A 57,671-nucleotide genomic window follows, 5' to 3' on the forward strand; every position below is an offset into this window, starting at 1 on the left:
CTTCTTTGAAAAATTCCCAATTATCGTGATGATTTAGGTTTTCATCAATAATATCTACAACAGGTTTCACTGATCTCTGATCCGAAATCGTAACAAGATGATTCTTTATTTGGGTAAGTAGTTCATTCTTTTTGGCTACATCGATAGTGGACGCCGCTAGTTCCTTGCTTTTACTCTCAAACTCTTTTTTGAGTTGTTCATTCTTGATACGAATGATTTCCTTTTCGTTTTGGATATTGGTTAGCTCTATTTCTCGTTGGTTGTTTTCAATTAATTCGGTTTGTTTTCTTTTATAGTATCGCTTGTACATGATATGCATAAACACAGAAAACAAAAGAACTGCTAACACATAAAAACCTAACATAAGATTCGTAACATACCAGGGTTTAGCTATTGTAAACGAATAACTACCTACATTGGCAGATACTTTATTCCCTATTCTGGACCTTACATTAAATGTGTATCCTCCAGGTGGTAAGTTTTGAAAAGATACCGAGGAGGTTTCTGACCATTCGCTCCAATCATCATAAATCCCCTGTAATTGAAACTGATATCTCGGTTTCAAATATCGATTGTACTCTGGAGCATAAAAGGAAATCCTGAAGTTATTCTCTGAACTCTTGAAATCTCCTTCTAAAGTATGATCCACCCTAGTTATCCCTTCCTGCTGTTTTTTGTTGGATGTTTGAATAACACTTTCTAAATAGACCTTAAAATCTCTAACACTTAATTTATCGATATCAACAGTTATATACCCAGAACTGGTACCAAACAAATAAGTGCTTTTGTCACCCAAACTCATCGCACTTTCGTATCCGGTAACACTATTTCTTTCTTCTGTGGTAAAAGGGATATTACTAATCTTTGGTGTTTTGCTCAAAGTCCCCTGAGTAACAAAACTAATATTGGATTTGGTAAAAACCCATAGATTATCTTGCTGATCCAGAACCAACTTCCCAGAAGTATAGTCTTGCTCTGTATATATAGAATTTAACAGGCTATCTCTATTAAATCTTGTATTTTGGGAATCATATTTAAAGATTCCGTCCTTGTAGGCATACAGCAGATCTCCCTTGTAAGCTACTAGTCCAGAATTAGATCCTATTATCGTAGTATCAATTGTGATGTTCTCTATTTCTGAAAAGTCGGGATTCACAGCGATCCTAAATACTCCTTTATATTCGTGATTCACGTAAATATCCTTTTCAACAACTTCAAAATACCGTGAAGAGTTATTAAAACCTTCAATTTTGTTCTTTAACTGCCAATTCCCATTTACGTTTTCCAAAACATACAAACCGTCATAATTTCCTTGCAAGATTGTATTGGGATATTTTTCAAGAGCACTGATTTTCCATGTTCCTGGCACATTAGATATTTTGGTTATCTCATCATTTTTAACCAAAAATGTTCCCGCATTATGCCCACAAAAAAGCACATCATTAATCTTTTGCAAACACCAGACTTGTCCTTGAGTTCCTTTTACAAATTCAAAATCCTCCTTGCTCTCAAGGCTTTTATAAAACAATCCTTGATTGGTACCTAGATATAAGTTATTGTTGTGGATAGCGGCTGCATAAACACTCCCCAGGACACCTCTTTTATTGCTATAAATTCTAAAAGGTGAATTGATATTGATATAACTAATACCACTGTCCAGTCCTAACCAAATATTTTTATCCGTATCCTCAAAAACAGATAAGACGGTATTATTTATCAAGCCTTTATTCTGATCGATTTGATATACTAACTCTCCTTTACCATCAAGATAAATAAGCCCATGAGAAATCGTTCCTAAAACAAAACTTTTATCCGATAACCTGATCGCATTATAGATACTTATTTCGGACAACAAAGGATTATTAAATGTGTTCCAAGACGCAACTTCATCATTTTTTAAGCGATAAAAACCATTATCTCTAGTCAGGAACAATAGCTCACTATTTTCAGCAAAGAGAGCAACTACTTCGTTATTTTTAACAATAGGATCATCGGTAACCAGAATAGCTTTGCCGTTCTCAATTCGAAATATTCCTTCTTTTAAGATTTGGAAATAAATATATCCGCTAACCTCTACCACTTTGGTGATGGTATTACTAGCATCAATAATGTTTACAGAACCATCATTAATATCATAAATGTAGATTCTGTTTAGGGATTGAAACACGATCCAATTTTCGATATCAATAATATTCCAAAACTCTTCATCTTCTAACAGACCTTTATTAATCTTTTGAGATATCGAGGTATACTGCAACATCCCGTCTACTCCTCTTGTCCAATATCCAAACTCCATGTAGCAACCCGTATAGATTTTATCATTTACTACTTTTACTGACCTAAGAATGGATTCATTTGGTGAAGGATATAATTTCCAAATCGCTCCGTTGAATTCTAACAATCCTTTATTGTTAGCCACATACATGAGTTTATCTGAAGCTTGAGAAATGGACCAATTTTGGTTTTCGGCGTTGTATTCCTTTGGAGAAAAATTCTGTATAGGAGGTAACTCCTGTGCATTGCCAAAAGTACAGAAGAAAATCAATAATAAGAGTACTATACGTTTATACGATCCCAATTAAGAAAAGAAATATATTGCTAATACAATAATACAAATTATTAATTCAACAACTATTTTGCTCGTTTTAAGACAGTTGAAACTCTCTATCCAGGAAGAAAAGGAGAATCTTTGTGTACACAACTATATTTTGTTTTCATGGTGAGTATTGAGAAAATTCCTTTTTAAAGAATACCCTCTCAAATCCTTTTTATTAATTTTTGACGCAACAAAAACGGATACAAAAGTTCATCAACATCGCTCAAAAAGATAAAACGAACTATTTTTCTTTACATCACTCTATTTTTTTTCATCTTTTTTCAAAAATAAATTTCAGTAAAAAAACTTATAGCTCAAAAAATTAAAAATAAATAAATAAAAATCTGATTATTAGATAATTAAATCATAATCTAGAATCGAAATCTACTTCCTATAAACTACTTTAATGCATTTCGCGAACAATCATTTTTTATATTTTTTAAACATTTTAGCGAACGTTCGCTTTTTTAATCAAAAACTTTTTTTTAATATTGTCCTGTAATTAATTTACTGCGGTACAATAAGAATCGTATTTCAAAAAGAGAATCTGGGAGACGCTGTTAAGTATCTATTTGCATTCTAATTATTAATAAAAACAAAAATCTAAAGGATGAAATCTCAAGTAAAAACTAAAACACTGGTTACAAGTTGGGCTATTAATAATACTATTGATTACAACACAGAGAAAACCAACAATTCGAAATAAGCATTAACCCTTAAAATAAAATTTTAAAAAACTTAATTATGACTACTTATAATTCAGCTCTTGATACGGTTCGTAGATTAAAAGCAAAACATGGAAATACCTGGACTACTATAAGCCCAGAAAATGCAGCTCGTGTTGCTACGCAAAACCGATTTAAAACCGGATTGGATATCGCTAGATATACTGCCGCTATTATGCGCAAAGACATGGCAGAATACGATGCAAACCATGTAAACTACACACAATCTTTAGGTTGTTGGCATGGTTTTGTGGCCCAACAAAAAATGATCGCAGTAAAAAAGCATAGAGGGACCACAAACAAAACGTATCTATACCTTTCGGGTTGGATGGTTGCCGCATTACGTTCTGAGTTAGGACCTTTACCAGATCAGTCTATGCACGAAAAAACTGCTGTACCTAAGTTGATCGAAGAGATCTACACTTTTTTACGCCAGGCAGATGCTGTAGAACTAAATGATCTTTTCCGTCGTTTGGATGCCGGTGAAGATGTGCAAGATCAAATCGATAATTTTGAGACTCACGTAGTGCCAATTATTGCTGATATAGATGCTGGTTTTGGTAATGAAGAAGCTACCTACCTTTTGGCTAAGAAAATGATTGAAGCTGGTGCATGTGCACTGCAGATCGAAAATCAAGTATCTGATGCTAAGCAATGTGGTCACCAGGACGGAAAAGTAACCGTTCCGCACGAAGATTTTATCGCTAAGTTAAATGCACTTCGATATGCATTTTTGGAATTAGGAGTAGATGATGGTGTAATTGTAGCCAGAACTGATTCTGAAGGTGCTGGTCTAACTCAAAAACTACCAGTTTCTGTAGAAGAGGGAGATTTGGCATCACAATACATGGATTTTATTGATGCTGAAGAAGTGAGTCTGGAAGAGGTAAATGAAAATGATGTGCTTTTTAGACGTAATGGTAAATTGGTTCGCCCAGTAAGATTACCAAACGGTTTATATAAATTTAAAGAAGGATCTAATATAGATCGTGTAGTATTAGATTGTATTACAAGTTTACAAAATGGTGCTGATCTATTATGGATCGAAACACCAACACCAAATGTGAAGCAAATCGCTCATATGGTAAATAGAGTGAAAGAAGTGGTACCAAACGCAAAGTTGGTGTATAACAACTCACCATCTTTTAACTGGACGATCAACTTCCGTCAGCAAGCATTTGATCTAATGGTAGAAAACGGTGAAGATACTACAGGATATGAGCGAGCAGAATTAATGGATGCTAAATACGACGGAACTGAATTAGCAGATAGAGCAGACGAAATGATCCGTATGTTCCAGGCAGAAGCATCTCGCGATGCAGGAGTATTCCACCACTTAATTACACTGCCAACATATCACACTACTGCATTGCATATGAATGATTTGGTAGAAGGATATTTTGGAGATATGGGTATGCTAGCGTATGTTGGATCTGTACAACGTCAAGAAATCCGTAAAGGAGTATCTTGTGTAAAACACCAACGTATGGCAGGTTCTGACCTTGGTGATGACCACAAAACGTTCTTTGCTGGTGACAAAGCATTAAAAGCAGGAGGTGCAAAAAATACCAGTAATCAATTTGAATTAAAACCAGAATCGGTTCTTGATAAATAAGAACAAATTACATAACTACAACAAAAAGCCAGCTTCAATGAAGCTGGCTTTTTTATTTATTTTATAAAGAACTAATTAAAAAATCTTCAATAATAGGACTACAACTATTGCATTCTTATTATTCTTCAAAAGAATCCTCTGGCTCATCAGGTTTTGGATCAGTAGATCCGCATCCGGCCATTGGGCAACCTCCGCCATGTATGATTTGTAACTGTTCTCTTTCTAATCTCTTTGTTCCTTCTAAATCTAAAACTTTGCGTAACATAAGCTTCATTTTTTATTAAATAGTACATCTCTGAATCTTTATAGATACTCAAGAAATATGTCTTATTGTATGAGAATACACTTATGAGTTCCTCAAACCATCGTTATGTTACCTGTTCACATATTTAATAGCTCTAAAGCTCTTTCGATTCCGCTATCTTTTTCTTCCTGAAAATCCAGAGTTGATAAAAATGGCACTTGATTTTCCTGATTTTGGGGCCCTATTCCAACTACTTCAAACACTTCGCCTTGTGCATCACTATATATTTCATTAGACAACCCTACTTCTGCACCATTGGGTAATATATGAGTGAGAATTGTAGAAAAAGCACCATTCGTATTTTCTCCTACAATGGTGACATACGGTAAATCTTTCATACATAGTGTAAAAAGCTCGGCCGCACTTATCGTATAAGGACTTGTGAGTAATACAATATCGTCAGTAAATTGGAAATTGCCCTTAGGTCCTACTGAAAAAGGTATATTTTCTGTAAAACCATCCCCTAGTCTGGCTTTTTTGAAATATGATACCCGTTCCTGATCTACAAATCGAGATACTATATCCAGCGCTACCGTGTCAAACCCTCCATCATTAAAACGCATATCAATAACCAATTTAGAAACCCCCGATTCTTCAAGGTCACTCATCATTTGGTCTAACACAGTATTTAAAGCTGTCAATTCATTGTCAAAACTTGTTCCATATCCTTCCATCGATCCGATAATGATGTATCCAACATCATTATTGATTAGTCCCCATACCATTCTCTGATTATCATCTATTTCAAAATTGCCTCCTAAATATTCCCCGATTATAGTATTCACTTTCCGATCCACAAGATTTGAATAATCGGTTTCACTCTCTATGAGCAGTTCTCCACCTAAGTTCGCATTTAGTCTTTCTAATAGTTTTGGATCTCCAGAATTAATCTCTACATCATTTTCTTCATCAAAAATGCTTACATGACCATCTTCAAATACATAGGCAAGCTCTTCTATCACATCATAAAAATTTTCTTCTGTAACCTGATCTCTTAAACTTTCATATTGAGACCAATCGATATTCCTAGCTTCAAAAAAGGCGTAGTAATCATTAAAAATATTCCAGAAATGATCAAAATTAATCGTTGGATCTTCGGTTTCAGAAATCATGCCTGGGAGGCAATTAGAATTTGGATTTTGCACCCTGGTAAATATGATTTCAGAATCTGACAACTCCGATGTCCCGATAATTTCATTTTCATTCACTTGATCCAAGGTAAATCCGAAAAAATTTTCCGGTACAAAATTGGCATCCTGTATAGCGCATCCGGCCGAATTAAAATTGTAAAACACATCTGTGCCGTTCGTAAATTCGAATACCCAACCTTTCTCGACTACTTCCCAAAATCCATCATCTATTGAATCTCCAGATGAAACGGTATCATCATCAGATTGACAGGATACGATAAAAAATAGCAGAAAGACCAAACTTCCTTTTATCACCCTGGGTAAGTTGGTGTTTTTAAGCAAAATGAAAAAAAAACGAATTGATTTTTGGAATGACTTTATCATTATATATCTTTTTGATTAACTCGAATAAAAGTATGTGTATCAAAAAAATAAATATGTGATTTTGATGCTCAAGAAGTACTAAAACGTAAGTGTTTTACGAATTAGGACCTTTTTGAAGTTTTCTGAAAGCGCCTGGAGACATCCCTAAACTCTTCTTAAAGACGCTATAGAATGTACTCTTGGATTTAAAGCCTACCTCCATCCCAATGGCTTCGAGAGAATATTTATTGAATACTGGATTATGTAATAGTTCTTTTGCAGCTTCAATTCTATATTCGTTCACAAATTGGATGACACTTTTATTGGTTTCTTGATTGATAATTTGTGATACGTACCCTTCACTTGTTTCTAATCGTGTGGCTAAGTCCAGCCTACTCAAAAGAGGGTTTTTGTATAACTCTTCCTCTTCCATTAATACATATAGCTGGTTGGTAATTTTAGAAACAGTGTCTTCGCTTATTTTCTTTTTGATCTGAGTACCGTTTGTCGTTTTTGCAACCAAATATTGGTGTATTTCTTCTTTTTGAACAACAATCTGCAGTCTAAATACTCCGTAATACAATATCCACCATGATAAGATAGAAAGCACTATCCACATCAAATTTGTGGCGTATTCTGAATTGAGTATATAAAACTCTATACTTGACAAAAGCCAACACATAATAATACCTATTATGAAAAGGTTCAATCGTAATAACCAACGTTTTTTATCTTCCGAAATAGCAGCGTCTTTTATTAGTTTTCTCCCCCAAAAAATCAAAAATACATTGTACAGAAAAGAAGTATTATCCATAATAAAGAACATCAAATCATAATATTCTGAATCGTAGAAGTTAAAAACAGCGTTTACATAAAGAATAGTCTCTATAATGAAAGCAGCTATAAAAGGAAGATAAAGCCATTTATACCAACTTTTTTGAAGATATTCATGTTGCATTTGAATTAGAAAATAGGTAAATAGAGTAACTCCACACAGATACTCCCATACTGGATTATCTAAGACTTCTAAAACCGTATCTACTACATCGAACCACCCTAATAAGGTCAAACTGGTGAGTAAGAATAATGATAGTGAAAGATAGTTGTTGGCACGATTTCTATAAAAAGAAGTGGTGACCAAAGAGATACTTATAAAATATCCTACAATTCCACTGGCTATAATTGCAACGTCTAATACAGTTTTATTCAATCTTTATAGTAATTAATGATTCTCAAACTATATAACGGATGCAAAGTAAACTATGTTACAACTTTGTCATGGCTATTTACAAAAATAGATACCAAAAAGCCTATTAGAAATCAATTCAAGCAAATGCTTTCGACTAGAATAAAGTAATTTTAACGCAGAGGTGTAAAATAGAAAAAACAAGTTTTTTACCAAACGTTTGGTAATTTTAATATATTTTGTATATTTGTATTATGAGACCACAAAAAGTTTTGGACATTGATATGATCACTAAGTTAACGGAAGTCTTCCGCGAACGAGGTTATGAAGGAACAAGCCTGGCTGAAATTGCCAAGGCTACAGGTCTTAAAAAAGCAAGCTTGTACCATAGATTTCCTAATGGTAAACAAGAAATGGCCGAAGCTGTGTTATCTCATGTTGATGAATGGGTAGAAACTCATATTTTCAAGGTTCTTTTAGACGAAAATCAAACTCCAGAAGAACGTTTGGTAGCTGGATTGGATAGCATAAGAAATTTTTATAATAATGGTGAGCAGGTTTGTGTTTTTCGTGCGTTATCGATGAAATCAGGCCTAGAACTTTTTCAGACACAAATTGAAAATGGGATGAAAAGATGGATTGAAGTTTTTGAAATTGTTGGTAAGACGTTTCAAATTTCTTCGTCTAAGGCTAGAGAAGAAGCCATTCAAACCTTAGTAGAAATTCAGGGAAGTCTTATACTTGTAAAAGGACTATCTGATTTGAAAATATTTGAAAACACCCTACAAAAAATTAAAAACAGATATATAACCACATAAAAAATTTAGTCAAATTATTTACCGTTCGTTCGGTAAAAAATAAATTATAATCATGGAACAAAAACATCCTTTACCTCCTTTTAACGAAGAGACCGCAAAGCAAAAAATTCAGATGGCCGAGGACGCTTGGAATAGTCAAGATCCTGTAAAAGTATCCAAAGCATATACTTTGGACACAGAGTGGCGTAATCGAAATCAATTTATTAATGGTAGAGAAGAAGTACAAGCTTTTCTAGCCAATAAATGGAAAAACGAACTAGACTATAAATTAAAAAAAGAATTATGGGCATTTAAAGATAACAGAATAGCCGTAAGATTCGAATATGAGTATCGGAATAAAGACAACCAATGGTTTAGAGCCTATGGTAACGAAAACTGGGAATTCGATGAAAATGGACTTATGAAAAAAAGATATGCCAGCATCAACGATTTATCTATCAATGCATCGGATCGAAAATTATAACCAAAAACTAAAAATCATTAAAAAAATAGAAAACATGAAAAACTTAATGTTAACCGTTCTAGTGCTATTCGTTATAGTGGCTTGTAATCAACCTGTTAACAAAAGCAACGTCAACAAAGAAAACAAGACTGAAATAAGTACAGCACATTCAACTAATAGATATAACAAGAAAACAAATGCCACAATCGCCTATAAAAAAATCAATATTGATGGCGTAAACGTAGCCTATCGTGAAGCCGGTAATCCAAATAATCCAACCATTGTTTTACTACATGGGTTTCCTGCTTCTTCCCATCAATATCGTAAAGTATTAACACAGCTATCAGACGAATTTCATCTGGTTGCACCAGACTATCCAGGATTTGGAAACAGCGATTTCCCATCTAAAAAAGAATACACCTATACTTTTGATAATCTAGCCAAAACGATCAATACTTTCCTAGAAAAAAAGGGACTAACATCCTATGCACTTATGATCCAGGATTATGGAGCTCCCATAGGATTTAGAATAGCTACTGCTCATCCTGAAAGAGTTCTAGGAATAATTAATCAAAATGGTAATGCATACGAAGAAGGGTTAGGTGAAGCATGGGCAGGTATCAGAGCACTTTGGGCAAACAGAAATGCAGATACAGAAGCAGCTTGTTTACCAGCTTTTTCATTAGAAGGATTAGAATGGCAATATACGCATGGCACCCGTAATAAGGAAAATGTAAATCCAGACAATTGGAATTTAGATTATCTTAGACTTTCCAGACCCGGTGCTCACGAAGTAAACATTGATTTGTTTTATGACTATCAAAACAATCTAACGCTCTATCCAAAATGGCAAAAATACCTACGGGACAATCAACCACCTTTATTGATTGTATGGGGAAAAAATGACCTGTTCTTCCCGGAGAGTGGTGCAGTTGCCTTTAAAAAAGATGTCAAAAACATTGATTATAACATTTATAACACCGGACACTTTGCTCTAGAGGAGGATGGAAATGAAATTATTCAAAAGATGAGAACATTTGTAAGAAAATTATAAGCAAAATCATGAAAGAAGTCACAGCAAAAATAGGAAAAGATAAGTATCGAACTGTTTTTAACGATGGTACACATCAAATCATTGGAGACGAACCACTACCTTATGGTTCGGATCAAGGCCCAGACCCATATAGTTTTTTACTCATGGCATTGGGTGGTTGCGTAACGATGACCGTAAGGATGTATGCAGACCGAAAACAATGGGATTTGGATAGTATAGAAGTGAGTTTATCCCAGGAACGTATTCATTCAAAAGATTGTGCTGATTGTTCTTCAGAAGATGGTTTTGTGCATATTATCAAAAAGAATGTAAAATTATCTGGTAACTTGTCAGAAGAACAACGTTCAAGATTAATGGAAATCGTAGATAAATGTCCTGTTCATAAAACGCTTCAGAATGAAATAAAAATTGAAACTGTAGCGCTATAATTAATCAAACGTAAGATTTTACCACTTAAAACTTAAGATTATGAGAAATGAGACTAAAAAAGTAGCCATTATAGGAGGTAGTAGAATTCCTTTTGCCAAATCTTTTAGCACTTACAGTAGAGTAAGTAATAGTGAGTTGATGTCGGCTGCCCTAAATGGTTTGGTAGACAAATATCAACTACAGGAAAAACAGTTGGGTGATGTTGCATTAGGTACATTAATCCATTATCCAGGAGAATGGAATTGGGCCAAGGAGAATGTACTAAATACTTCTTTAGACCCACATACACCTGCTCATTTCATTTCTCGGGCTTGTGGCACTAGTCTTGACGCTGCAAATACCATCGCTATGAAAATTGCGCTTGGACAAATCGAGGCCGGTATCGCTGGAGGAAGTGATACCAACAGTGATACCCCTCTTACTTTGAGTCGTAATTTTGCTCATGACTTAATAGACATTAACAATAGTCGTTCTTTTGGAAAAAGATTAGGAAAGGTGTTAAAAACAAATTGGGGAAAAATGTTTAAACCTATTTACCCTAACGTAAATGAACCCAGAACTAATCTAAGTATGGGAGATCACACAGAGGTAACGGTGAAAAATTGGAATATCTCTAGAAAAGAACAGGATGAATTGGCTTTAGTAAGTCATCAGCATGCAGAGGCAGCATACCATGCAGGTTTTTATGACGATCTTGTAATCAATTTTAAGGGTAATAATAAAGATACTATTATTCGTGGCAATACTTCTTTAGAAAAACTGTCTAAGTTATCTCCAGCATTTGACAAAACCTCTACTGGAACGCTTACTGCAGGGAATAGCTCGCCATTTACTGATGGGGCCTCTGCTATATTCTTAACTAGTGAAGCTTATGCAAAAGCTAATGGTTATGAAATACAAGCTTATCTCACGGATATTCAAAATGCTGCTTTTGATTATGTATACGGAGAAGACTTACTAATGGCTCCTACCCTCGCCGTGGCTAAATTGTTAAAAAGAAACAACTTAACTCTACAAGATTTTGATTTTTATGAAATCCATGAAGCCTTTGCGGGACAGGTTCTAGCTACTCTTAAAGCTTGGGAAAGCGAAGAATTTTCTAAAAATCGATTAGGAGCTACAAAGGCACTAGGATCAATAGATAGAAATAAGTTAAATATCAAAGGCGGGAGCTTAGCTATTGGACACCCCTTTGCTGCCACGGGTGCAAGAGTATTGGCAGGTGCCGCAAAGATTTTACAAGAAAACGGAGGTGGTAGATGTTTGATATCTGTTTGTACTGCAGGAGGAATGGGAACTGCTGCCATAGTAGAAGCCTAAGATTAGAATAACAGTATTAAGAATTATATATCGATTAAATCATAAAAGCATTAAAAATGGCTAAAAAATTTATCAGTGATATCGCTTTTAGTGAATCCGTAAAAAAACAGCAAGAAAAAATGGGGTCTAGAGCGATTTACCAAAAAATGGCTGAAAAACGCGATTGGCAACAAAAACTCACAATGATTATGCCTTTTATAAGAGATAGAGACTCTTTCTATATGGCTTCGGTTAATGCAGATGGACAACCTTATATTCAACATCGCGGAGGGCCAAAAGGGTTTTTAAAAATAATTGATGATCATCATTTAGGATTTGCTGATTATTCGGGTAATAGACAATACATTTCTGTGGGAAATTTTGACGATAATAATAAAGTACATCTGTTCTTAATGGATTATCCCAATCGAACTAGAATTAAAATATGGGGAGAAGCTATGGTAATTGACAAAAACGACCCAGAATTACAGTTTCTATATGACGAAAAATACGGTTCACAACTAGAACGGTTTATCAAAATTAAAGTAACCGCTTGGGATGCCAATTGCCCACAACATATTCAACAACGATATACTCTAGAAGAAATGAAACCTCATATTAATACTCTAAATCAAAAAATACAAGATTTAGAAAAAAAAGTAGAGGATTGTTGTCCTAAAGAAAACCAACTCTAATACAAATAGACACCCAAAAGACAGGAATATCTTTTTACATGTTATAAGATTAACCCCCTCTTTGCAAAAAAATGAATACAATGCAGGATAACTTTCAGGAAGAAAAACAGTTACTTCTATAACATTCTTATGATGCCGGGAGCGGAATCTCCTTAGACTTGTATTTTACATTACACCGAGCCAAGTTCAAATATATTGCAAACCTCTTGCTCTAATGAGATAAATCGAAATTTCCATAAAAAACCTCAGAACTCATTTGCAACTTTCCCTTCATAATTAGGGAATAACTTGAACCTACATTATTTAATTTATAAGGAATAAAAAATCATGAGTTTGGTTATTTGTTGTTAACGAAGCCATATTCTAACTACAAAAACCGTAATTCTCTTATGGTCAATCTTTTGTTTTAATTGGTTTTTCCTGTTGTCTACACATTGTCTATATCCTAAAGTTGGATTGTCTACGCATTGTTCTGCCAGAAAACCTATTGTTCACTTTATACACCAGTAATTGCGTTCATTCTTAAATTTAATTTATTTAAATTCGCCAAAATTGTGATAGGTATATTTGGTACCAAAACCTTAAGTTTCTTGGTCCAACAAATAAAAGAACACAATATATATCCCCCTTTTCATATTAGTTAACCTTATAACAACCAAAATACTTAAAAGAGATTAGCGTTCTTTTTAAAAGTAAGCTACTATTTCTAAAGAATGTATTTATACCTAAGAGATGAATAAACTACTATTTTTTTGTTATTTATTAATGGCATTGGTTAGTACTAGTGATGATACATCCAATAGATATATAACTCGACAGGGGCAGGTCACTTTTTTTTCATACACTAATGTAGAAAACATTGAGGCCAAGAATAATCAGGTGTTAAGCGTCATCGATTTTGATAAAAATGAAATAGCTATAAGTATGCTGATGAATGCTTTTATTTTCAAAAAGGCATTAATGCGCGAGCATTTTAACGAGAGTTATATTGAATCTGATTTATTTCCCAAGGCTACTTTTGAAGGAAGTATTGTGGATTTTGATCCTACCAACACTACTTTCCAAACCAAATTGATCAAAGGCAAACTCACCATCAGGGATATTACAAAAGATATAGAGATTAAAACTAATATTGAATATACCGATGGCAAGTATATCTTAGCCGGAGAATTCGATCTTACGGTAAAAGATTTCGATATTAAAATTCCTCCTTTATTAGCTCCAAATATTGCTAAAACAATCTCAGTAACATTTAGACTTGAATACCAGGCTTATGAAATCTAATATATATATCTTCTTTATAGTCTTAGTATATTTTGGAAATGGTATGCAAGCCCAAAGTCTATTAGATGAGCTCAATGAATCTTACACTGACCCTCCTCAGTTTGAATCTGCGGTATTTAAATCATCAAGAATTTCTATTGGTCATTCTACAAAAACGTTGCAAAAAGGAGTGCTGGAAATCGGAGCAAGGAATCGATTTTGGAATGTAGCAGACGCAGATATACAAAGCTTTGTAGCTGATAAGATGAGTACTCGTTTTTCTTTGGAATATGGGGTCAATGATCGATTTACTTTTGGTCTTGGAGGTACTACCCTGGATGGAATTTTTGACGGTTTTCTAAAATACAAACTGGTACGGCAACAAAAAAAGGGATTCCCTTTTACCATTACGTTATTACAAAATAGTGCTTACCAAAGTGAAAGACCTTCTATCGGGGATGTTCATAAGAGTAGTACCTTTGGCGATAAACTTTCTTTTACAAGCCAACTTTTGATGTCTAGAAAGATTACCTCACAATTCTCTTTACAACTTTCCCCTACTTTCTTGCATCGAGCTTCTTCCAACTTTGAAGAAGATCCTAATAATCATTTTGCATTAGGTATAGGAGGCAGATATAAAGTTGGCGGCCACATATCTATTGTTTCGGAATATTACCATCTATTCAACCCCTTAGAATCCAGAGATACTTACAATGCTTTTGCTCTTGGAGTGAATTGGGAGCTTAGTGATGTTATGCTGCAGTTCCAGATGACTAATGCCCAAGGTGTAGAAGAGCATAACTTTATCACTCAAACTCCTAACAATTTTAACTTTAATGATGGAAATTTTGTGTTTGGATTTACAGCTATTTTTATTTTACATACTCGTAATGGATTAAAGAAATAATACATTGTAAAGTTTACGCCCAACTATTAACACATTTATCTAGCGTAAAGCACTTTTCTTTTGTTCCAAAATATTACTTCCAGAAATCGTCTTTATCAGTTTTTGCAGTATGCGTATTGAGTAGGAATCTTATTGTTGCCCATTTATTACCTCATTCGTACCATCTATTACTTTCTACGTTCATAATGATGATTACCTATATACATTAGCAATATAAATAATGAATAAGGAGTCATATCTTATCATAATGCCTTTTGAGAGCAGATCTTGCAAAGCCGGCAAACCCAAATAACTGCTCATACACTTTAAACGTGTAAATAAGGATACTCAAAAAAACTAAAACTTAAAAGACATGAAAAAACTTAAAGAAATATTTGACGCCATTTTTAGAAGAAGGCGAAACAGAAATAACAATGTCAACGTTCAAAACAACGATAACATGGATGTTTTAAATAACATTCCAGATCTAGATCAAGCATTTACAAATAGACAAAATCCCAATCTTTATCTTTCTACACGAACAGATCTAACACGAAACAGCATGTTAATGCCCTCAGCTCCAGCTGCAGGTTCTGATAGAGAGGAAGCATTAGACCAAACGAATATAGAGAATCGAGACAACATACACGCCGCTTTGCGGGAAGTTGAACAAGGAGGTGAAGACATGATGAAAGTAAAAAGAGAACTATTAAAAGAGGAAGGTAAAAGCTTCTTTTTCAGAAATGCTGCTAAAGTAAAAGACCTAAAAGCACAAAAGACCGAATTGGAACAAAAAAATAATGATGGAGAAATAGCCGATTTTGTTGTAGTACGCAATGAAACCAATGAAAAAATTAAAGCACACAATCCAGAAATGCGAGATAACATTGATTTCTCTCAAATGAATAGAGATATTCTAGAGGACAAAGTGAATGTACACAAAAAACCTAAGATAGAATCTGACGCCCATAGGTTAGAAAGATTACAAGGAGAAGGGCTCGCAAATCTAGATACAAACCATAAAGACAATATACCTCTTAAACGACAATTAGGAAAAGGTAGATATGATGGACTGATGGAACCTACAGGAGGAACTTCTACTGGATTACTTTCTGTCCGCAGTGATTCAACCTTATCCAGAGCTTCTAAAACGAGTAAAAAATCGACGGAATCTAAGCCAAGCAAAAAAAATCAACAGCGACGTTTTTAGATAAAACATCTCATGTTATACATTTCATTACCTTTTTTAAGGTCATAACGCACCACTATTATCCAGTGGTGTTTTTTTTTTGATTAAAATCATATTCTACTCAGCCAAAATACTTCCTTTTTACACCTGTTTTTTTCCCTCTTACACAAGTTGTTTTGACCCTAAGCCCTTGTATAGCTTTACTTTGCGTCAGAAATAACAAACAACACAAATCCAATAGACATGAATCCGATCACAAAACTTTTTCCGATAAACTATAGGAAAATAAAACAACTTATAAAGCAATTAGCTATTGCTAGCAGCTATGCTATTCATAGATAATTAAAGCTCAAAAACAACCATAAAAACAACACACAACTCATAATAATTTTAGCCATGAAGGACAGTAAACTCTCTATAGATATGATCATTTTGGTAACGATGTTACTGTGCATAGTACTATTGGGAATAGATATTTATGCACATCATATAGATCAGCTTTATGACTTAGGTATGACACATACTTATATCAATAAAATGATCATCAAATTATATAGTGTTGCTCCTTTTTTAGAAAGCTCTATGGTAATAAGAAGTTTGGTTTTAGGGATATTTTCTTTTGCTTCCTTCGGCTTTCATGTCAAAAAGAAACCCGAAGCAGATACCAAAAACAGCTTATATTACTTAGCCTTGGCTGTAGGGACTTTAGTCTTTGTTATCGCCGGTGAATTACCAGTTCCTATGTTTCCGAACTTAGGATTAACTACAGTAGCCCTGATAGCATTTATATGGGCCTTATTTAAGATCAGAAGGCACTTTAATTACTTTGGGTCTAAAGATGAGTTTAACGATGAGAATCTCATTTTTAAACAGGAGCAAGGGGTAATGACCAACCCATATTCTGTAAACTTCAAAACGGATAAAGGGTTTATTAATGTAGTAAATCCATTCAGAGCCACAATGGTTTTAGGGACACCTGGATCTGGTAAATCATATTCTGTAATCGAAGAGTATATCCGCCAACACATCCAGAAGCAGTTTACTATGTTGGTTTACGATTTTAAGTTTCCTTCACTGGCCAAAGAAACTTATGCATTCTATCAATTTTATAAAGAGGTATATCAAATAGAACCTACTTTTAATGTGATTTCTTTGGATGATATTCAAAAATCAAACTTTGTAAATCCATTAAGTCCAGACCTAATTCGTAAAGCTGCAGATGCTATTGAAGCCTCGCAGACGGTATTGTACAATCTAAACAAAGAATGGATTACCAAAAAAGACTTTTTTGCACAATCCGCAATATCATACTTTGCATCGTGCATCTATTTTCTCAAGATTTATGAAGGTGGAAAGTATTGTACATTACCACACGCCATCACATTGGCTTCTTGCCCAGATGAAAAGGTATTCAAAATTTTAGGTTCTTATCCAGAACTAAAATTCTTTATGACACCGTTTGCTGATGCTTTAGAAAAAGAAGCTTACGAGCAATTATCGGGACAAACGGCTTCGGCAAGGATTCCTTTATCGCAATTAGCTACCAAAGAGTTGTTTTGGGTGATGGGTAATAACATCTATCCAGAACTCAATGTATCGCTAAGCATTAATGATCCTGAAAAGCCTTCTTTACTGGTTTTGGCCAATTCGCCTGCCACACAAACGACTAACTCACCTGCATTAGGTTTGATTTCGACTCAAATACTGAAGGAGATTAATACACAAGGACGCCAACCGTGTTCAGTAATTATTGACGAGTTACCTACCATGTATTTTATGGGATTAGATAACCTCATCGCAACTGCCAGATCCAATAAAATATCAACCACTATCGGTATGCAAGATCTGGAGCAATTAAAACGAGATTACGGCAACGAAGTGGCCGCAACGATTTTTAATATCGTCGGTAACATTTTTAGCGGATCGGTACGTAGTGAGACCGCAACCAAGCTTCAGGAAATATTTGGTAAAAAGAAACAGAAACTAAAAAATATCTCGGTAGATACCAGCAGTACTTCGTATAGCATTAACGAAAACCTAGAATATGCCATCCCCGTCGCTACGATTTCACAGCTATCGCAAGGAGAATTTGTAGGGGTAGTCGCAGATAATTTTGGAGAAGAAATCAACAGAAAAATATTCAGGGGTAAAATAAAAGTAGATCAACGCAATGATCAAATAAAAGATCCTATTCCGCTTACTATCGGAGAAGATAACGATATCGATAAACTATTGGATGGCAACTTCAACAGAATTGTAGCTGAAATTGATGTTCTGGTCGCCAACGAACTAGAGAAGCTAGAAGCAAATTACCACGAATACGAACAGGAGGAACAAGATCAGCAAATGGATCCCCCAAACTGATTCATAAAACAATTCAACTCTTAAAAACATCACACAATCATGAAAACAACATACATAAACATAAAAACGCTTATCTCTATCTTGTTGCTGGTTTGCTCTGCACTTACCTATGCACAAAAAGCTAAAAAAGAAAATGTACTTGATCCTCTCAAAAATTTTCCAATCCATTTTCCTTTAGCAAAAGAAGATTTCAAAAACATGTCCTCTACGTTTGGATTTAGAAGACACCCTATTCTACAAAAAAACAAATTACATGCAGGTATTGATCTTGTTGCTCCCAAAGGAGCCGCCGTACTTGCTTCTGCAAATGGAGTTGTACAAAAATCGATGTATCAAAAAGGATACGGCAATCACATCGTGATCACCCATTACCCTACTCTAGAAACACTGTATGCACATTTATGGTTAACCCTAGTCAAAGAAGGAGATCTGGTTACTCAAGGACAACTTATAGGTTTTGTTGGAGATACCGGACTAGCCACAGGACCACATTTACATTACGAAATACATATAAACAATAAAAAACTGGATCCAATACTGGTATGGAAAAGTTTTTTAAGAACCAAAGCATAAAAACACATCACCTAATACATTAAAAGTTATGGACAAAAAAAAGAAAATCATTGTAGGCGCTGTAGGAGTTGGATGCTTCTTACTACTTATTATCATGATTAAAATGGTAGTATTTCCAGGGGACAAAAACAAACCGCAAAAAAGCCAACTGGTAATAAGCACTCCAGAGGTCATCAAAAAGAAAATAGAAAACAAATCAAAAATTGAACACTACGACAGAGAATCTCTGAAGAATATCGGGAAAAATGATATTGTCAAAGGGTTAGGAAATGTCGGTAAAGAAGAAGAAGAATTATTTATTGAAGAGGCGCTTATCGTAGAAGATACCACCCTGCAAAATCCAAATCAATTGGGAGGTCTGGGGAAAGGCTCTTTGAATCCTCAAAACACTTCTGCACTAGCATATCAACAAAACTCCGAAGATGAGGAACTAAGACAACTTATGGCTTTGCAAGAACAGTTATTAGCACAGGCTAATGCTCCAACACCAACGTCAAATGATGCTGCTGATATACAGGAGATTCAAAAACTTCTGGCCGCATACGATCAATATAGCGCTAACGGTGAAAATACAAATCAGTTAACGCCAGATAAAATTTCGGAAATAGGTACTAGTGTTAGTGAAAAATTGATTGGCCAAATCAACACACAATTTCAGTCGCAAAACTTTTTTCACGGAGCACAATCTTCAAATGATGACAACAAAGTACTGGGGTTAATTCCGGCAGAAACAATAGACGATCGATTCCTGGTTAACGGTAGTACTGTTGCTATACGAACCAAAAAAGAAATACGTCTTACCAATCCCAGAGTTGTAATTCCAAAAGGAGCTGTCGTATACGGTAAAGTTTCCTTTGGCACCAACAGACTTTTGATTGATATCGATAGCTATAAAACAAAGAACACATTGTATAAACTAGATTTTACACTGTTTGATTTTGATGGACTGGAAGGCATACACTTAGACAGTCGTACCTGGCCCAAAATTCCAGGGAAAGTAGCCAAAGACGTCTATGATTACGCTTACCAAAGAGGTACACAAGCTGCTGGTTTTGGAAGCGAAAATAACAGTGTCAACCTGGAAGAAGCAAAGGATATCGCCATTCTATCGGCAGCCAAGGAAATCGGCAATGAAGTGTTCGAGAAAAGAAAGGTTTTTATGCCTAAGAAATATCACTTATGGTTTAACATCAACACCCAATAACATGAAAAGCGAAGCGATACAAAAAATATTTCCAATCTATGCTGTAGAAAATGACATGATCATTTCTAAAAATGGAGATATCACCTTAGGATTTAAATTACAGTTACCACAGATCTATTCTTTAGATCGAGAAGGAATCAACAGAATCAATCAATTGTTTGATAAGATCATTCGTTCACTTCCTGAAAATACGATCATCCAAAAACAAGATTACTTTTTTGTGGATAAGATCAAAGAAGCAGTAACCGAAGGAGAATTGATGTTATCCAGAAGTGACAATAAATTTTTCTACGAAAAACCAACATTGAGTCATGAATGCTACCTGTTTATTACCAAAGACTCTAAAAACAAAATAAGCCTCACCAGCAATGCAAAATTATACGACAAGTATATGGAGGAGGTAAAAGATTTTATTCAGGTAGTCACTACAAGTATTTCATTCCTGTCTAAAGAAGATTTTTTTACGGTAGACTCTTTAGGCTCTGAAGAAATTATACAAGTATTAGGAAAGTACATTTCTCTATCCCAAGAAGGGCAACAGTCCATGCAGGATCTATTTTTTGACAAACAATTAAAAGTTGGAAACAAAGTAGCAGAGATGTATGCCATAAGCTCATATAATCAATTACCATTGACTATACAGACTACAAAGAAAAACATCGATTTCTCGACGCAAAAAACCGATTTTCAGATTCCATTTATACAACCAGTTTGTCTGGGCTTAGAATGCAATCACATCTATAATCAGGTAATTTATATCGAAAATTCTGAGAAGGTATTTTCAAAACTAAAAACAAAGTTAAATCAGTTTAAAAGTTTAGCCATTTTATCCAAAGAAAATGAAGTCACCTACAATCAAATTGATCAATTGGTGAACGAAGTTATCGAAAATGAATTACGATTTGTATACCAACACTTCAATATCATTTTGTGGGATATTAATGACGAAAAACTCGAAAACCATAAAAATCAATTAGAGAATGCATTCAAGGAGTTATCCATTACTCCTTATCAAATCAAGAACTCGTTAAAAGACTTGTTTTTTTCTAACCTACCTGGTGCCTGCACATCTGTTCCTGAATTGTACAAATTTATAGGCATTTCAGAACAAACACCAATCTTACTAAATTTTGAAAGTTATTACGAGGGAAATAAAGATGGAATATTACTTACTGACCGTAAAAACGGTGCACCGGTACGATTAGATTTATGGATAGAGCCTGTAAAAAGAGGACTAATCGTAAACAGAAATCGTTTGATATTTGGTCCATCAGGAACTGGAAAATCTTTTTTAATCAACCACATCGCCAGTCAGTATTATGAGCAGGGCCATCATATCGTAATGATCGATATTGGTAATTCGTACAAGAAATTATGTAACCTGGTAAAAGGACAATATTATGCCTATGATCCAGATGTTCCTTTAGAATTCAATCCTTTTCACTTTCATCATATCGATGAGGTTAATAATGATAAAAAGATATTTCTAACCTCACTAATTATCTTTTTATGGAAAGGTGATGACCCTTTCAAAAGAGAAGAAAAACAGATTATTGGCCTATATCTCGATGCCTATTATGAGTCTTTCGAAAAGGAACAAAGCGGCTACCCTTGTATGTCTTCCTTTTATGAATTTGTTGACCAAAATCAGGTAATGGAGGATGAAGAAAGGTATTTTGATAAAGTAAGTTTTCAGTTATCACTTCGTGATTTTCATGATGGTAAATACAGTAAAATTCTAAACTCAGAAAAACCAATAGATCTGGTACAGGAACGATTTATTGTATTCGAAATGGATAATATTAAAGACCACCCTATTCTTTTCCCATTGGTTACGATGTTATGTATCGATGTGGTGATGAGTAAAATCCGAAAAATACCTGAAGCCAAAAAATCCATCTTCATCGATGAGTGTTGGAAACCAATTTCCAAAGGAGAAATGGCACAGTTCATCAAATACCTATATAAAACCGTGCGAAAGTTCTATGGAGAAGTAGCCATTGCTACGCAAGACGTAGAAGATATTTTGGACACTCCTGCAGGACCAGCAATGATCAACAACACGGATACTATGATCTTGTTGTCTCACAAAAAGAAAATGGCGACCAAAGACAAATTTGCACAGTACTTATCCTTTAGTGAGTCTGATCTGGAAAAATTATTCTCTACCGATAAAAGAGAGGTTTTTATCAAAGTTGGGAACGTATCAAATGTATATAAAGTCACTGTTTCTCCTGAAAGGTATGCCTGTTACTCTTCTAATGCAGACGAAAACAAGGTCATTTTTGATACGTACAAGGAGAAAAAAAATATGGAATTAGCACTAAAAGAATTTGTAGAAAAACTCTAAAAACAAAAACACAATGAAAAAGCAACTCATTCTATTACTTATACTACTTTTTGGGATAAGCAATACCATCAACAGTCAGAACCATTTGGTTCCTCTAGAACAACTGGATACCATAAGAGTATCAGACATAAAAACAACTCATTTAATATTTGATCAGCAAATTGAATATCTAGACGTAGGATCTCCATTTTTTGTAGCAGACACTACAAAACAAATGGTCAAACTAAAGCATATTGGTCAGGAACTGGTAGATGTAAGAACCCAACTTTCTAACCTAACGGTTATTACCAAAGACGGGGGATACTATTCCTTTATCCTAGCCTATCAAAGACTTTTGCAGCACTTGACTTATAAAGTAAAAAGAACTGAAGAATTTGCCGATGCCGTACAGGATAAAATTCAAAAAGAAGAAGATGAAGCCAAAGCTTTGGAAGCATTATGCAACAAGTTAGACAAAAACTACAATAACAAAATACACCTTAAAAATGGAAAATCGGGAGATATAAGAGTTCGGGTTACAGGTATTTTTTACGTAAATGAAAAAATCGGACTCCGCATCGAACTCAAAAACGAATCTACCATTGATTTTGATATTGATCACATCCTTTTCAGGACCAAATTAAAGAAACGGTTTGCTAAAGATTATTTATACCAGGAACGTGTCATTCACCCTTCAGGAATCTGTTCTGACAATTTTGAAATTGCCGGTCAAGGACAGCAAAATATCACTTTGATATTCGACAAATTTATGCTTAACGAAAAGGAAAAATTGAGCATCGATATTTTCGAAACCAACGGAGGCCGATCGGCTACGATGATCATTCCCAGAGAAGAACTATTGAACCCTAAAGTACTGTAGTCATGAAAAAGCAACAAATTATTTCAGTTCTAGTATTCTTCTTGGTCATTAACACTAATTGGGCGCAGATTCCATACTTTGATATTCCGGGATTGGGATTACGAAAAGCTGAAGAAAAATCAGTAAGAGATTTTCAGAAACAAAACCTGACAACGACAGGTGTTTATGCAACTACGGCTGCCTTATCAGTAACTGAAAGATTTACAAGAACCAAATTTCGGGTTAATCCAATAAACCTCGCATTTATTGACTATTCGAAGTATAGTAACATGTGCAGAAGCTATCTCAATCCATTTGAAAAAGCAAAGTGTACAAACAAATATAATTATCTAAAAAATGCACATCAGACCGTGTTGTTTTTCGTAAACACTCCAATTCAAAACGAAGTAAACAATGGAGTTAAAGAGCAAATTTTGTCTAAATACACTGCTATTACCAACACCATTCTGAAAGAATTAGAGATGCTAAAGCTAAAAGCTGAAAAAGATAATTTTTACACACGATTAATCATCAAATAAACGCTTAAAAACAAACACCCATGAAAACGATATGCACACTAGTACTATTATTTCTGTTGGTAGGACAGCAAACATTTGGGCAATTTGTTCATGTTCACACGCACATTAATAATACCGACGCAAATACTCAAGCAAAACTGACTGCTCTTATCACCATTTTGGGAGGAAGAAATGCTTCTTTGACCACATCAAATAACAAATTACAGACTGCCTTAGATAATCATAAAGAACAATTAAGGCTTCAATACACCAAAAATCAGTTTGATCGAGGTACAGGTTATACTACAACCGCTGGAATTTCTGCGCTATTAAGCTTAGGAGCTTCTGGATTAGCAAGAATCCCTGGATTACCCTATATGACTTCAGAAAAACAAGCATACCTAGATGAAGTAACCATGGATAAAGCCTTATTACTGGCATTAAAATCTGTGAGTAAAACCAATATAAAGTCGGCCAAACGGCAGGAAATTTATCGATTGCGAAGCAAATTACTTAGAGAATTCGCCAAAAATGATACCGATGTACGGCAAACCTTATTTATATCGGCGGCTGGTGTAGCTGTACTTAATTACAAGCAGTTTATCAATCTATACAGCCAATTAAATAGAAATGAGAATGATGATGATACAGGGCAAATGGAAAACGATCCTAATGAACTTGATCATAACCAGTTCATAGAATTTTTTGACAAGTTGTAATGTATAGAAACAACCTTGTTGATCCTTAAAGAAACCTATTTATCCATAAAAAACTAATGCAGATGAAAACGAAAATATTGAGTTGCATACTCACACTTATTGGAGCATCCGTGCTAAATGCCCAACAGTTCCCTTTTTTAACAGATCCGGGTTCATTAGCAGGATCAGGAGCAGCATTAGCACTGTATAAACAACTGGATGATGAGGATAAGAAAAACAGGGATAAAATGAAGGCTTTTGGGGTTGATTATATAAAGCGTCAGGTATACTTTATGGGATTTTCTCTGGCAGTAGGAGAAAGAATCTCTAATGAGATTGAAGCTTCTGTTACACGCTATACTACATTAAAGAACAGAAACTCCTCCTTGAGCTTGCTCAACTATTCTAAAAAAAAGGAAAACACCAAAATGTTGGCACTTATAGAAACGATGCTGACTAATATACAACGAGAGGCAAGGAATCAAAAAGGTCTTTTTGTCATCTATGGAGAAAAGATGAATCTGCTGCAGAATATGATGGAATCTCTGGAAGAAATAAATCGAGTATTAGATATCGTAGAAGATAACATAGAACAAACCAAGCTATACAATCGAATTTTTAATTAGAAAGAAGATGAAAAAAATACTGATACATATATGTTTCTCAATGATCATGTATTTGGGGAATGCGCAGGTCGTAATTAATCTAAACGTAAAAGGAAACTTAGAAGATCGTCTTTCACAATCGGCTTATGACCAAATCAATACGTCGAACACAACGCTTGCGGGTCAAGAACTATTAAATAAAGGAAATATTGAACTGCTAACACCAATTTTTAATGAGCAATTAAAAGAACTGACATCGTTTAACTCGAGGTTCGAATTCCAGAAAACTGCGATAAGAACCTTTATTAGCAGTCCTGTTTTTAGCAGTGCCGGAGGATTTAATAGCTACGGGTATATACAAGAAAAATACCCAATCATCAACCCTTTGAGTCCCTCATCTGTTGTTCGGAATACAGTAACCCGAGCCCGTTTCAGAAAAAAACTAAATAAAGAAAGGGATAAGATGATGAAGTACCTTGATAAAAACAACCCTATCCCAGAAGGAGAAAGAGTTTTCCTGGTGCTATCAACTTTAGAAAGTGTAATCAATTTAACCTTAGAAAATGGAAAGTTTTAAATATTTATTCCTGTTCATATGTGGTTTTGCTTTTGCGCAAACCCATTCGGAGAGTATTGCAGACCCTTTGGTGGCAACACACAAAACTGCCATAAGCACAGCACTAGGTGTTGAGTTGAGCTTAAGAAAAAAGCAAGGAGATTTAATCAAAGATCTAGAGGATACCGAAGAGGATTACGATTCGAAACGAAATGTATTCGGCAACTTCAAAACAAATACAATAGTAGTAGCTGCCGTACAAGCTAAACTCGTATTTCTCAACCAAAAAGTAGCGAATATTGAATCTACAATAAATACGCTAAAAGTCGCCTCCTTTGGTTTTGGACAAGGACTCCCCAGATATCAAGATCAACTAGAAATCGAAAAAAGATATTTACAAAAATTACAAGAAGAGAGCGTATTAATAGGCGGAGGAGGAATGTTGGTGAGCGGAGGTACAGGTCATGTATATACCGCATACTTAAAACTACTTATCAGATTAGTGAGAGTAAAAAACAACATCCTAAAAATTGACAAAGAAATAGCGGCAAAAAACAAAGTTGTCACAACATTAAAAAGATTAACATCAAACTGAAAACATCATGGATATTTTTGAAGTATTAGAAGTACTAGGAGATTTTATCTTCAACGGAGACGGAACGATTACAGCATTAAATGGTTTTATTGATGCCCTTATGCCCTACTGCTATCTACTGGCAACCATTATCATGGTGATACTGGTGGCGACAAAGGTAATCACTTATTTTGCTAATCCTTCTAGCAACATGGACCCATATGTATTAGTGAAACCTATTTTGGTATTATCTGCACTGTTTTTATATCGACCACTAGTTGATTTTTTAATTGTTCAACCTGTTGACTTAATAACAGATGCAGTAGAAGCTGCAAGCCTAGAGGCTACCAACATCGGAAACATGAACAGCTTTAGAAACGTTGTAGATCAAGGACTTACAGCATTTGCGGATGGCGATAATAACGATGGAGTAAGTATTTATGATTTTCTACAAGTATCTGCTGCACTAGAATTTATTCACCTACTTATCCAGATTGTTGCCTTGGTAATTATAGGGTTTATATTACTGAAACAGTTGGTATTGAAAGGTATTTATCTCATACTAGGTGTCTTGGTACTGCCACTATCTTTAATCCCATCCAACTTTGAGATTCTTAAAAAATGGTTTTTCGGGTTTTTATCGGTACTGTTATGGTTACCTGTATTAAGAATTTTCCAAACTATTATAGCACTTATTCATAATGCTCCTCTTGAAGGATTTGCGCAACCTTTATTTGCAGTAGTAATGCAGGTAGTAATGATCTACTATATATGGAATGTTCCTAAATACGCCAACTTCCTGGTAAGCAGTGCAGGTGAAAGTGGAGGAAGCATTGTATCAGACGGAATAAATACAGTATCCTCGGTGTATCAGATGTATGGGCTTAGATCATTAGGAAAAAACCAAAATAAATAATCATGGAATACAAAACACCAAAAGTACTTGAAAAAAAGCCAGTAATCGGCGGTTTTGATCTGATGACCATTGTGATCATAGCAGGATGTTTTTTGGCCTTTTTGTTTACTGTATTTGCTTCATTTTTAGGATCATTAGTATTTATCCTAATAGGAATGGCATATGTAAAGATTCAAAAAAAGTATCCTGAAAAAGGAGAGTTAAGCACCCTGCTAAAGTACAATTCCAGCATTAAATGCATACAGGTAGATCAACCGATAACAACTTTAATAAAAACGAAATAAAATTTTAAATAATAACACTTAAAACAAATGTAATCATGAAAACTAGAAAATTTAAAATCAGTAAGAACATCGATGTAAAATCATTAACAACAAAAATGAGTAACTCTAAATGGGTTTGCACCCTTCTATTAACGGTATTGTATATTGCACCAACCTTTGCCCAATCAGACGATATCAACGCGCAAATAAGTACGTGGGGAGATCAAATCAAAACCATACTTAATGCTGTAGTAGGGATTTTCTCTATTGCAGGAGGTTTCTTAATTTTTATTCAGTATATGCAGGGTAACGAACAAGCGCAAAAGAACTTTATTAGATTTATTATTGGTCTAGCCATTTTTGGGTTGGTAGCCTTAATCGCAAATGTTTTCTTACCAGATGTAGGAGGAGATGCAATAGGATAAATTTCAAAAAAGGGTCACCCATATTCTAAGCCAGACCTATTCAAAAATTAACAAGCTGTAAACCCTCATTAAATGAGGTACCTAATATTCCCTTATTCAAGGGAACAAGGAGCTTCTTGTCTAATTTTTAGGGTGACCCTTATCAAAAAACATATTAAAACACACTTTAAAAAACATTAATCATGGATTTACAAACCTTAAAAAACATCCCGGCAAGCTTTGCCCTTGCAAAACGATCACTACTTTATTGTTTACTGGTATCTATTATAATATCAGTAAGTAGTCTAGTCTGGGCTTTTGTAACTACCAATACCATAAAAAACACAGCTTTTGTATTAACCAAAGACGGACAAGCGGCTATGATGAAAGGAATCTCATTGACCGAAGTGGATGAGTTCAGGAATCCAGAAATCAAAAATCACATTAAAATGTTTCATGAAGGTTTTTGGGAAATTGATCAGTTCAATTATGAAAGACGTATCAATAAAGCCTTATACCTATCAGGAAGATCTGGTAAACAATTGTACCAAACGTTGCAGGCTAATGGACATTTGGCCAAAATAGTAAGTCAAAATCTAACGCAAAGCATAGAAATCGACTCGATTAAGATCAATGACAAGATAACGCCATATCAAGCAAAATTATACGGTAAATTAAGAGTATCAAGGACTGATCAAAAGGCCGAAACAGTGAATGATTTCAAAGCTCAATTTGTATTGCATAATGTTTCTAGAACCGATCAAAATCCTCACGGGCTTTTGATTGAAAATTACTTACTGCAATCAAAGCCGGTTACCATTCCAAAATAAAACAATATGCAAACTGAAACTGAAAACAATATTTGGGAGGGATCCCCCTCCCAATGGATGCATTTTCCATTCTATATCGGTTGCAGCCTACTACTCATCATCTACGGTTTAGGATTAGTATTAGCGTTTTATAAATATATAGAAACCAAATGCATTCGACTTCGGATTACTGATCAACGGGTGATTGAGAAACGAGGGATTTTGTCTGTAACTACGAACCAGTTAGAATTATACAGAGTAAAAGACATCAAGTTAGAACAACCGCTGATGCTACGCATTTTTGGATTAGCAACCATTGTTCTCATCACCTCAGATAGTACAAATCCCATCTATAAAATCAAAGGAATCGAAAACGGTCACAAACTCATCGAAAAAATCAGGATATCTATAGACAAAAGAAGAGATGCCAAGGGGGTTAAAGAATACGATTTTATCAACCTGTAATGCCCTTTTTTAAGATCAATTAAAACAACAGAGACATGAACACACAACATATAAATGCCATTATCATCGAAAATGATATCGCAGAGGCTCACCAAATAAAAGCGATTATAGAACAAGAATGTCCAAACATTACCATAGCTGCAATAGGATGCAACCCAATTGAAACGCAAAATGTTATCCAAACTAAAACGTATGATATGATTATTATGCGTCAAAAAACAGGAATAGCCTATGCTTTCAAAATGTTAGAAAACGCTGCTATTGATTTTGATGAAAAAGAGTTGATTTTAATTTCTACACAAGAAGAACATTATATTCAAAAATTCACCAAGGCTGCCGTGGGGAGTATTCTTCCATCCTTTGATTCTAAAGGAATTCAGCAAGTAATCCAAAAAGCAACACAAAGCATTACCCATCAAAAAGAGGCCACTTCATTTTTACAACAAACCTCCGTACAACCAAAACCTTTGAATCTACTGGCAATTCCTTCTACCGATGATGTTAAAATCCTAAAAATAAGTGATATTCTTTATCTACAATCCGAAGGAAAATATACTGTATTTCATACTATCCATGAGAAAAAAATTGTTTCGAGCACAAACCTGGGAGAATACGAAAAGAAGTTGGCGCATAACAACTTTTTTCGGATTCACAATTCCTTTTTGGTCAATATGGATAATATCGTTAATGTTCAAAAAAGAGACGGTGTATATATCGAAATGAATAATCGTGAAATGATCCCAGTAGCTAAACGCAAAAAAGATCCCCTTTTTCAGTTTTTGGGGATCAAATAAACTTCACTAAAATTTTACGCTGACTTATGGTAAATCATAAAAGAAAAAAGTCTAAAAACGATATTGCATTTTTAGACTTTTCAATTATTTGTGGATTATCCAATACCTAATCTTTTACTTCTATTTACGGAGCTTGGTCTTTTTCCGGTATTTTTCGTATTTCTTTTTGACTTTTTAAACGAGCCTGACTTTTCAATAAAATCTTTTGTAAGTTTCTGCTGCTTCTGAGTCCTTTTCTCATATTGATTAGATACTTTCTTTAGATCTTTGCCAATTTTTTTAAGATCCTTTCCAAAGTTTTCGAGGGTTTTCGTTTCAATGGCTATATCAATGGTCTGTTTAGCACGCTCGAGATTCCTAATCAGTTGCCTTTGCATATTAATTTCTTTTTGTAACATATTGATTTCTGGAGATACATCTTTTTGCAACCTTTTTCCCTTTCTTATCAGTCTTTTTTTCTGAGCTAACAGTCTTTTTTCTTTTGCTTCTGCTCGTCTGATTTCAACTTTTCTTTTACTCAATTCTTTCTCCAAGCTTTTTAAACTTGGCCCTCTTTTTCCTGTAATAAACTCCAGGATTTTCTTTAAAAACTCTTTCATATCTGTATGTTTAATTTTTCATCCATTTGATTTTTAATGATGAAACCGGTTATCTTCTTTATCTATGGATAGCATAACTACATGCTGCTGGTAATTGCTTCAATAGTATTACTAGTCTTTGCCATCCCTGTACTGTAAATAATTTAGTGCTATTCATAATATGTTGTTTTAAAGGTTATTGTGATTTACGTTAGCTAAGTAATTAGTTTTAGATATGAATTACTACAGCTAGTTAATAATCGGTGGATTTTAGGTAATACTTGGTAGTTTCAATAAGTATGTTGCAAAATAAAATATCGCAGGTTCTACCTGCGATATTTTCACCTCTTTATTATTGAAGACTACCAAGGAAAACATTTGCTTTTAACCCCTTTGTTTTTTGCTTTTTTAGGCTTTACTTTTTGTTTCACTTTTTTCTTTTCTTTTACTTTTATCTTAGGCTGAGATGCTAATTTGCTAAGATCCGGTGTTTCAGTATTTGTCTTTTCGGTTTTTGGCTTTTTACTTTCTTGTTTTTCTTTATCTAATCTTTTGTTACGCTCTTGACGCTCTTTTTCTTTTCGAGCTGCATTTTCTTCAGGATTCACGTTGGTATCTGGATAATAAACCGGTGTTTGGTTTATAGGACGATCACCCCTACAATGAACCGGAACAACTTTTTTGTATCCTTTTACCTTTAAAGCAGCCATTAACTCCTTAGTATTAGAAGTTTCCCCATCCTTCAATTTCATGGTGACTACACCATTGGTATCTGCAACAGATTGGTATTGTTCGTTTGAATTGGTTTCTCTCTCGTGTTGATTGGTAAAAGAAGAAAGTTCGTAATTGTACATTTGCTCCTGATTATTTTCAGGTCCCGTTTGAGCAGCCTGATAATTTTGTAAGCCTCCCCCAAAAACAAAAGGAGCTTGCAATCCTGCATCCAAATCATATCCGTGAGGGCCTAAATACTGCACATCTAGTCCTTCTACCGTATCAAAAGTTGCTTGTTCAGTACCTTTTACACGCTGATGGTCACCGTGCGCACCAATCATCACTGTTTTAGGTTCTCCATCTTTTGGTGTGAAAATTTCGAATTTCGCTAATATCTCATCAGCTTCTTTCTGAGTCATTTGTGGTTTCTCTTTGTCCGACATAATTCTGTGTTTTAAAAGTTATTATTTATTTTTCGCCTTTTTACAATCGTACTGTTTGATTGTTTATTAAAGGTTGTGAAATAATCACAGGACAATATTAGGCAGGATATTAGCTAAAAAACAGTTGCAATAAACAAATGGTATTATTGAAGTAATAATCGGTAATCAACAACCAAAATCTAAGTCATTTCAGTGATAAAAAATAACCAGAAGCTATTTCAGATTGAGAGTAGTTAATAAAACAAAAATTTGAAGTTCTCGAATAATAACAACTCCAAAAGAAGATTACAGAGATTAGTTTTTATGGAATCATTAGAAAAAATGTTTGTAACAACAATTCACTTATATACTCAACCATTGCCTAAACTCGGCAGCTCTATTTTTACTAATGATGATTTCGACATTGTCATTACCTATAATTAGAATCTTTAACTGACTATTTCCATATCGCACAATCTTTTCGATGGCACTGATACTGATAATAAATTGTCTATTGGCTCTAAAAAAAAGCGAGGCATCCAGGCTTTGATACAACTCATCTAAGCTCAAATTTGAAGTGGATCTTTTTCCATCAATTCTAAAAATATAAGTAATGCTATTTTCGGTTTGCGCATAAGCTATTTGATCTATCGAGATGGGTACCAATTCATTTCTGATATAAGTAAGAATCCTTTGTTTATCAGCTTTTGCAGTAGTTTCTTCGGTTTGTGGTTGACTGGTTTGTTCTGCAATAATTTGTTGTTGATGTGCTATCAAATCTGTGTTTAACTTCGATAAATTAAACAATTCACTCTCTAGCGCACTATTTTTGGATTCCAGTTGTTTTTCGTAAAGTCCTCCTAGGATGCGTACTGCAAAAAAGGAAAGTAAAACAATAAACCCGCCCATCAAAAGAAGAATTCTATAGTAACGGTTTTTAAGTTGCTGGGTTTGGATGGTGATCTTATCCAGATTAAAATTGGCAGCTACCAACAAATCACTTTCTTTCACAGGAGAGATGTGAACTACTTCAGATTGATGTGTTAACTCATCATCTTTTTTTTGACTTACCAATATATCGTATAATTGATCCGTTCTGTCTTCTTTCTCAAAAGCATCCAAAATATTTTGATTAGAATTTACCTTTTCCCCCACTTTGGTCATTTTGGGATGACAGATCAGCTTTCCTGACCAATCCATTACCGAAATGAAGGAAGTCATCTCATCGGTATCATTAATGGCAGATTGCACATTTTCTCGTATCACCTTAAGTTCGACACCACTGGTTAACTGGGTAAATATCAATTGAGCCATCTCATCGGCTTCTCGGGTACTCGATTCTAGCTGAATGGTAATCAACTGATCAGAACTCTCCATAATAAAATGCTTCACACTAAAAGAGGCAACGATCAAAAAGATAACCGTAATAGCGATGAAGGTTAGTAAATGGAGTTGATCCTTTCTCATAAACAAAATATTTACGAGTAAAATTACTACATTTTTTATGCAAAAACCGAGCTAATGGAAAAGAATAAAGCTACTACCTGGAAATATTACTAATTCTTAAAATTTGGGCTTATTTATTTTCTTTTGCCCATTTTGCTGCAAGTTTCTATGGTTTTTTTGAGGCAATGGCTTCTTTTCTGGAATTTTGGTGAAATCACTCCACCCTGGTTCTTGTGCATTAGTCTGTGTATGATGTTGTTCTTTGGTATGCTCAAGAGGTTGTCGAAGTTCATGAAATAACTTCTCTGTATGATACATTTTGGTCGAAGTATCTTTTATAAATGTATCCAGGGCCACTTTCATACCATCCAAATGTTGATGTTGTATTGCTTCCAGCAATTCTTTTTGATTGGCGTTAGAAAACTCTGGCAGCGTTTGTTTGATGTCATTTTGCATCCTATATATTTGATCCACCAACTTGTCTCCAAAATGTTCTTTAAACTGATCAACCTGATTAAATATATCCTGATATTGCTTTGCGATTTGCTGCATTATTTCGTTCGGTCCTTTATGTTCAACTTTCTTGCTCATATTCTTTTATTCTGAAATCAACTTTTATAATTAAGATGATAGTACACTAAGATCTCTTTTTAATATTCCTGAATCCACAGTACGAATCTAAAGATTTGTTTATCTAGTATTACCCAGCGATTAATAAATGGAGTATTTGGAGTAATAGCCGGTCAAATCGTATCAGCTCTATCTCTAAAATGATATTCTACGTATTCGGTTACTGTTTCGGTTAAAGTTTTCCCTAGATTGCTCCAAAGCATTACTTTTGTTTTTCCTAGGAGGTAAAGTTGGAGCAGGCTCTTTATATCCTTCTGGAACTTTTGAAAAGTTAGCAAAACTAATTTTTTCATCTTTTTTTGGTCCAGGATTCGAGAATAGCATTTCTTCCAACTCTTTGGAGAGCTTTGGTTTTTTACCTGCTTTAAGATCTTTAATCATCGCTTTAATCTCTTTGTAGAGTGGAGAGCTTGGATAAATGATATGTGCATACCTTCCATCCTTTAATTCTACCAGCTCTACTCCATTTTTCTTACCATAGCTTTCAGCGATATTTTTTTGAAAAGCAGCAAAATTTTTAACATCATGTAAGACAATATCTGCTTTTTTACCATCTTCGGATTCTAATCTATAGATCATCTCCAGATTTTTGACTCTTTTTTCTTCCTGATTGTTTTCTTCTAGTGCCATGTTGTTAATAAATTTAAGTGTTCATCAATTGTTGAATCATTAACTGATCCCAAAACCTTTATTAGGTTTTAATTTTTGAATTTTCTTTTTGGTCTTTTTAAGCAAAGTTTGTTTTTTAACTTCTTTCCCGTTATTGACTGTCTTTTGTGCGTTATAAGGCAACTCGCTATTCAGCTTGATAAACTTTTCCAAAAGTCTCTTTTCTTTCAATCGATCTTCACTCAAGTCATTGATTTTGGTATTCTCGCGTTTCGCTATATTGGGATGCATTGTATTGTTTTTTACTTCCCGAACAGCAATACGTTTTTGTAAACGACTATGCTTTTCCTTTTGTGCTTTGGGATGTAGTTCTTCTTTTTTTACTAATCCAGCCATAAGTTGTATCAACTCTTTTTGAGTGACTTTCCTTTTTTCTGATGCGGTATTTGTTAAAGTTTTTTTCATCCTTTTGTGATGCTGCAACAAGAGTGATGTTTATGAATGCTATCACTCTAATTCAGGAATCAACATATCTCATTTGTCTCGAAGATATATACCATAGTTGAAACCTCTATATCTAAAGTAATAAGTGGTAGGACTGAAGTAATATTCGATCATCAAAAATACAATCAACCAGTACATAAGCAACGATAACCCATCTATTCCCGTAATTATCCCATGTATTACTTTGTGGTATGTATTAGGGGAAAGACCCCCTAATTTGGTTCCAGAATTTAAAATTATAATAACCTAAAAAATTAAGAAATTATGGGATACGGTGAAAAAGAATTATATAATGCACAAAATGTTATTGGATATACCGGAAAACTAGGTGCAAATCCCACCTTTTATTTTAAAAAAGATCTTGGTGGTGGTCAAATTTTATATGGACATATTACACAAAGTCATATGTTAACATCTAATATCGGTAGAGAGAAAATTGAGAAAATAGATAGTAAAAAGTATGAAATCAAAAACGATGGAGTACTATATCGCACAAATCAAGATGAAGGAGAGTTCTTAGCAGAAAACTATAAAAACAAGGCTGCTATCTTAAACGGTTGTAAAGAGACAGGAGAAACAAATGAAAAGGTTACTATAGGAGATCCAAGAACGAATAAGACCTATATCGATAAAAATAATGAAAAATGGACCTTAGTTCAGTCCTCTGTAGAAATCGTAAATGGAGAACTAAAGCACCCTAGTAGAACTTTAATAAAATTCGTTAACGCAAAGAATTTAGATAAAAAAGTCTCTTCTGAACTACAAATAGCTTTAGACAACCCCAAGTGTCAACTCATGAAAGATCAAGAACAAATTAACATAGAAAACCACCAAAAAAAGCATGGGTATAAAGAAGTAGAAATGAAAATACATAATGAGATTTTCGAAGAGAATTTCGAAAATATGTTAAATGGAAATCTTTCCGGTTCTGAACAAGATGAAGACATTGCTGCACTTGATGCTTTGGTAGCAGAACATACTCACAAAAAAACACCTGAGGAGTCTTTATCTCCGTCGTTGAATCAAAAAAAAGATAATAAATCAACGCCAGACAAACAAGTTAATGAAAATGTATTGAATGCTCTTTCATCAGGCAACGTCAAAAAGCTTGCTCAAAAACATGATCCATCCAAAGATCCAAAACTTGAGAAACCTCTTGTACAAAATCAAAAATTCGGCTTAGAAGATTTGGCTTCTCCAGGGTTCAGAAAAAACAAAAGAGCAAAACAAAATACAAGGTCCACAAATAGCAACAGAAGCGGAAATAATAAAACCAGACAAAGACGAAACAGTTCTAAAGGTCCTTCGAAGCAGTTCTAAGGGACAATAATAGAAGATAGGTTTTACCGGTAATTACGAGATCAACCAGCAAAACTGTCTGAAGGTTATTTCAGGCAGTTTTTTTATGTAAATTTATTAAAACATCTAAAAAAAGTGTTGTATTGCTTTTAAAATGTAAAGTTGAAAGTTGGTAGCTTTCTTTTGGTAGTAGGAGCGGAATTTCCTTCGACTTGTACCTCCATGTTTCACAGAGCTAAGTCGAAGCGTTCAGGAGAAACTTCTCGTCCTGCCAAGATTGATTAAAAGTTTCAACAATAAAAAAAGCCTCAGATACTTCTGAGGCTTTCTTTTTAGTAGCGGGAGCAGGATTAACTCCCTTCAGTCGTTGAACCTTTGGGGTGTGCTTGTACAGATAAAACCAGTTGTTTTCACAACTGATTTTCTTCGTAGCAGGAGCAAGATTCGAACCTGCGACCTTCGGGTTATGAGTTCGGTTTATTGGCCGCACAACCATATAATAAAGATTTGTACTAAATAAATCATCATCATAGTAATTACTTCAAAATAAATCGGACTACCATTAATGCCTTCTTAATTTCCTTATCAACATTCTTGATAGTTATACTCATACCTTCCGCTTTTATTTCTTCATCCCTTATTGCAAAAGTTTTGGTTTCGCCAATTGATATCCCATCGGTAAAACTAATCTCATCACCTCCTTGCCCAATTACAATTTCTGAAGCCTGTAAATCAGAATCTGTTGTTAAAATAATATCTGTTAATTTAATGTCTTTTGTTTGTCTAGGTTTACCTTCCTGATCTAATCTCACATAATACGGTAAGAAATCTATGATATTTTTGATAGGCAGTATTCGTTCTGTATCTCCTTCTTCTACCTGCATTGTTTTGTACCACTCATTACTTAAATCATGCTTAAGATCTATAATAGAGAACAATCCTTCCTGTTGCCCCAACTCTTCATTATTTTTATTGAAATCAACCACCGTATCAATTGCAGCTTTTTTCATTCGAGTTCCTCCTTCATTAGCGGTGTAGCGAATATGAATAATCGCATCTGAAATCGTGTCATAATCAAACTGGCGGAAATCAGGCAGCTGTAATCGCCATTTGCTAATCGCTCCCGCCCCTTCAAAAGGTAAGTATCGTTCATCTTTGAAATTAAGTTCAAACATTCCGCTTTCGTTTTGCGCAGAGCTAGCTGCTATAGCCTTAACAGGAATATTAAACGTCATAAAACGATCATCGTTTTCCTCTATTTTCTCTTTATAATCATTCTTACTTTTTGCTATACTACTATTACGAAACTTATGCTCTAATAGTCGTAATGAAGCATTTAATCCAGTATATGGGCCCACAATACAGGGGATAGATATCGACACTGATTTAATACGACGCTTGTAATGCCCTGGATAATCCATATCGAACAAAATTTCTGGAAGATTAAATTCACAGGCACCTGTTTCTTTGAGCTGTATCAAACTCAAAGGGTTTATTTGTCGTAAGGATACGTGTTTTGTGATTTCATAATCATGAGTTTTTTTCTCGTGATATGCAGCTTCAAGTTGTTTTAATCCTACATACAATTGTTCTCCGGCTAGCAATCCATCACGGCTCGAATCCCAATATCCCGATTGGATAAAATTCGAATTACCAAGACCACGTTCAAAACGATATATTTTTTCTGCTTTTTTTGCCAACTCATAGGCCAAACTATATACTTGATGATATACTGTTTTAAGATTTCCTTTCATCCAGGTATATAATTCTTCATTTGTATATTTATCTCTTAAGAAATTCTCTACTTCTTTGGCATTATCAATTAGTTTTTGTTGATTACTAATTTCTTGATTAGCAATACTTACCCTAATTTGCTGCGCCAAGATTTGTTTGTCTATTTGTTTAAGTTCTAAACCTGCAATATTTGCCTGTAATACTCGGTCCTGATGCGCACGAAGGAAACCTGATTTTTTGGCTGCTTTGCTTGATGCATAACTGTGTTCTGCTGCATCGGTTTGCATCCAACGAGCAATTGCAGCTGTAGCTGGACCTAATTGTGAGCCTCCAAAAGTGATTGTAGTTCCAATACCAAACGGCTTTACATTTGCCTCAATATTAGGTATATAAGACAGTGCACTACCCAAAGATTCTATTTTCCCGATGGTATCTTGTAGATCATGAGCATCTTTGGCTTTTTGCATGTCCTCTTTTTCATATTCATTTACATACACATTACTATAACTTTCGGGCATTTTAATTTGATTTTCTAATGGATTAAAATCAGTTTCGAAATTTGGTACCTTGTCCTCAGTTTCTCCTATCAATTTTAAATAGAATTTCATTCGTTGTTCGGGTAGTTTTCTATTTTCCATTAGATTTTGAATAGTACTCTCTGCTTCTTCCAATTGTTTCTTTCTAACTTCCATGATTAGACTATTCATTATTCCTTCATGAGTAGCTCTGGTATATGCCAGAGATTCGCCATCTTTTTTCTCTAATGCAGATAACATTGCTCCTCCCAAAGATTTTAATTCATTACAAAGCTCTATCGATTTTTGCAATAAGTAATAAAAACGATAATTCGGCATTGGCGTATTAAGGTCGTTTAACACTGAGGCAATACTGATGCCTTGCGCAGCTGCTTTTACCAATAATGCTGGATCAATAGGGGGTTCGAACAGTGGAAGTTTACGAAAGACTCCTTCGATATTTAAACAATGTCTTATCTTAAATAAACGATCCTCTACAGTATCCCAGTATCCCATCAATTTTGGGTTATTAGGAATACAAAAATACAATGAAGATGAAAAACCAAATATATTAGCAAATCCAACGACTCCACTTTCAACTCCTACAGGTAACGAAGTTTGGTTGCTAAATGGCACTGCCATCTCAAGTTCTACCATAGCATTGGAGAAAGCATCCCACTTATGTAATAACGAATTATATGTTTGTGGTTTGATTTTGCCTCGTTTAGGAATCATTTGAGGACGTTTACCCAGTATATGAAATGCCAATACATAGAGTTGTGTTGCCTGGTTAATACTTTCGATAGTATCCTGACGGAATAAATAATCTCCCCAGGCTATCAGGTTATCAATATACTTCATGACTACCCATTTCATATACGCAACAGGTCTGCTTCTTGCTATCAAATGTGGTTTGAAAGGATCATTACGCCATGCTGTTATATCTTGATTAGATGCATTAGGCTCTAAATTCTTAAAAATCGCATCCAGAATCTGTTTAGTATCTATTTCTTTAAAGGGTTTGAATTGCCAAAAACGCTTATCATCTGTACCATTTGCAGTAGGGTTAAATACATAATGATACCATTTCATAGCATCTTCAAACTGTTGTGATTCACTTAGCGTATTTGCCAACATCACTGGTGTGTGAAAAAACAGTTCCCAATGATATATAGAGTATGGACGCTTCAATTCATGATACACATTATTTGTAGCTAAATTATTATCATGATCATAAGCGCCAAAAGCATCATCAGAATTAGAAATACTAAGATTATAACTAAAAAAACTAGTGAGATTACCCGAGTTTAACTTACTGAGTAAATCATGGTTATGTTCAAAATAAAAATTATGTCCTCCATTATAAGTCGTTGCATTTTGATCCTTAAACTCATACTTATCAATTTCGTCTTTAATTACACCTTGGGGTTGTAGCGATTTTATTGTACCCAGATTATTGTGATGAAAATGCACTACTTCAATACTGTTATTGTTAGTAGACGGATTTGAAAAAACTGTTAAGTTGGTTCCACTTAGCTTAAAAGAGTTTTTACCAATTATTACATTATTCTTATAGCTTATTCTGATATTTAATTCTTTGTTTGAAGGGTGTATTGAAGGTATAAATTCAAAACGCTCAATATCTGCAAGGGTATTGCCATCTACAAAATTAATGGTATCCTTACTCAATTGTTTTGAAGTCCATTTACCATTCCGATATTCGCTCATTCCCATTTTTATTTCCCAATATTCTTTAGGTTTATTATTCGCTACAGAAGTATTTGCCATGCCTGTTATCGTTTGACTACCATCATCTGCAGGTTTTACTTTTTTCATGAACTGAGGGAAAAACACTAATAATCGATCTTGCCATGCAATAGGAATTAAATAACATCCATTACTCCCAATTTCATTATTAGAATTCACTACATCGTATGATGGAATGTCTACCTCCATTTTTTCCCAAGAATACCAATTCATCTGATCTAACCTCAAGTATCGGTAATAATAGGAATAAGGAGCATTTCGAGTTCTGGCAAATACATGAAGCTTACTTCCTTCGGTCCATATATCCGAATTATCTTTAGTGCCTTCGATATATAGCCCAACAATTTCCATATTTGCCACTTCGTCTACTTTATATAAATAAGATTTAAGGACGTATTCTATATTTTCTTTGGTGATATCATTTTGCAGCAATTCAGATTCTAGTTCTTTAAAAAAGGAAGTTTTATCATCTCTAAGATTACTTTCGATCCAATTTTCGGGATATAAGAATACCTTCCGGTTAGCTTCCCAAACTCGATAGCGCTGCATCCAATCCCATCGCTCCCGATCCAAAATATCTGGAGTAATACCATTATGCACTTCTTCTAACCCCAAGAAACAACGTTGAACAAATAATTGTACCGAAGATAGTGCCTGTTTGATCCTAGAAGTCTCCATACAAGCGTCCATTTGTACATCGATTAGAAAATATTCAAATAATCCATTGGCATCTGTTACTCCCCATTGGATAAGATCCGGTTGTTGCAATAGATAAGCAATTAAAGCATCTTCCTGATGATTTCTAATTTGATCATTCAAAGGTTTTACAACTTGCTCCCAATCCTCTTGTTTGTATTTTGCTCGAATGGCATGTTGTATGCTATCTGCTATTTTTCTGGTTTTTTTGAAGTTTGATGTTGGTTTTGCCCATTCAAACAGTAAATTGATATCCACTGCTATCTTATTCGCTACTTCTATAGCCTTTTGTAATTTTAATAAGTTGATTTCATTTAGAAAAACTTCAGGTTTGTTTAGATTAAAATGGTTTTCCTCAATCAATATGTCTATTTTCTCTTTTTCCCAAAGGGTAAGCGTAGCTATATTTTCGCTAAGTTTAGAAATATCATCGGGCGTATGTGCCCACTTAAAAAATTCGATTAAATCAGTTGCAGTTTTAGGTAATGAATTTCGTAATCGTGTATAGGCCTCTAACCGTAGCCAATGATCAAAAGTTATTGCATTAAAATCTATATCCCCGAAATCAGAAGTAAATTCATTGAAATGTTTAAGTTCGAAATTAGTGATCTCAAAACCGCTTACCAGAATCGAAGCTTTATACAAAACAATATAAGCCTGTTCTGTCATTGTTGTTGTGAAATCAGGAAGGAGTAAAGAGGGCGGGATATTCTCTATTGAGGATGTTGGTGTTTTCCAGAATACGGTATTGAGTTCTTCACCAAAAACATGTAATGCATACAACTCCCCTGATTTGAGTTTTATAGGATCACTCCACCATTCGTTGGTAGGATCTTCCTGTTGGGTAAATGATAACATATTACCATCCAATGTTATAGCAGGCGCTGTATCCGTATCTTTTACAATAAAAGTATATTCATTTTTTGCCGAAGGAATTAGATAACCACTCCAATCGGTTTGTACAGGTTTTGCACTTTCTTTAATGGCTTCAAAAATAGTACTGATAGATTTCTTTGGACTGCCCGTAGTCAATATTTCTGAAATGAGTGTATCAGTCTCTTCTTCTTCAAGTCCGATGGACTGTGATAGGGTTTCAACTACAAACCGGTGTGTTAGCTGATCTCGTAAATAGGGTAAAAATACGTTCATAAAGGCTCTACTTTTTTTAGGAGCCGTATTTGGATCTTCTTCTCCTTCATTTATTTCCTCAAATGGGACAAGGATATCGGCTGATTTCAGAATTACCTCAGCGGCTTCTACTTCTATTTTCCGTTCTGGTGATTTTTGTTTTTCAGCTTCAATAACATGAAATAACACTTCTTTAAATAGCTTACTTTGCTGTTTCTCAATTCGCTGCAGTGCTTCATTCCATTTGGGGTCATTGGCTAAGCTATTATAATCAGTTTTTTCAGTCTGAGATAATATTCCCGTGATCTGTATAGTTCCCTTTTCAGGGTTATAGCGTAATTTATTTTTTAATGTTTTGCCTTCTGCAATATCAATAATCAGGTTTTTAGGAGCATTGGTTATGAATAAATTCATTCCTTCTATGATTCCTATAATTTTCTCCACTAATTCCTGGGGATATAACAAAACTGCTTTTGCACGAATCATCTCGATGGTTAGTTCGTCCTCTTCTTTAATATCTTTATGGGTTTCATCTATGGCATTTAATCCATCATAAAGCGTTTTGGCCAACAATAATATATCCTGTGATGATGGCGCTAAGGGTCTTTGGGGATCATCATCATCCTTTATTACATAATTTAACTGACGATAATTAAATCCTGAATCTTCCATTTTAGTCCAATTACCTGTAAAATTCAAAGACGTATGCGCGTTGATAAAAGGATCTCCAAATACTGGAAGAATGCGAATAAAGGCTTGGGGTTTTAACCCAATAGCTTTTGAAAGAAGTCGATAACGATATATCACAGTAAGGTTAGAAATATTCAAAACATCTTCCAGACCTTCAGCTTCCATAATTGCTTTTATGTCATCTGAAGAACTATTAAAAGCTGCCATAACAACAGGCAGGTGATCTGTAATTTTGACTTGCTTGGTTAAATAATTTCCATTCTTATCTTCGACAAAAACTTTGTCTATCCCTTTTAAGTTATGTTTCAGAAACAAGCGTTTATATAAAGATTGCTCTCCAGCAGTACTAATGTTTGTCCAAAAAGTGAGCAATTTGATCAATTCTAATCCGGTAACATCCAACAGTTTTTTAACAGCTACTAATTGATGTAAAAATTCTGGGGTAATCTCGCATTGTATTTTTTGAATACCTTTTGCCTTAAAACAATCTCCATTACTTTCACTTTGGCCACAGTCTTCTGTATCTTCGAACAAATCATCACACTCTGAGGTACAATCTGTATCACCAGGCAAAAGATCATCCATACAAGCATCTTGATGGTCTCCTAAACCCACAAGCGCTTTATCTACTTCATCAATAGTCCATCCTAATTTTTTCCATAACCGAATAAACCGATGAATATGATCATACTCCTCTACTGTAACTGGGCTTCCGTCTAAATGGATCAACCTTACTGTATCGAGATTGCAATTGTCGACTTTACCTACAGAAAAAGGAAGGTTTCTCCTTTCACTTACCAAATACAAATCATCACCTACTTCTATTATTTTTCCCTTCTCGCCGTCACTACTTTCAAAACTAAAAAGTGTCCAGGTACTATAATCCACACTTGGATCTTCATTTATTATCGTAATTAAACCTGTTTGTTTATCTATTGTAGCTACAATAGATTCTTCACCAGTCGTGGGGTCCGTAACAATGATTTGACAATTTCTAACGATTCCTAAGGTTAGACTACCGATATCTGAAGAAAAATAATAGGTAAATTCGCCATCAATACAACTCACTCCATTTTCAAGCACAATGATTTTTCCGATACGTTCAAAATAGCAATGCACCCATTTTTCAAAATCTTTATTATCTGCACAAGGATCAGCTTTTGGGCTACAAGGATCAGGATTTAGTAATTCCTCATATATAGGAACCAAGGGTTGTGCCTTATTTAACCCTTCTATTAATGCTTTATATTTATCCTTTGGGTTGCTGGCACTATAATCAACTAGTGTTTGTAAAAACCGATAACTAAAGGCAATACTATGCATAATTTGCAAAGCTTCTCCACTGGGGATATTAGGATTAAGACATTGGGTTTTAAGTAACGCTACTAATTCTATGTACGAAACTCCTGTACGCCTCAAAAACTGATCTTTAACAAAGGTAAGCCCTGTTTTAGAAGTTTCTGAATCATCTAGCATTGTTACCTCTGTATCATACCCATAATACTCGTGTACCGGTTTTATACCAATTTTTTCGAGATACTCTTGATCAGAATGTTCTTTTTTACATTGTTTATCCCAATATTCTTTGGTTACAAAAGCTTCTTTTGTAAGAATTACATATTCCTCCTGAGTAAGTTGTAAGCACTCTGCATCTACCGCACGATCAATATAATTTGTATGCAGTTTATCTAACTCCTTTTTTTCTTCTTCGGTAAAGGTTATAGCTGCATCAGTAGATGGTTCACCATCATCGGGTATTGGTTCTGTCTTTTCTTTTCGTACTGATCTGAAAGTATCTATCAACTCCGTACGACTGGTATCCAAATGATTAAGGTATACTCTGGCCACATCAATAGGCTGATGATATGGTAAGGTAAAAGGATACACCGCTTTATGCAAAATACAATATGCTTCGTATTCGGTATTTTGGGGTTGTGCCAATAGTTCTCCAGAAGTTTGATCTGTAACGTTAAAAGGTTTGGTATGATGATGAACAATATAGTTTTCCATAACCTCATTTACCAGATCGATATACGGAAGTATGGTGTTGGTATTCTTACAGGTAAGCTGCAAACATCCTAAATCCGGACGGCGTTTAAAGAGTTTTTCCAGTGGCGTGTTGGATATATCATGATTATCTTGTGGTTGTATTGTAGTTGGACCAGTCGCATGAGGGTCCAGATTATTATTTCGTAAATATTGTAATAACTCTACAAAATAAGCAGCTGCGCTGTATACCGAATTACATTCGCCACATTCACAAAAATCGGCATCACCAAATAATGCATCCCAACTTAAATGATGTTCTTGCAACACTCTATGAACAGCTCCCTCTGTCCTATGAGAAGTAGCAGCCATCGCTCCTACACTCTTAATATCATCTGCAGAAGTTTTTTGCAGGGATCGATCTATAAAATCAACACCTGTTCCCTCTCCTATTTCTTTAAGAGCCATCAACGCATGTTCATTCCTGATTCTAGCATTAACTGCATTGGTGTGCAATTGCTTTGCTACTAACTCTCCGTCTTCACCAAAATCTTTTGAAAATGATTTTACGAATTGTGCCTCTGGCATATCACTGATCCGTAATGCAGAAGTCATATTACTTTTTATCAAAACAGGCAGTACTTCTGGGACTGGACTTAATGCAACCACTCGTTGTAGCGTTTTTATTTCTTGTACAACCTCTTCTGTACTTTCACTATCGATATTCTTAAAAGCATCCTCTTGTTTAAACGCCTCGTATACCGAGGTCGTTTTCAAGTTAAAACTATCGGGTTGATTGCTTAAGAACGTAGCTAACCGGTCACTTCGTGTTTTATCGGCAATAGGACTTTCTTTGGGGTCACCAAGCATTCGCCGTACTGTGGCCGTTGGTTGTACCTGAAATAAACGAATATGCAACTCGTTTGCCACAATCTCTGGAGTTTTTTCTTCTACAACAATTTTAGTATTTGTAACCACTTTTACTAAAGCCTCTTTATTGAAATTAAGTGCCACATCCCTCATAGAATTGATTTTATTATCCTTTTGAAACTGCTCAACTAACTTCTCTTTGTCTTCACACCATTGAGATACTTCATGAGTGAAATGTAATTTTTTGCATACCTCGGGAGTAAACTCTGGCTCAGTTTCTAATCTTATTGAGATCTTATCCCAATCTCCTTTGTGCTCTTTATAGATTGAAGCAAACTTTTGATGAATGGCTTTTGTCTTGCCCAAATCTGCTGTAAAGAAATTAAGACGAGTGACCGTTTTATTATTGGATGTGGTTTTCATGATTTGTGTGTTGTTATTATATTCTTCTTGTTTTTTCTAATTGCGAGTATCACGGTTCAAGACTAGTGATAAGAGGAGATTTTACAGGATAATGTGAATTTATAATCTATTTCTTCCATTTAAAAGTCTACACTATAAAATCAAAACACTAACTTCTTTCTTATGATAGTTTTTTATTAAAAAAACTTTGCTAAGCCCTTAATCTTCAAGAATCGAAATATTATTTAAAATGACTACTTCTAAATGTAGTTGTACCTTCTGGAGTTATTACTCGAAGAGTTGATCCCGCAGGCAGTGCATCCGGTAGATCTCTAGAACAAATAGAACAAATTGCTCTATCTACAAAAAGAACACCTTTTTTTAAACCTCGTTGATGCATAATAGCCGCTGAATGTCCCTCAACATGTGTGGCAATATTTCCCTGACTAGGTCCACCTGATGTAAACCCATAAGTTTTACCTCTTGGAATACCTCCTCGTTGGGTGCCTCCCCATGGCCCTCCTTCAACTCCACTCTTAATTAACATCGGATCCGCACTTTCTTCAGTGAATAAGGAGCCAACTGCTCCCTTATGTTCTGGGTAAAATTCCCTTGCTTTTTTTGTGCTTTCACTAGCTATCTTATTAAGATCTATAGAAGATTTAGAAACATCTTCAGCAACCTCTACTACATCATCTAAATTTCTACCTACATCATCTAACTGTCTAACTAATACAGAGCCTTTAGTTGCTGATGACGCAATTCCTGAAAGTCCTGCTCCTACTTCTGTCATGCCTCCAACCACTTGAAGAGTCAAACTCTCCACTGAAGTACCTGGAGCATAGTCTCTTGAAAAGTTAGCTACTCCAATTGATGGCTGACCATTCAACATTCGTATTGCTCTTAATCCCTCTGGAGCTCCTTCTGGTGGATTCTGGTACGGTCTAACATATTGACCCGGAACTTTAAAGAAAAATGAAAAGAGAGGAACACTTTCTCTCAATTCCTCATTTGAAAGACGAGGTCTAACTCGTTCTACAATAGTAGTTCCTCGTCTTTCAGGAACTTTACCTTCAATTTTCACTTCATTCAAAGTATAAATAGCTTCAAGTCCAGCTCGAGTTCTTAGGGCTTCTACTCTCGTCTTAAAATTTCCCGTAGCCGATAGAGCCATAGCCCCTCTTTGATGCTTATTAATTGACCTCAAATGACCAATTAGCTGAGAATCCGTCATTGTCATAATTTGATAATCCACAGACCCTGGCTTTGGTACTGTTCCCTCACGATCTATTAACATTATAGGATTGCTATGGGTATAATTATATAGATTAATGCCTCCATCAATCCCAATAGGGTCAGCACTTAACCACCTACCTAACCACGGTAAATAATAACGGGCACTATGGTACGCAAGCCCTGTTTCTTCATCCCGTTCCATACCTGTATAGCGATAGCGTTTGGCAGCAGCTTTGATAGCCGCATTTTTTGCCTGATACGCCGTAGTTCCATAAGGGTGATATTCTTCATAACTTATAACCACTGCATTTTCGTCAAGCTCCAGACTTGAGGATCCCAGATGATTGCTTAATTGATATCGTATCGTTTGTACTGGTGTGGTTCGCCCCATTGGGATCCCGAGTATTTTCCTTGATTCGGTTTCTGTATCAATCATAGCAATGCGCTGTTGATCATCCATGACATGCAATGTTTCGCGTTCTAACCCACTTTCATGTCGATATACCTCATACCCACCTACATAGATACGTTCATCTTTTTGAGTGGGGGTATTGCCTACATCTGCTTGATTTTCGGTTATTTTTCTGGCTCGTTGTCCACTACCATCATATACGTAGTAGGTGGTTTCGGGAACACCGCCATCAGTTCGTACTTGTTTTGCACTTGTGGTGAGTTCTTCTTTAAAATTCCACTGCATTAGGGGTAGGTGTGGCATTACCTGTATATAACCGTGCTGTTGATGATGGGTATACTCATGTGTATAATTACCTATTTCTGTACTTTTAATTCGGTTGTTTTTGGTCTCGTACACATAGTCCCGTGTCCATGAGCTTGGGCCTGCTATATGTTTCATTTTCAATATATTACCCGCACGATCATATTGATACCGTTGTGTATAGCCATGCATCGCCATAGGGTCATTAGTATGGTGAGTAAATTTGGTATGACCATCGCTCCAATTATCACCAGTACTAAAATCTACAGTATGGGTACTTTGTTCTCTTCCGGTAGCATGGATCAAACGATATAAGGCATCATAGGTATACTCATTTTTACCATTTATTTTTTGGTTATTATAAAACACCACTGGGATTGCTTTATCTTGTATTTGTGTTATGTTACCCGATGGGTCATAGGTATAATTGAGATCTTGTAGTATTTCTGCATTATTTTTGATACTCCTAAGTTGTTTTAAGCGAAAAGTTTTGGGGTCGTATTGGTAGTGTGTCTGTATCTGATTTCCGTAGAGGATATTTTTACGTTGCCCTTTTTCGTCGTAATTGATATTTTGTACATAAACGGTAGTAACATTGTCTTTTTTCAATTCTACACGGTCTAGTAAACCAGCTGCGTTAAAAAATGGCATATGCTCACTACCATCAGGCTGTACCTGTTTGATTGGGCGGTTTAATGCATCATATTCGGTACTCGAAGTAAAGGTATACTCGGATCCTTCTAATAGATCATCAGGGTTAACGACATTCCAATTTGGGGTGGTTTTATATTCTATTGCGAATATTCGGGTTGAGGAAAGTACGTTTCCTTTAAAATCATATCGATCGGTTATTATTTTACCAGCAGTATCATATACTATAATTGCTTTACCGCGTAGGTTATTTTGTTTGTCGTTGGGTTGCCCTTCTCCGTATTCTATTTTTTCATATAGTATATGAATAGGAATAGTTTCTTCCCCTCCTTTTACCCATTGTTCTATAGGTCGATGTATACTATCATATACAAACGAGAATTCGTATTTGCGCTCATCCCAGGTTTTGAAAGGATTACCTAATACATTCATGAACATCCATCGTTTACCTGCATCCATACTCGTTTGCGCAACACGATGCCCCAAAAGATTATATTGATACTGCATTACTGTATTGCCTCTGGCATCAATCACTGCCAGTGCATTACCTTCGATATCGGTAAGGGCATAGGTATATGAAAATTCTTCTATAGTTTGCTCATTTGAGTCCTTAAAGCGGTTATGATCAATACCAACAGCCGGTCGACCCAATGTATCCAAAACCATACATGAAGGAGTATTGTCATGTATCTCTGTTTTAAGAGCTGCTTTCTTTTCGGGATTATTATCAGCAAGAGTTATTCTTTCATTACACCATACACTTTCTTTTACAGTATCATTGGGGTCATACGAATATTGTTTCCAGGCATCATATTCTATTTTTGTAAATGTTCCATTAGGTAATTCGGTCTTAACAGCACGCCCAGCTGCATCATAGTATACCAATGGGGTCACTCCTGTTTCTACCAAGCCTGCTGCGTCTTCATAGACCGGAGATACCGAAAAATAGGGTTCATATTGTTTTATAGGGTTTCCTTTATTATTTAAAACTGTACGACCATTACCCACCCAGCGTAATTGGTTTCCGGTATCTACTTCGGTGATAACCCAGTTATCCTCATCTTGTTGTATTGCTTTTTTGGCGACCCCAGGTTCGGCTTGTACCTTTGCCATTGCCACATTACCCAAACCATCACTATACTCAAAACCGATTTGTAGAAAGCCATTTTGATTTTCTGTTGCATGTTGTTCTCGACTAATACTAGCAACAACAATTGGTATTTGATCAAATTTGTAAATCAATCGACTACTGGCCGATTGTAATAAATCTTTTGCCAAGCTTTGTAATTGAGTATAGTTACAGATTTCATGTACTTGGGCAGTGGCAAAAAAATCATCGATTAGAGATTGTTCATTGGCATTGGTTATTTCGGTTAAGCCAATTAAAGTATCTGCTTCTTCGCCTATATTATCATTGTTAGTATCCTTCCCTTCGATCGCCATTGCTTTTACCGATCCTAACTCATCTAAAATCACAGATGAAATATTATCATTTATATCCAGCATCTTAGTTGCCGAAAATGTTCGATAATCGAATTCTACTATTTTTGTTTCATTCCCTACTGCGTCCAAAGTACGTTTCACAAATAAAAAAAGTGGATCATAAAAAACTTCAGATTTGGTACCAAAAGGATCAATGTAGGATACGGGGCTAAAGAAACGATTTTTAATATCTTCAATGGTTTCTTCAGCGTTTGCGAATTGAGTAGTTCCTGAGCGTATCCACCAATGAGTATCTTCCTGATAATACTTTGCTTGAAGCATATCGTTATCCGACACTTCAAATTGCAACGCAAATTCGCTAGGGGTATAAATCTCTTGTAAAAGATTAGGTGTATAGGCCAGTTGATAATTCTCATATGTAATACCCCAAACACCTATTTGACCGTCTGGCAAAGAAGCCTGTATGTTATTATCATAGAATTTGGTTTTGACGTGCTCAATTAATCTTTTTTGCTCTTTTCCTGATTCCGATTTTTGATAATATTCTATCTCCTCTAGTGTATTAAATGCTTTTCTAAACTCTTCAATAGAGAAAATAGGACCTATAGATTGCAATCCTGTAAGTTCATAGGTTCTGGTTTGCCATCCCTGTCTCAACAAATAATGCTCATTGGTAATAATATCATTAGTAAAATCATTTTTGCTAAGGGTGATCCAATTTTTTTGTTGTGCTTTGCGCGCATGCTGTTTTGCTTTGCGAGTTGCGATGGTATCGCCTGGTGCATCTCGCAATATTTCCTCTGTTTGTAGACGAGGGTACACTACTGCAACCGATTCAAGAACATTACCATATTCATCTATTTCAATAGTTAAGGAATGGGCTATCCTTGGATCTTCCGGATTACGTTCATAGCTATATGTAATCGCTTCACTTTCTTTGACCAGATAAACGGCATGTTTGTTTTGATGGCGTTGTTGCAAAAGATGAATTTCACAATTATGAGTGCTTACCGTATACGGAGTGGCTTGTTTCTTTTGTTGGTCAATATCTTTTGGATCCTTGGTGTCAACCGAAAACACCTCGGTTCTTAATACCATTCCTTTGCAAGCTCTAAGCGCCTCTCTATATCCTTCGGCATCAATAAGGTCTCTATCGATATGTATACCTTCGGGTATAGAAATCGTCGCATCCGAAAGTTCGTACTCTATGGGTTCAACATCAAAACCTTGATTTTTGAATTCCTCATACCAATACTCTTTTTTAAATTGGGTTAGTATCTTTTCTTTATCCAGGAATGCTCCCGTATGAAACCAAGTTTTGGTCAAAACAGGTGGCTGATGATGTTCTTCGGTCACAATATTACCGGCACCCGTTTTTTTAAAAGTTTCAAAATACTCACAATCCCGTTGTTCTACTCTTCCAAAACCTCTAAATTCTCTCTCGGCGTGATCATAATATCCATGATGATATGAATATTCTGTAGCAAACCTTACTTTGGTTACTTCTTCGGTGATACTAGTTTTACTAACACATTGTACAGGAAATGGTAATTTGGTGATCCATGGTGTTCCTTTTTGCTTATCCTTAAGATAATAATAGGTTGAACTCTTATATTCTACTTCACTTTTTTTACCGAACCCATTTTCATAGCTTTTCATGATATGAGGCTTAATACCACCCATAAGATCAATATACCGCATGGGGGTATTTTTATAAGGCGGAAGTTCTGAAGACCAAACAATACATGAAGTACCGTTACCCAATAGATCCGTTATTGTAATCTTGTTAGGCTTTTCGGTTGGAAAGAAAGGTGTTATCTCGGTTGCATCACTCCAAGCGTTTCCGCTATGATTGAGGTATGCTTTAAACGTGTTCTTGCCGAGGTATATAATATCTGCCACTCCGGTTCCGCTAATATCTGTAAACTGGATATATTGAGGATTAAAAAGTTCTGGACTATCAAACCAAGGTGCATTCCCCATAGTTACTTTTGCACTAAAATGACCATAACCTTTGTTTGCCCAATAACAAATTTCTCCGTTTTTGATTCTAACAATATCCGTTAGACCATCTCCTGTCATGTCTGTCAAAAAAATACGTTGTTCCTGATCCTGAAAAACTATTGCAGGTCCGTATTCATCATCATAGGGTTTTGGTACAAATTGTGCGTTATCATAACCTATTTTGCCTTGACTTTCCCACCACCAAAAAGCGCCTTGATCACTCAAAACGACCTCTGGTTTTCCATCTCCATTAAGATCAAATATGCGTACATTGGGATCACTAATATCTATTTCGAGCTCTTTAAGGAAAGTTTTAAAAGGCTGCCACTGCTCTTCATCATTTATTTCAAAATATCCTTGTTGTCCGGGAGCATTTACCACAATTTGCTTTAGTCCATTAGCATCCAAATCTTGCAGTTGCACTACTCCATCATTAATTCCTAATGTCGAAGGTTTGGGAATAATGGATTTTGCACTAGTAAAATGAATATTTCCATGATTATCTTCTCCTAAGTTATTCTTATAATACCATGCATTGGCTTGTTCTGTGAGAATTCCGTTAATTCCCTCATTATAAAGATCTACCCATTGATAATTATCTGAAAGGCCAGTGGGAGTATGCCTTAAATTTTCTCTTGAAACTTCTTTTACTTCGGTATTCCAATCTAACCATTGGTAATCAAAAGTCATTTTAGGTAATGCCTTTACAGCATAAGTTTCATTTGATTTTCTAATATATCCTTTTTGAATAATCCCTACCAAATAGGTCAATTCTGCAGGACGATCAGTCTTTTCTTTTAACGATGCCGAAGACAAATACTCAAAATCTAATGATCGAACCAATGTTGGGGTGCCGGCATTTAGCTCTGAAAAAGTGTGAAACATTAATACCCTTTGGCACAAACGGTTGGTACGAATTTCGAAACCTGATCTATATGAAGAAAAAGGATCTGATCGGTAACCCCACTGCTGTATATTTGATTCCTCTGGTATTGGTACTTCTTTATCATGTTCTCCATAATCGAATACCAATTCAAAATGACAAGGGTTATCTAAAGGTTTTTCAAGAATATATGGTGTTTGAACATCCGGAAAATATGGGTTTTGGTTTCCGTATAAAACTCGTTTTAGATACCTATTCGTAAATGGTGCTAAACCATTAATTCTGTTTTTTTCATAAACCTCGTTGGCAACATTATCAAGGTTTTCCTCCTTGTACTGATAGGAAATGTAGTTCCCTTTATTATCATATGAAAACTCTGGTAACCATTCAAAAACTCTTTCTTTATCTTCTGGGTCAACTATACGAGCGTTTTCAGAATAACCATAAAATGTAACCTGGTCATTAGGTGTTGTTACCTTCCAATATACTCCTTGATTGAGGTGGTCGATTTTTTCGATTTTAGCAAATCCTCCTTCAATACGCGGACGGTATTTTTTGATGATACATCCATTAATCTTGTTTATTTTTATTTGCCATTTTCCTGGAGAGGTTTCTTCTACGCAAGGAACCAAATCTTCTACTCCAGAAAAAACAAATGTATCTTCGTTATGACCGTCTAAATATCTGGGTAATCCTTTGTCGGTTTTTCTCTTTATAGAAGGTGTTCCTATAGACCATCCAATACCAAACACACTGTTACCAACTCCTGAATTATAACTCAATCCTATCGAAGGTGAAAAACCGTTTCGACCCGCAGTAATAGGCAACGGAATACTAAACCCCGCAGTACCATTGGAAGGGTTTACTTCAAATTTTTCATCTATACCCTTTAACGCGCCTCCTCCTTTTGGGAGCGAGATTGAAGGTATTTCGATAGCATTGGATTGTGTAACATTTTCTTTCGTTAAGACATCTAAATTTGTTTTTGTTGATTTCTGTGCACCTGTATTAGCATTATTTTCCATATCAAATACATTAGATTTATTTTAATTCTTTGTATGGGACAAATGTTAACAACAATTAATCTACTAGGGGTGAGAAGTTTCTTGCTAATACCCATGATCAATGAAAGACTAACACTATTTAGAAGAAGCAATTAGAGTTTCAATTTTACACATGTTCTATAACGGGATAAATATAAGAACGTAACACACTGAATAACAACAGTTAAAAACCCCTATGTTTCAAGGAAAAACACTAGCGGGTATATAAGAAGAATTTGAAAATGGTTATTGCCTATATGTAAAAGGAGAAAATATGGCGCTGTCGAGTAAACTAACTGATGGTCACGGAAATATTCTATTAAAAATTTAAAAAACTAAACAAAATACCTCCAACATCATACAACCAATTAAATTTTAATGATCTTATTATCTTAAAAGTGAAGAAAAAAATGAGATACTACTATTCAACTCGCGATCCTAGAAAAGTACATTTTCCTATGAATTCTGTACTCCAGCCCGTAAATTGACGCTTTTGTTGTCACAAAAAATTACTGAAAACAAAATTTCAGGAGGACATTCCTGGTTCTGGGAGCAGGACTAACTCCCTTTAGTCGTTGGACCTTTGGAGTGTGCTTGTACAAAGAAAACCAGCGATGCAGAGCATCACAGTTTTTTATACCCTACAATCTTTGATGCAAAGCATCAGATTTTCGGGTATAAAAAAACCAGTTGTTTTCACAACTGGTTTTCTTCGTAGCGGGAGCAGGACTCGAACCTGCGACCTTCGGGTTATGAGCCCGACGAGCTGCCTACTGCTCTATCCCGCGCTATTGGACGGCAAATATACAACCATTTTTATTTTATACAACACTATTTCTGCTAAAAATTAATAAAAAATAATAAAAAATAATACAAGTAACTATCAATAGTTGTATAACACCTTACTGTTCAATACTTACCGCATCAAAACTGATCAATTCCTGATCTTCAAACCTGGGGTGTAATTCTATAGGATTACAACATACTTCACAATCTTCTACATACACCTGATATGGTATAGAAGGGTCGAGCAACATCGAAATTTGCTCCCAGCAATACGGGCATTGAAAAAAATGTTCAAACATCTTTTAAAATTCTATATTCAATAATTGCCCTGTAAGTTGTAACAACTGTAGTTCCGCAATCTTAGCATCATACTTTGCCAGATTCTTATTGGTCTGTGCATTAATCAAATTAATTTGAGCCAATCTAAACTCAATAGAGGTGATCTGCCCCAGTTTAAAGCGTTCCTTAGATCGTTCAAAATTATTTTGATTGGTAATTACATTCTGCTGCTGGATTTCATACACCTGTAATCGGTTTTCATAATTACCCAGCGCATTTGCAATATCTCTTTTTACCTCCTGCTCTACTTGTCGCTGTTGGATCTCGGTGTTCTCTAAGCTTATCTTCGCGTTTTTAATTCGGGTTATTGTAGATCCTCCATCAAAAATATTCCAACTTAGATTCACCGATGCCGATAATCCATCAGATATCGAGGTAGCCAAGAAAGCCGCCGCATTGTTATTATTTTTGTTCCAGCCATACGTTCCTGTCAGGCCAACTGTAGGCAAATATCCAGATTTACTCACTTTTACATCGTACTCATTGATCTTGATCGTACTTTGGTTACGTAGAATCCTCACGTTATTCTCCATAGCCTTTTCCATAAAACTACTGATCTGTAATTTATTGATAAAACTTACCGTAGTATCTACTTCAAACCCTTGAGTTAACTCATTGTCCAAAATCAAATTCAGATCTCGTTTTGTATTTAATAGCTGTTGTTTTGCATTAATGAGATTGATACTATCATTAGCAACGTCTACCTGAGCATTGAGAACGTCTAGCTTGGTATTTTGCCCATAATCAAACTGATAATTAGCTCGGGTAATTCGCTCTTGTGAGATTCGAAGGGTTTCTTCCAAAATCTCATTATTTTCGGTAAGTCTGGCAATTTCAAAATAGACAGTAAACAATTGCAACAAGGTATTCTCAATGGTTTCCCGAGCCTGAAGTTCCGTGAGATTGTATTGTTCTTTAAGCCGCTTATAATTGTAAAAACGTCCTAAACCATCAAACAGCGTATAGTTAAGATTCACCGATGCATTGTATCGATCACTTTCTGCTCCATTCAGCACATTGGTCTCTCCATTAGCAAACTGAGCTTCAATATTATCTCTGTTGTATACCGCAGATGCGTTCCCGGATAGCGTTGGTAAATAGCCTGAATTGAGAACACTTTTATTGTTTTCGGCAACTTCGATATCGTTGGTGGCCAAAATGATTCCAAAGTTGTTTTCTAACGCTAATCGTATTGCCTCCTGTTTGGTCAATTTTTGAGCAACCACTCCAGACCCCATCAACAGAAAGAAAACAAATTGTGTAACCGATCTAAGCTTCCTGTAGTTCTTGGTGTTCTTCATGAGTTTCGTTTTGTTCTTTAATCGCTCGTTCTACTTCTTCTTTGGTTATTTTATTTCCGGTAATCAACCATTTTGTAGATACTTTTACACTATTGTTGAATGACAAAAACAATGGCAATACCAGTAGCGTAAGCACTGTAGCAAATCCAATTCCATAGGCTATAGAAATTGCCATCGGGATCAAAAATTTTGCTTGTCGACTTTCTTCAAAAATCAAAGGAGCTAAACCGGCTATTGTAGTCAAGGATGTTAGGAAAATAGCTCTAAAACGGGATCTTCCTGCTTCATAAATGGCATGATCAAAGGTCATTCCGGCTCGCAGATTACTATTGAATTTACCTATGAGGACGAGTCCATCATTCACCATGATTCCGATCAATGCAACAATCCCTAATAAAGACAGAATATTGATTGGAAAACCATGTATCCAGTGTCCTAATGCCACTGCAGGAAGACTTAAAGGAATCAATAACAGCAATAATAAAGGCTGGCTATAACTACGGAAAGTAAATGCAATGGTGATATAGATCAATACCAAAACAGTTAATCCTACCGGGCGTAACGATCCTAAGAATTTTCCTGCCTCTCGATTTTGGCCTTCGTACGATGGAGTTACTGTAGGGTATTTGGCTATAATTTCTGGCATAATATCGTTTCTGATCTCCTCCAACACATCGGTAGAACTTGTCGCTTCCGGGTTTTTAAGATCCGCAGAAATTTGCACTTCTCGCCTTCCTTCGAGGTGGTTTACCGCTACATCTCCTCGTTCTATACTATAATTAGCAATTTCGCTCAAAGGAATTTTTTCTCCAGAGTTCGTTGCGATTCTCATATTATCCAGATCCAGGATCGAAGAACGGTTTTCCCGATCATAACGTACCCAAACCCGTATTTCGTCTTGCCCACGTTGAAAACGTTGCGCCTGCACTCCAAAGAATCCTGATCGTACCTGTGCCATCACATCTCTTAGATTTAAGCCCAGTGCATATGCATTTTCTTTAAGCTCAAGACGTACCTCTTTGATACCAGCTGGGTCATTATCGGCGACATCTTTTAATCGATCATCATCTTCTAGCACCTTTTTGAGCTCTGCCTTGGCCGCTTTTAGTTCCTGAATATTATTCCCTAATAAAGAAACCGATACCGGACTCCCCCCAAAATTACCACCAGAACCAAATATCAATCGCTCGGCTCCAAACACAGGTCCTACTTTTTGACGAATACGATTGGCAACCAAACCAGAATTGATGGCATTTGGTCTTTCTTCTCCGGGAAGTAGGTTGATTCGTAAAGAGGCATCTGAGGATGATGTTACTCTTCGGATCACATTTTCAAACAGTACTTTACCTTCGTAT

The 57,671-nt window shown here is 35.3% G+C and carries 43 protein-coding genes and 1 tRNA gene (2 of these 44 cut by a window edge); 27 read left to right on the top strand and 17 right to left on the bottom strand.

The window, feature by feature from the left end; all coding sequences use genetic code 11:
• A protein-coding gene (locus tag BUE24_RS18380; RefSeq protein WP_073319279.1) for a triple tyrosine motif-containing protein crosses the window boundary here: on the bottom strand, positions 1 to 2,578 show its 5' portion. 233 nt of this gene lie to the left of the window's left edge; only the first 2,578 of its 2,811 coding nucleotides appear in the window; its start codon is at positions 2,576 to 2,578; the stop codon falls past the left edge of the window.
• Between the two features lie 762 nt (positions 2,579 to 3,340).
• On the opposite strand from BUE24_RS18380, the gene BUE24_RS18385 reads away from it, so the two are divergent.
• On the top strand, positions 3,341 to 4,936 hold the full coding sequence (locus BUE24_RS18385) for an isocitrate lyase (protein WP_073319282.1): 1,596 nt from the start codon (positions 3,341 to 3,343) through the stop codon (positions 4,934 to 4,936).
• A gap of 118 nt (positions 4,937 to 5,054) precedes the next feature.
• On the opposite strand, the gene BUE24_RS24025 is transcribed toward BUE24_RS18385, so the two are convergent.
• From BUE24_RS24025 to BUE24_RS18395, 3 genes are all read right to left on the bottom strand, one after another.
• Positions 5,055 to 5,201: a hypothetical protein gene (locus BUE24_RS24025; protein ID WP_170864629.1), complete on the bottom strand. Its 147-nt coding sequence runs from the start codon at positions 5,199 to 5,201 to the stop codon at positions 5,055 to 5,057.
• Between the two features lie 116 nt (positions 5,202 to 5,317).
• Positions 5,318 to 6,754, bottom strand: coding sequence for a S41 family peptidase (locus tag BUE24_RS18390; RefSeq protein ID WP_073319285.1), 1,437 nt, complete (start codon positions 6,752 to 6,754; stop codon positions 5,318 to 5,320).
• Positions 6,755 to 6,848: 94 nt separating this feature from the next.
• Positions 6,849 to 7,943 carry a helix-turn-helix domain-containing protein gene (locus BUE24_RS18395; protein ID WP_073319288.1) on the bottom strand — a complete coding sequence of 365 codons (1,095 nt, stop codon included), beginning with the start codon at positions 7,941 to 7,943 and terminating at the stop codon, positions 6,849 to 6,851.
• A 230-nt stretch (positions 7,944 to 8,173) separates the two neighbouring features.
• On the opposite strand from BUE24_RS18395, the gene BUE24_RS18400 reads away from it, so the two are divergent.
• From BUE24_RS18400 to BUE24_RS18520, 25 genes are all read left to right on the top strand, one after another.
• The gene (locus BUE24_RS18400; RefSeq protein ID WP_084549608.1) at positions 8,174 to 8,737 is read left to right on the top strand and encodes a TetR/AcrR family transcriptional regulator; all 564 of its coding nucleotides are present in this window, start codon (positions 8,174 to 8,176) and stop codon (positions 8,735 to 8,737) included.
• A gap of 52 nt (positions 8,738 to 8,789) precedes the next feature.
• Positions 8,790 to 9,200 (top strand): nuclear transport factor 2 family protein, encoded by a 411-nt coding sequence (locus BUE24_RS18405; RefSeq protein ID WP_170864630.1) that lies wholly within the window; start codon positions 8,790 to 8,792, stop codon positions 9,198 to 9,200.
• Positions 9,201 to 9,234: 34 nt separating this feature from the next.
• Positions 9,235 to 10,233 (top strand): alpha/beta fold hydrolase, encoded by a 999-nt coding sequence (locus BUE24_RS18410; protein ID WP_073319596.1) that lies wholly within the window; start codon positions 9,235 to 9,237, stop codon positions 10,231 to 10,233.
• An 8-nt stretch (positions 10,234 to 10,241) separates the two neighbouring features.
• Entirely contained in the window at positions 10,242 to 10,661 is a 420-nt protein-coding gene (locus BUE24_RS18415; RefSeq protein ID WP_073319294.1) for an OsmC family protein, read from the top strand.
• 40 nt (positions 10,662 to 10,701) lie between these two features.
• The gene (locus BUE24_RS18420; protein ID WP_073319297.1) at positions 10,702 to 11,982 is read left to right on the top strand and encodes an acetyl-CoA C-acetyltransferase; all 1,281 of its coding nucleotides are present in this window, start codon (positions 10,702 to 10,704) and stop codon (positions 11,980 to 11,982) included.
• Positions 11,983 to 12,038: 56 nt separating this feature from the next.
• Positions 12,039 to 12,656, top strand: a complete 618-nt coding sequence (locus BUE24_RS18425) for a pyridoxamine 5'-phosphate oxidase family protein (RefSeq protein ID WP_073319300.1) — start codon at positions 12,039 to 12,041, stop codon at positions 12,654 to 12,656.
• A gap of 732 nt (positions 12,657 to 13,388) precedes the next feature.
• The gene (locus BUE24_RS18430) at positions 13,389 to 13,940 is read left to right on the top strand and encodes a YceI family protein (protein ID WP_073319302.1); all 552 of its coding nucleotides are present in this window, start codon (positions 13,389 to 13,391) and stop codon (positions 13,938 to 13,940) included.
• A complete protein-coding gene (locus tag BUE24_RS18435) occupies positions 13,930 to 14,826 on the top strand; it encodes a DUF5777 family beta-barrel protein (RefSeq protein ID WP_073319305.1) in 897 nt (298 codons plus the stop codon). Before BUE24_RS18430 ends, BUE24_RS18435 begins: the two co-directional genes overlap by 11 nt.
• Positions 14,827 to 15,178: 352 nt before the next feature.
• Positions 15,179 to 16,015 carry a hypothetical protein gene (locus tag BUE24_RS18440; protein ID WP_073319307.1) on the top strand — a complete coding sequence of 279 codons (837 nt, stop codon included), beginning with the start codon at positions 15,179 to 15,181 and terminating at the stop codon, positions 16,013 to 16,015.
• A gap of 375 nt (positions 16,016 to 16,390) precedes the next feature.
• The gene (locus BUE24_RS18445; RefSeq protein WP_073319309.1) at positions 16,391 to 18,358 is read left to right on the top strand and encodes a type IV secretory system conjugative DNA transfer family protein; all 1,968 of its coding nucleotides are present in this window, start codon (positions 16,391 to 16,393) and stop codon (positions 18,356 to 18,358) included.
• A gap of 39 nt (positions 18,359 to 18,397) precedes the next feature.
• Entirely contained in the window at positions 18,398 to 18,931 is a 534-nt protein-coding gene (locus BUE24_RS18450) for a M23 family metallopeptidase (RefSeq protein ID WP_073319311.1), read from the top strand.
• A 28-nt stretch (positions 18,932 to 18,959) separates the two neighbouring features.
• Positions 18,960 to 20,135 carry a conjugative transposon protein TraM gene (gene traM, locus BUE24_RS18455; protein ID WP_073319314.1) on the top strand — a complete coding sequence of 392 codons (1,176 nt, stop codon included), beginning with the start codon at positions 18,960 to 18,962 and terminating at the stop codon, positions 20,133 to 20,135.
• Between the two features lies 1 nt (position 20,136).
• Entirely contained in the window at positions 20,137 to 22,485 is a 2,349-nt protein-coding gene (locus tag BUE24_RS18460) for a TraG family conjugative transposon ATPase (RefSeq protein ID WP_073319317.1), read from the top strand.
• Between the two features lie 13 nt (positions 22,486 to 22,498).
• A complete protein-coding gene (locus BUE24_RS18465; protein ID WP_073319320.1) occupies positions 22,499 to 23,344 on the top strand; it encodes a DUF4138 domain-containing protein in 846 nt (281 codons plus the stop codon).
• 2 nt (positions 23,345 to 23,346) lie between these two features.
• Positions 23,347 to 23,862 (top strand): hypothetical protein, encoded by a 516-nt coding sequence (locus BUE24_RS18470; RefSeq protein ID WP_073319323.1) that lies wholly within the window; start codon positions 23,347 to 23,349, stop codon positions 23,860 to 23,862.
• A gap of 20 nt (positions 23,863 to 23,882) precedes the next feature.
• Positions 23,883 to 24,560, top strand: a complete 678-nt coding sequence (locus tag BUE24_RS18475; RefSeq protein ID WP_073319327.1) for a hypothetical protein — start codon at positions 23,883 to 23,885, stop codon at positions 24,558 to 24,560.
• Positions 24,561 to 24,622: 62 nt separating this feature from the next.
• Complete coding sequence (locus BUE24_RS18480) at positions 24,623 to 25,165, top strand: hypothetical protein (RefSeq protein WP_073319329.1); 543 nt, start codon at positions 24,623 to 24,625, stop codon at positions 25,163 to 25,165.
• A 7-nt stretch (positions 25,166 to 25,172) separates the two neighbouring features.
• The gene (locus BUE24_RS18485) at positions 25,173 to 25,721 is read left to right on the top strand and encodes a hypothetical protein (RefSeq protein WP_139242046.1); all 549 of its coding nucleotides are present in this window, start codon (positions 25,173 to 25,175) and stop codon (positions 25,719 to 25,721) included.
• Positions 25,708 to 26,295: a hypothetical protein gene (locus BUE24_RS18490; protein ID WP_073319333.1), complete on the top strand. Its 588-nt coding sequence runs from the start codon at positions 25,708 to 25,710 to the stop codon at positions 26,293 to 26,295. The genes BUE24_RS18485 and BUE24_RS18490 overlap by 14 nt, the downstream gene beginning before the upstream one ends.
• A gap of 7 nt (positions 26,296 to 26,302) precedes the next feature.
• The gene (locus BUE24_RS18495) at positions 26,303 to 27,190 is read left to right on the top strand and encodes a hypothetical protein (RefSeq protein ID WP_073319335.1); all 888 of its coding nucleotides are present in this window, start codon (positions 26,303 to 26,305) and stop codon (positions 27,188 to 27,190) included.
• 2 nt (positions 27,191 to 27,192) lie between these two features.
• Complete coding sequence (locus BUE24_RS18500; protein WP_073319337.1) at positions 27,193 to 27,474, top strand: hypothetical protein; 282 nt, start codon at positions 27,193 to 27,195, stop codon at positions 27,472 to 27,474.
• A 35-nt stretch (positions 27,475 to 27,509) separates the two neighbouring features.
• A complete protein-coding gene (locus tag BUE24_RS18505; protein WP_073319339.1) occupies positions 27,510 to 27,878 on the top strand; it encodes a hypothetical protein in 369 nt (122 codons plus the stop codon).
• Positions 27,879 to 28,060: 182 nt separating this feature from the next.
• Positions 28,061 to 28,687, top strand: coding sequence for a hypothetical protein (locus tag BUE24_RS18510; protein ID WP_073319342.1), 627 nt, complete (start codon positions 28,061 to 28,063; stop codon positions 28,685 to 28,687).
• 6 nt (positions 28,688 to 28,693) lie between these two features.
• Positions 28,694 to 29,131 carry a PH domain-containing protein gene (locus tag BUE24_RS18515; RefSeq protein ID WP_073319345.1) on the top strand — a complete coding sequence of 146 codons (438 nt, stop codon included), beginning with the start codon at positions 28,694 to 28,696 and terminating at the stop codon, positions 29,129 to 29,131.
• A gap of 35 nt (positions 29,132 to 29,166) precedes the next feature.
• Positions 29,167 to 29,925, top strand: a complete 759-nt coding sequence (locus BUE24_RS18520) for a LytR/AlgR family response regulator transcription factor (protein ID WP_073319348.1) — start codon at positions 29,167 to 29,169, stop codon at positions 29,923 to 29,925.
• Positions 29,926 to 30,020: 95 nt separating this feature from the next.
• Here the strand turns inward: BUE24_RS18520 and BUE24_RS18525 are convergent, their stop codons facing one another.
• The 6 genes from BUE24_RS18525 to BUE24_RS18550 form a co-directional block, all read right to left on the bottom strand.
• A complete protein-coding gene (locus BUE24_RS18525; RefSeq protein ID WP_073319351.1) occupies positions 30,021 to 30,524 on the bottom strand; it encodes a hypothetical protein in 504 nt (167 codons plus the stop codon).
• Between the two features lie 341 nt (positions 30,525 to 30,865).
• Entirely contained in the window at positions 30,866 to 31,660 is a 795-nt protein-coding gene (locus BUE24_RS18530) for a putative adhesin (protein WP_073319355.1), read from the bottom strand.
• Between the two features lie 342 nt (positions 31,661 to 32,002).
• Complete coding sequence (locus BUE24_RS18535) at positions 32,003 to 33,106, bottom strand: LytR/AlgR family response regulator transcription factor (RefSeq protein WP_073319358.1); 1,104 nt, start codon at positions 33,104 to 33,106, stop codon at positions 32,003 to 32,005.
• A 96-nt stretch (positions 33,107 to 33,202) separates the two neighbouring features.
• A complete protein-coding gene (locus tag BUE24_RS18540) occupies positions 33,203 to 33,676 on the bottom strand; it encodes a hypothetical protein (RefSeq protein WP_073319361.1) in 474 nt (157 codons plus the stop codon).
• Positions 33,677 to 33,850: 174 nt separating this feature from the next.
• The gene (locus BUE24_RS18545; protein WP_073319364.1) at positions 33,851 to 34,345 is read right to left on the bottom strand and encodes a hypothetical protein; all 495 of its coding nucleotides are present in this window, start codon (positions 34,343 to 34,345) and stop codon (positions 33,851 to 33,853) included.
• A 39-nt stretch (positions 34,346 to 34,384) separates the two neighbouring features.
• Entirely contained in the window at positions 34,385 to 34,789 is a 405-nt protein-coding gene (locus tag BUE24_RS18550) for a hypothetical protein (RefSeq protein ID WP_073319367.1), read from the bottom strand.
• A gap of 303 nt (positions 34,790 to 35,092) precedes the next feature.
• On the opposite strand from BUE24_RS18550, the gene BUE24_RS18555 reads away from it, so the two are divergent.
• A complete protein-coding gene (locus tag BUE24_RS18555) occupies positions 35,093 to 36,148 on the top strand; it encodes a hypothetical protein (RefSeq protein WP_073319370.1) in 1,056 nt (351 codons plus the stop codon).
• Positions 36,149 to 36,362: 214 nt separating this feature from the next.
• Here the strand turns inward: BUE24_RS18555 and BUE24_RS18560 are convergent, their stop codons facing one another.
• From BUE24_RS18560 to BUE24_RS18590, 7 genes are all read right to left on the bottom strand, one after another.
• Positions 36,363 to 36,617 (bottom strand): hypothetical protein, encoded by a 255-nt coding sequence (locus BUE24_RS18560; protein WP_139242047.1) that lies wholly within the window; start codon positions 36,615 to 36,617, stop codon positions 36,363 to 36,365.
• A gap of 46 nt (positions 36,618 to 36,663) precedes the next feature.
• Positions 36,664 to 45,936, bottom strand: a complete 9,273-nt coding sequence (locus BUE24_RS18565; protein WP_073319376.1) for a Tc toxin subunit A-related protein — start codon at positions 45,934 to 45,936, stop codon at positions 36,664 to 36,666.
• A 220-nt stretch (positions 45,937 to 46,156) separates the two neighbouring features.
• The gene (locus BUE24_RS18570) at positions 46,157 to 53,872 is read right to left on the bottom strand and encodes a SpvB/TcaC N-terminal domain-containing protein (protein WP_073319379.1); all 7,716 of its coding nucleotides are present in this window, start codon (positions 53,870 to 53,872) and stop codon (positions 46,157 to 46,159) included.
• A gap of 733 nt (positions 53,873 to 54,605) precedes the next feature.
• Positions 54,606 to 54,678 (bottom strand) — tRNA-Met (locus BUE24_RS18575).
• Positions 54,679 to 54,792: 114 nt separating this feature from the next.
• Positions 54,793 to 54,975, bottom strand: a complete 183-nt coding sequence (locus BUE24_RS18580; protein WP_073319382.1) for a CPXCG motif-containing cysteine-rich protein — start codon at positions 54,973 to 54,975, stop codon at positions 54,793 to 54,795.
• Between the two features lie 3 nt (positions 54,976 to 54,978).
• On the bottom strand, positions 54,979 to 56,316 hold the full coding sequence (locus BUE24_RS18585) for a TolC family protein (RefSeq protein ID WP_084549610.1): 1,338 nt from the start codon (positions 56,314 to 56,316) through the stop codon (positions 54,979 to 54,981).
• A protein-coding gene (locus BUE24_RS18590; RefSeq protein WP_073319385.1) for an efflux RND transporter permease subunit crosses the window boundary here: on the bottom strand, positions 56,285 to 57,671 show its end. It continues 1,841 nt past the right edge of the window; only the last 1,387 of its 3,228 coding nucleotides appear in the window; its start codon lies beyond the right edge, outside the window; it ends in the stop codon at positions 56,285 to 56,287. Before BUE24_RS18590 ends, BUE24_RS18585 begins: the two co-directional genes overlap by 32 nt.

Source organism: Aquimarina spongiae (assembly GCF_900141785.1).
Taxonomy (GTDB): Bacteria; Bacteroidota; Bacteroidia; order Flavobacteriales; family Flavobacteriaceae; genus Aquimarina; species Aquimarina spongiae.

What these genes read in the sequence shown, in the direction of transcription:
- BUE24_RS18385 (WP_073319282.1), top strand. Translation starts at nt 3,341, where the DNA reads ATGACTACTTATAATTCAGCTCTTGATACGGTTCGTAGATTAAAAGCA.
- BUE24_RS24025 (WP_170864629.1), bottom strand. Translation starts at nt 5,201, where the DNA reads ATGTTACGCAAAGTTTTAGATTTAGAAGGAACAAAGAGATTAGAAAGA.
- BUE24_RS18390 (WP_073319285.1), bottom strand. Translation starts at nt 6,754, where the DNA reads ATGATAAAGTCATTCCAAAAATCAATTCGTTTTTTTTTCATTTTGCTT.
- BUE24_RS18400 (WP_084549608.1), top strand. Translation starts at nt 8,174, where the DNA reads ATGAGACCACAAAAAGTTTTGGACATTGATATGATCACTAAGTTAACG.
- BUE24_RS18405 (WP_170864630.1), top strand. Translation starts at nt 8,790, where the DNA reads ATGGAACAAAAACATCCTTTACCTCCTTTTAACGAAGAGACCGCAAAG.
- BUE24_RS18410 (WP_073319596.1), top strand. Translation starts at nt 9,235, where the DNA reads ATGAAAAACTTAATGTTAACCGTTCTAGTGCTATTCGTTATAGTGGCT.
- BUE24_RS18415 (WP_073319294.1), top strand. Translation starts at nt 10,242, where the DNA reads ATGAAAGAAGTCACAGCAAAAATAGGAAAAGATAAGTATCGAACTGTT.
- BUE24_RS18420 (WP_073319297.1), top strand. Translation starts at nt 10,702, where the DNA reads ATGAGAAATGAGACTAAAAAAGTAGCCATTATAGGAGGTAGTAGAATT.
- BUE24_RS18425 (WP_073319300.1), top strand. Translation starts at nt 12,039, where the DNA reads ATGGCTAAAAAATTTATCAGTGATATCGCTTTTAGTGAATCCGTAAAA.
- BUE24_RS18430 (WP_073319302.1), top strand. Translation starts at nt 13,389, where the DNA reads ATGAATAAACTACTATTTTTTTGTTATTTATTAATGGCATTGGTTAGT.
- BUE24_RS18435 (WP_073319305.1), top strand. Translation starts at nt 13,930, where the DNA reads ATGAAATCTAATATATATATCTTCTTTATAGTCTTAGTATATTTTGGA.
- BUE24_RS18440 (WP_073319307.1), top strand. Translation starts at nt 15,179, where the DNA reads ATGAAAAAACTTAAAGAAATATTTGACGCCATTTTTAGAAGAAGGCGA.
- BUE24_RS18445 (WP_073319309.1), top strand. Translation starts at nt 16,391, where the DNA reads ATGAAGGACAGTAAACTCTCTATAGATATGATCATTTTGGTAACGATG.
- BUE24_RS18450 (WP_073319311.1), top strand. Translation starts at nt 18,398, where the DNA reads ATGAAAACAACATACATAAACATAAAAACGCTTATCTCTATCTTGTTG.
- traM (WP_073319314.1), top strand. Translation starts at nt 18,960, where the DNA reads ATGGACAAAAAAAAGAAAATCATTGTAGGCGCTGTAGGAGTTGGATGC.
- BUE24_RS18460 (WP_073319317.1), top strand. Translation starts at nt 20,137, where the DNA reads ATGAAAAGCGAAGCGATACAAAAAATATTTCCAATCTATGCTGTAGAA.
- BUE24_RS18465 (WP_073319320.1), top strand. Translation starts at nt 22,499, where the DNA reads ATGAAAAAGCAACTCATTCTATTACTTATACTACTTTTTGGGATAAGC.
- BUE24_RS18470 (WP_073319323.1), top strand. Translation starts at nt 23,347, where the DNA reads ATGAAAAAGCAACAAATTATTTCAGTTCTAGTATTCTTCTTGGTCATT.
- BUE24_RS18475 (WP_073319327.1), top strand. Translation starts at nt 23,883, where the DNA reads ATGAAAACGATATGCACACTAGTACTATTATTTCTGTTGGTAGGACAG.
- BUE24_RS18480 (WP_073319329.1), top strand. Translation starts at nt 24,623, where the DNA reads ATGAAAACGAAAATATTGAGTTGCATACTCACACTTATTGGAGCATCC.
- BUE24_RS18485 (WP_139242046.1), top strand. Translation starts at nt 25,173, where the DNA reads ATGAAAAAAATACTGATACATATATGTTTCTCAATGATCATGTATTTG.
- BUE24_RS18490 (WP_073319333.1), top strand. Translation starts at nt 25,708, where the DNA reads ATGGAAAGTTTTAAATATTTATTCCTGTTCATATGTGGTTTTGCTTTT.
- BUE24_RS18495 (WP_073319335.1), top strand. Translation starts at nt 26,303, where the DNA reads ATGGATATTTTTGAAGTATTAGAAGTACTAGGAGATTTTATCTTCAAC.
- BUE24_RS18500 (WP_073319337.1), top strand. Translation starts at nt 27,193, where the DNA reads ATGGAATACAAAACACCAAAAGTACTTGAAAAAAAGCCAGTAATCGGC.
- BUE24_RS18505 (WP_073319339.1), top strand. Translation starts at nt 27,510, where the DNA reads ATGAAAACTAGAAAATTTAAAATCAGTAAGAACATCGATGTAAAATCA.
- BUE24_RS18510 (WP_073319342.1), top strand. Translation starts at nt 28,061, where the DNA reads ATGGATTTACAAACCTTAAAAAACATCCCGGCAAGCTTTGCCCTTGCA.
- BUE24_RS18515 (WP_073319345.1), top strand. Translation starts at nt 28,694, where the DNA reads ATGCAAACTGAAACTGAAAACAATATTTGGGAGGGATCCCCCTCCCAA.
- BUE24_RS18520 (WP_073319348.1), top strand. Translation starts at nt 29,167, where the DNA reads ATGAACACACAACATATAAATGCCATTATCATCGAAAATGATATCGCA.
- BUE24_RS18525 (WP_073319351.1), bottom strand. Translation starts at nt 30,524, where the DNA reads ATGAAAGAGTTTTTAAAGAAAATCCTGGAGTTTATTACAGGAAAAAGA.
- BUE24_RS18530 (WP_073319355.1), bottom strand. Translation starts at nt 31,660, where the DNA reads ATGTCGGACAAAGAGAAACCACAAATGACTCAGAAAGAAGCTGATGAG.
- BUE24_RS18535 (WP_073319358.1), bottom strand. Translation starts at nt 33,106, where the DNA reads ATGAGAAAGGATCAACTCCATTTACTAACCTTCATCGCTATTACGGTT.
- BUE24_RS18540 (WP_073319361.1), bottom strand. Translation starts at nt 33,676, where the DNA reads ATGAGCAAGAAAGTTGAACATAAAGGACCGAACGAAATAATGCAGCAA.
- BUE24_RS18545 (WP_073319364.1), bottom strand. Translation starts at nt 34,345, where the DNA reads ATGGCACTAGAAGAAAACAATCAGGAAGAAAAAAGAGTCAAAAATCTG.
- BUE24_RS18550 (WP_073319367.1), bottom strand. Translation starts at nt 34,789, where the DNA reads ATGAAAAAAACTTTAACAAATACCGCATCAGAAAAAAGGAAAGTCACT.
- BUE24_RS18555 (WP_073319370.1), top strand. Translation starts at nt 35,093, where the DNA reads ATGGGATACGGTGAAAAAGAATTATATAATGCACAAAATGTTATTGGA.
- BUE24_RS18565 (WP_073319376.1), bottom strand. Translation starts at nt 45,936, where the DNA reads ATGAAAACCACATCCAATAATAAAACGGTCACTCGTCTTAATTTCTTT.
- BUE24_RS18570 (WP_073319379.1), bottom strand. Translation starts at nt 53,872, where the DNA reads ATGGAAAATAATGCTAATACAGGTGCACAGAAATCAACAAAAACAAAT.
- BUE24_RS18580 (WP_073319382.1), bottom strand. Translation starts at nt 54,975, where the DNA reads ATGTTTGAACATTTTTTTCAATGCCCGTATTGCTGGGAGCAAATTTCG.
- BUE24_RS18585 (WP_084549610.1), bottom strand. Translation starts at nt 56,316, where the DNA reads ATGAAGAACACCAAGAACTACAGGAAGCTTAGATCGGTTACACAATTT.